General features: G+C 56.2%; 57 protein-coding genes, 1 tRNA gene and 1 pseudogene (1 of these 59 running past the window's edge). 36 read left to right on the forward strand and 23 right to left on the reverse strand.

Going from position 1 to position 56,504, the window contains the following annotated elements:
• Positions 1-198 precede the first annotated feature (198 nt).
• Positions 199-936: an SHD1 domain-containing protein gene (locus E9954_RS30605; protein ID WP_168442707.1), complete on the forward strand. Its 738-nt coding sequence runs from the start codon at positions 199-201 to the stop codon at positions 934-936.
• A 45-nt stretch (positions 937-981) separates the two neighbouring features.
• On the opposite strand, the gene E9954_RS30610 is transcribed toward E9954_RS30605, so the two are convergent.
• The 10 genes from E9954_RS30610 to E9954_RS30655 form a co-directional block, all read right to left on the reverse strand.
• On the reverse strand, positions 982-1,779 hold the full coding sequence (locus E9954_RS30610; protein ID WP_136083120.1) for a hypothetical protein: 798 nt from the start codon (positions 1,777-1,779) through the stop codon (positions 982-984).
• Between the two features lie 158 nt (positions 1,780-1,937).
• Positions 1,938-3,281 (reverse strand): alkyl/aryl-sulfatase, encoded by a 1,344-nt coding sequence (locus tag E9954_RS30615; RefSeq protein ID WP_136083121.1) that lies wholly within the window; start codon positions 3,279-3,281, stop codon positions 1,938-1,940.
• A 113-nt stretch (positions 3,282-3,394) separates the two neighbouring features.
• Positions 3,395-3,802 carry a DUF3795 domain-containing protein gene (locus tag E9954_RS30620; RefSeq protein ID WP_136083122.1) on the reverse strand — a complete coding sequence of 136 codons (408 nt, stop codon included), beginning with the start codon at positions 3,800-3,802 and terminating at the stop codon, positions 3,395-3,397.
• 84 nt (positions 3,803-3,886) lie between these two features.
• Positions 3,887-4,333 carry a MarR family winged helix-turn-helix transcriptional regulator gene (locus E9954_RS30625; RefSeq protein ID WP_136083123.1) on the reverse strand — a complete coding sequence of 149 codons (447 nt, stop codon included), beginning with the start codon at positions 4,331-4,333 and terminating at the stop codon, positions 3,887-3,889.
• A gap of 96 nt (positions 4,334-4,429) precedes the next feature.
• Positions 4,430-5,206, reverse strand: a complete 777-nt coding sequence (locus E9954_RS30630) for an SDR family NAD(P)-dependent oxidoreductase (RefSeq protein WP_136083124.1) — start codon at positions 5,204-5,206, stop codon at positions 4,430-4,432.
• A gap of 24 nt (positions 5,207-5,230) precedes the next feature.
• Positions 5,231-6,064 carry a DUF4437 domain-containing protein gene (locus E9954_RS30635; protein WP_136083125.1) on the reverse strand — a complete coding sequence of 278 codons (834 nt, stop codon included), beginning with the start codon at positions 6,062-6,064 and terminating at the stop codon, positions 5,231-5,233.
• Between the two features lie 114 nt (positions 6,065-6,178).
• Positions 6,179-6,469, reverse strand: a complete 291-nt coding sequence (locus tag E9954_RS30640) for a putative quinol monooxygenase (RefSeq protein WP_136083126.1) — start codon at positions 6,467-6,469, stop codon at positions 6,179-6,181.
• 27 nt (positions 6,470-6,496) lie between these two features.
• Positions 6,497-7,045 (reverse strand): nitroreductase family protein, encoded by a 549-nt coding sequence (locus tag E9954_RS30645; RefSeq protein ID WP_136083127.1) that lies wholly within the window; start codon positions 7,043-7,045, stop codon positions 6,497-6,499.
• 21 nt (positions 7,046-7,066) lie between these two features.
• On the reverse strand, positions 7,067-8,011 hold the full coding sequence (locus E9954_RS30650) for an NADP-dependent oxidoreductase (protein ID WP_136083128.1): 945 nt from the start codon (positions 8,009-8,011) through the stop codon (positions 7,067-7,069).
• Positions 8,012-8,094: 83 nt separating this feature from the next.
• Entirely contained in the window at positions 8,095-8,691 is a 597-nt protein-coding gene (locus E9954_RS30655) for a TetR/AcrR family transcriptional regulator (protein ID WP_168442708.1), read from the reverse strand.
• A gap of 124 nt (positions 8,692-8,815) precedes the next feature.
• Here E9954_RS30655 and E9954_RS30660 point away from each other — a divergent pair, with 124 nt between their 5' ends.
• Entirely contained in the window at positions 8,816-9,442 is a 627-nt protein-coding gene (locus E9954_RS30660) for an NUDIX hydrolase (protein ID WP_136083130.1), read from the forward strand.
• Between the two features lie 44 nt (positions 9,443-9,486).
• On the opposite strand, the gene E9954_RS30665 is transcribed toward E9954_RS30660, so the two are convergent.
• Positions 9,487-9,879: an NFACT RNA binding domain-containing protein gene (locus E9954_RS30665; RefSeq protein ID WP_136083131.1), complete on the reverse strand. Its 393-nt coding sequence runs from the start codon at positions 9,877-9,879 to the stop codon at positions 9,487-9,489.
• 38 nt (positions 9,880-9,917) lie between these two features.
• Between E9954_RS30665 and E9954_RS30670 the strand changes: the two genes are divergently transcribed.
• Positions 9,918-10,313: a gamma-glutamylcyclotransferase family protein gene (locus E9954_RS30670; RefSeq protein ID WP_136083132.1), complete on the forward strand. Its 396-nt coding sequence runs from the start codon at positions 9,918-9,920 to the stop codon at positions 10,311-10,313.
• A gap of 3 nt (positions 10,314-10,316) precedes the next feature.
• Here E9954_RS30670 and E9954_RS30675 read toward each other — a convergent pair whose 3' ends face one another.
• Positions 10,317-10,721 (reverse strand): hypothetical protein, encoded by a 405-nt coding sequence (locus tag E9954_RS30675; RefSeq protein ID WP_136083133.1) that lies wholly within the window; start codon positions 10,719-10,721, stop codon positions 10,317-10,319.
• A 189-nt stretch (positions 10,722-10,910) separates the two neighbouring features.
• Between E9954_RS30675 and E9954_RS30680 the strand changes: the two genes are divergently transcribed.
• From E9954_RS30680 to E9954_RS30690, 3 genes are all read left to right on the forward strand, one after another.
• Positions 10,911-12,197, forward strand: a complete 1,287-nt coding sequence (locus tag E9954_RS30680) for a hypothetical protein (RefSeq protein ID WP_168442709.1) — start codon at positions 10,911-10,913, stop codon at positions 12,195-12,197.
• On the forward strand, positions 12,194-14,116 hold the full coding sequence (locus E9954_RS30685) for a response regulator (protein WP_136083135.1): 1,923 nt from the start codon (positions 12,194-12,196) through the stop codon (positions 14,114-14,116). Before E9954_RS30680 ends, E9954_RS30685 begins: the two co-directional genes overlap by 4 nt.
• Before the next feature lie 140 nt (positions 14,117-14,256).
• The gene (locus tag E9954_RS30690; RefSeq protein ID WP_136083136.1) at positions 14,257-14,481 is read left to right on the forward strand and encodes a hypothetical protein; all 225 of its coding nucleotides are present in this window, start codon (positions 14,257-14,259) and stop codon (positions 14,479-14,481) included.
• An 89-nt stretch (positions 14,482-14,570) separates the two neighbouring features.
• On the opposite strand, the gene E9954_RS30695 is transcribed toward E9954_RS30690, so the two are convergent.
• Both E9954_RS30695 and E9954_RS30700 read right to left on the reverse strand, forming a co-directional pair.
• A complete protein-coding gene (locus E9954_RS30695; RefSeq protein WP_168442710.1) occupies positions 14,571-15,227 on the reverse strand; it encodes a 3-keto-disaccharide hydrolase in 657 nt (218 codons plus the stop codon).
• Positions 15,228-15,240: 13 nt separating this feature from the next.
• Entirely contained in the window at positions 15,241-16,521 is a 1,281-nt protein-coding gene (locus E9954_RS30700; RefSeq protein WP_136083138.1) for a Gfo/Idh/MocA family protein, read from the reverse strand.
• 48 nt (positions 16,522-16,569) lie between these two features.
• Between E9954_RS30700 and E9954_RS30705 the strand changes: the two genes are divergently transcribed.
• Entirely contained in the window at positions 16,570-17,451 is an 882-nt protein-coding gene (locus E9954_RS30705) for a cyclic nucleotide-binding domain-containing protein (protein ID WP_136083139.1), read from the forward strand.
• 52 nt (positions 17,452-17,503) lie between these two features.
• Positions 17,504-18,088: a hypothetical protein gene (locus E9954_RS30710; protein WP_136083140.1), complete on the forward strand. Its 585-nt coding sequence runs from the start codon at positions 17,504-17,506 to the stop codon at positions 18,086-18,088.
• Positions 18,089-18,114: 26 nt separating this feature from the next.
• Here the strand turns inward: E9954_RS30710 and mutL are convergent, their stop codons facing one another.
• Positions 18,115-19,995: a DNA mismatch repair endonuclease MutL gene (gene mutL, locus E9954_RS30715; protein ID WP_136083141.1), complete on the reverse strand. Its 1,881-nt coding sequence runs from the start codon at positions 19,993-19,995 to the stop codon at positions 18,115-18,117.
• Positions 19,996-20,457: 462 nt separating this feature from the next.
• Between mutL and E9954_RS30720 the strand changes: the two genes are divergently transcribed.
• Both E9954_RS30720 and E9954_RS30725 read left to right on the forward strand, forming a co-directional pair.
• A complete protein-coding gene (locus E9954_RS30720; RefSeq protein ID WP_136083142.1) occupies positions 20,458-20,670 on the forward strand; it encodes a hypothetical protein in 213 nt (70 codons plus the stop codon).
• A 153-nt stretch (positions 20,671-20,823) separates the two neighbouring features.
• Positions 20,824-21,153 carry a hypothetical protein gene (locus E9954_RS30725; protein ID WP_136083143.1) on the forward strand — a complete coding sequence of 110 codons (330 nt, stop codon included), beginning with the start codon at positions 20,824-20,826 and terminating at the stop codon, positions 21,151-21,153.
• 89 nt (positions 21,154-21,242) lie between these two features.
• On the opposite strand, the gene istB is transcribed toward E9954_RS30725, so the two are convergent.
• Both istB and istA read right to left on the reverse strand, forming a co-directional pair.
• On the reverse strand, positions 21,243-22,025 hold the full coding sequence (gene istB / locus E9954_RS30730) for an IS21-like element helper ATPase IstB (protein WP_136078866.1): 783 nt from the start codon (positions 22,023-22,025) through the stop codon (positions 21,243-21,245).
• Positions 22,022-23,512 carry an IS21 family transposase gene (istA, locus tag E9954_RS30735; RefSeq protein WP_136083144.1) on the reverse strand — a complete coding sequence of 497 codons (1,491 nt, stop codon included), beginning with the start codon at positions 23,510-23,512 and terminating at the stop codon, positions 22,022-22,024. The genes istB and istA overlap by 4 nt, the downstream gene beginning before the upstream one ends.
• Positions 23,513-23,724: 212 nt before the next feature.
• On the opposite strand from istA, the gene E9954_RS30740 reads away from it, so the two are divergent.
• A complete protein-coding gene (locus E9954_RS30740) occupies positions 23,725-24,030 on the forward strand; it encodes a hypothetical protein (RefSeq protein ID WP_168442712.1) in 306 nt (101 codons plus the stop codon).
• 21 nt (positions 24,031-24,051) lie between these two features.
• Here the strand turns inward: E9954_RS30740 and E9954_RS30745 are convergent, their stop codons facing one another.
• Positions 24,052-24,657, reverse strand: coding sequence for a nitroreductase family protein (locus E9954_RS30745; protein ID WP_136083146.1), 606 nt, complete (start codon positions 24,655-24,657; stop codon positions 24,052-24,054).
• A 190-nt stretch (positions 24,658-24,847) separates the two neighbouring features.
• Here E9954_RS30745 and serS point away from each other — a divergent pair, with 190 nt between their 5' ends.
• Positions 24,848-26,113, forward strand: coding sequence for a serine--tRNA ligase (gene serS / locus E9954_RS30750; protein WP_136083147.1), 1,266 nt, complete (start codon positions 24,848-24,850; stop codon positions 26,111-26,113).
• A gap of 37 nt (positions 26,114-26,150) precedes the next feature.
• On the opposite strand, the gene E9954_RS30755 is transcribed toward serS, so the two are convergent.
• The 4 genes from E9954_RS30755 to E9954_RS30770 are packed head-to-tail and all read right to left on the reverse strand — an operon-like array spanning position 26,151 to position 31,720.
• Positions 26,151-28,676 carry a hybrid sensor histidine kinase/response regulator gene (locus E9954_RS30755; RefSeq protein ID WP_136083148.1) on the reverse strand — a complete coding sequence of 842 codons (2,526 nt, stop codon included), beginning with the start codon at positions 28,674-28,676 and terminating at the stop codon, positions 26,151-26,153.
• A 4-nt stretch (positions 28,677-28,680) separates the two neighbouring features.
• A complete protein-coding gene (locus E9954_RS30760; protein ID WP_136083149.1) occupies positions 28,681-29,571 on the reverse strand; it encodes a hypothetical protein in 891 nt (296 codons plus the stop codon).
• Positions 29,568-31,097 carry a PAS domain-containing protein gene (locus E9954_RS30765; RefSeq protein ID WP_136083150.1) on the reverse strand — a complete coding sequence of 510 codons (1,530 nt, stop codon included), beginning with the start codon at positions 31,095-31,097 and terminating at the stop codon, positions 29,568-29,570. Before E9954_RS30765 ends, E9954_RS30760 begins: the two co-directional genes overlap by 4 nt.
• 53 nt (positions 31,098-31,150) lie before the next feature.
• Positions 31,151-31,720 carry a Maf family nucleotide pyrophosphatase gene (locus E9954_RS30770; protein ID WP_136083151.1) on the reverse strand — a complete coding sequence of 190 codons (570 nt, stop codon included), beginning with the start codon at positions 31,718-31,720 and terminating at the stop codon, positions 31,151-31,153.
• Positions 31,721-31,792: 72 nt separating this feature from the next.
• Here E9954_RS30770 and E9954_RS30775 point away from each other — a divergent pair, with 72 nt between their 5' ends.
• On the forward strand, positions 31,793-33,001 hold the full coding sequence (locus tag E9954_RS30775; protein ID WP_168442713.1) for a polysaccharide pyruvyl transferase family protein: 1,209 nt from the start codon (positions 31,793-31,795) through the stop codon (positions 32,999-33,001).
• Here the strand turns inward: E9954_RS30775 and E9954_RS30780 are convergent.
• Positions 32,987-34,351: an FAD-dependent oxidoreductase gene (locus E9954_RS30780; RefSeq protein WP_168442714.1), complete on the reverse strand. Its 1,365-nt coding sequence runs from the start codon at positions 34,349-34,351 to the stop codon at positions 32,987-32,989. The two genes, E9954_RS30775 and E9954_RS30780, sit on opposite strands and share 15 nt — an antisense overlap.
• Before the next feature lie 191 nt (positions 34,352-34,542).
• On the opposite strand from E9954_RS30780, the gene E9954_RS30785 reads away from it, so the two are divergent.
• From E9954_RS30785 to E9954_RS30895, 23 genes and pseudogenes are all read left to right on the forward strand, one after another.
• Positions 34,543-34,617 (forward strand) — tRNA-Thr (locus tag E9954_RS30785).
• Positions 34,618-34,867: 250 nt separating this feature from the next.
• Positions 34,868-35,923, forward strand: a complete 1,056-nt coding sequence (locus tag E9954_RS30790; RefSeq protein WP_136083154.1) for a hypothetical protein — start codon at positions 34,868-34,870, stop codon at positions 35,921-35,923.
• Positions 35,924-36,134: 211 nt separating this feature from the next.
• Complete coding sequence (locus E9954_RS34005) at positions 36,135-36,335, forward strand: helix-turn-helix domain-containing protein (protein ID WP_168442715.1); 201 nt, start codon at positions 36,135-36,137, stop codon at positions 36,333-36,335.
• A gap of 58 nt (positions 36,336-36,393) precedes the next feature.
• The gene (locus tag E9954_RS30800) at positions 36,394-37,110 is read left to right on the forward strand and encodes a hypothetical protein (RefSeq protein WP_136083156.1); all 717 of its coding nucleotides are present in this window, start codon (positions 36,394-36,396) and stop codon (positions 37,108-37,110) included.
• A 2-nt stretch (positions 37,111-37,112) separates the two neighbouring features.
• Positions 37,113-37,808, forward strand: a complete 696-nt coding sequence (locus E9954_RS30805; protein ID WP_136083157.1) for a hypothetical protein — start codon at positions 37,113-37,115, stop codon at positions 37,806-37,808.
• Positions 37,801-39,804: a hypothetical protein gene (locus E9954_RS30810; protein WP_136083158.1), complete on the forward strand. Its 2,004-nt coding sequence runs from the start codon at positions 37,801-37,803 to the stop codon at positions 39,802-39,804. The genes E9954_RS30805 and E9954_RS30810 overlap by 8 nt, the downstream gene beginning before the upstream one ends.
• A gap of 71 nt (positions 39,805-39,875) precedes the next feature.
• Complete coding sequence (locus tag E9954_RS30815; RefSeq protein WP_136083159.1) at positions 39,876-40,436, forward strand: hypothetical protein; 561 nt, start codon at positions 39,876-39,878, stop codon at positions 40,434-40,436.
• Positions 40,426-40,758: a hypothetical protein gene (locus E9954_RS30820; RefSeq protein ID WP_136083160.1), complete on the forward strand. Its 333-nt coding sequence runs from the start codon at positions 40,426-40,428 to the stop codon at positions 40,756-40,758. The genes E9954_RS30815 and E9954_RS30820 overlap by 11 nt, the downstream gene beginning before the upstream one ends.
• Positions 40,759-41,388: 630 nt before the next feature.
• Positions 41,389-41,835, forward strand: coding sequence for a hypothetical protein (locus E9954_RS30825; protein ID WP_136083161.1), 447 nt, complete (start codon positions 41,389-41,391; stop codon positions 41,833-41,835).
• Between the two features lie 78 nt (positions 41,836-41,913).
• The gene (locus E9954_RS30830; protein ID WP_136083162.1) at positions 41,914-42,738 is read left to right on the forward strand and encodes a RecB family exonuclease; all 825 of its coding nucleotides are present in this window, start codon (positions 41,914-41,916) and stop codon (positions 42,736-42,738) included.
• A 767-nt stretch (positions 42,739-43,505) separates the two neighbouring features.
• Positions 43,506-43,934, forward strand: coding sequence for a JAB domain-containing protein (locus E9954_RS30835; RefSeq protein ID WP_136083163.1), 429 nt, complete (start codon positions 43,506-43,508; stop codon positions 43,932-43,934).
• A gap of 195 nt (positions 43,935-44,129) precedes the next feature.
• Positions 44,130-44,750 (forward strand): ArdC family protein, encoded by a 621-nt coding sequence (locus E9954_RS30840; RefSeq protein ID WP_136083164.1) that lies wholly within the window; start codon positions 44,130-44,132, stop codon positions 44,748-44,750.
• 126 nt (positions 44,751-44,876) lie between these two features.
• The gene (locus tag E9954_RS30845) at positions 44,877-46,124 is read left to right on the forward strand and encodes a site-specific integrase (protein ID WP_222847228.1); all 1,248 of its coding nucleotides are present in this window, start codon (positions 44,877-44,879) and stop codon (positions 46,122-46,124) included.
• Complete coding sequence (locus E9954_RS30850; protein ID WP_136078976.1) at positions 46,121-47,068, forward strand: tyrosine-type recombinase/integrase; 948 nt, start codon at positions 46,121-46,123, stop codon at positions 47,066-47,068. Before E9954_RS30845 ends, E9954_RS30850 begins: the two co-directional genes overlap by 4 nt.
• Positions 47,065-48,060 (forward strand): tyrosine-type recombinase/integrase, encoded by a 996-nt coding sequence (locus E9954_RS30855; RefSeq protein ID WP_136078975.1) that lies wholly within the window; start codon positions 47,065-47,067, stop codon positions 48,058-48,060. The genes E9954_RS30850 and E9954_RS30855 overlap by 4 nt, the downstream gene beginning before the upstream one ends.
• 118 nt (positions 48,061-48,178) lie before the next feature.
• Positions 48,179-48,478, forward strand: a pseudogene (locus tag E9954_RS30860) (zincin-like metallopeptidase domain-containing protein); the annotation flags it as partial.
• The gene (locus E9954_RS30865) at positions 48,478-48,672 is read left to right on the forward strand and encodes a hypothetical protein (RefSeq protein WP_136083166.1); all 195 of its coding nucleotides are present in this window, start codon (positions 48,478-48,480) and stop codon (positions 48,670-48,672) included. The pseudogene E9954_RS30860 and the gene E9954_RS30865, both read left to right, overlap by 1 nt.
• Before the next feature lie 2 nt (positions 48,673-48,674).
• The gene (locus tag E9954_RS30870; protein WP_136083167.1) at positions 48,675-48,989 is read left to right on the forward strand and encodes a hypothetical protein; all 315 of its coding nucleotides are present in this window, start codon (positions 48,675-48,677) and stop codon (positions 48,987-48,989) included.
• Positions 48,990-49,001: 12 nt separating this feature from the next.
• Positions 49,002-50,057: a hypothetical protein gene (locus E9954_RS30875; RefSeq protein WP_136083168.1), complete on the forward strand. Its 1,056-nt coding sequence runs from the start codon at positions 49,002-49,004 to the stop codon at positions 50,055-50,057.
• 4 nt (positions 50,058-50,061) lie between these two features.
• A complete protein-coding gene (locus E9954_RS30880; RefSeq protein WP_136083169.1) occupies positions 50,062-50,718 on the forward strand; it encodes a bromodomain-containing protein in 657 nt (218 codons plus the stop codon).
• An 826-nt stretch (positions 50,719-51,544) separates the two neighbouring features.
• Positions 51,545-53,506, forward strand: coding sequence for a hypothetical protein (locus tag E9954_RS30885; RefSeq protein WP_136083170.1), 1,962 nt, complete (start codon positions 51,545-51,547; stop codon positions 53,504-53,506).
• Position 53,507: 1 nt separating this feature from the next.
• Positions 53,508-55,334, forward strand: coding sequence for a sodium:solute symporter family protein (locus E9954_RS30890; protein WP_136083171.1), 1,827 nt, complete (start codon positions 53,508-53,510; stop codon positions 55,332-55,334).
• Between the two features lie 72 nt (positions 55,335-55,406).
• Positions 55,407-56,504 carry the 5' portion of a TIM-barrel domain-containing protein gene (locus E9954_RS30895; RefSeq protein ID WP_136083172.1) on the forward strand. 861 nt of this gene lie beyond the right edge of the window, so the window shows 1,098 of its 1,959 coding nt (coding positions 1-1,098); it begins with the start codon at positions 55,407-55,409; its stop codon lies beyond the right edge, outside the window.

Raw genomic sequence — 56,504 nt, forward strand, 5'->3', positions numbered from 1 at the left:
ATTTAGTGCAAAATGATGGACTCCCCAAGTCCCCGGCCGGTTCCCCACTTTGCTTCCAATGATTTTGCCGCCAATCAGTTTTTGCGGAACCCCCGAATTATTTTCCGCGCTCATGTTCCGCTCATGTTCGGTTTGGTTCTATCGCGGCATCGAAAGGATAAACCCGAGCCGGAAACGGCCATAACCGAGGACATGAAAATGAAAACAACCAAGACCACCATCACCATCGCGGCACTGGCCGCCACGTTCGCTTGCTCCTCCGTCCTCGCGGAATCCCGCGTCTGGACGGACGCCACCGGGAAAACCATCACCGCCGAACAGACGGGCCTGCTGAACGACAAGGTTCTGCTGCGCCTCGAGAACGGCCGCGAGATTAACGTCTCGCTCGAGACCCTCAGCGCGGAAGACCGTCTGCTGGCGATGCTCAACCAGCCCCCGAAGCTGGAGGTGAAGGTGGCGGCGAAGGTGTCGCGCTCGAACTCCAGCCTGCGCGATGCGGGCCCTGCCAGCCGCTATCAGGTTCAGGAAGAAACCGTGAGCGTGGATGCCCGGATCCGCAAGAGCTCCTCCTCCGCCTATGAAGCCGAGCTGGCCGCGGAACTCTACGTGATCGGCGAACATGAAAATGGCTATGTGGTGCTCGACAAAACCGAAACGGCATTCACGTTCACCGCCGGGGGCGGCAAGGAGCACGTGGTTTCCTCGAAACCGATCACCGTCGAGAATATTTCCGGCGAGCGCTTCGGGGCGGAATACAAGGGCTATCTGCTGGTCGTCACGGATTCCCGCGGCGAGGTGGTTGAAATGAAGGCCAGCAATGGAACCATCGAACGCGAGGCCGAAGCGATCATTGCAACGCACCCGGTCCGTCGGCGCGACAAGGGGCTTGATCGCCTCGCCACGCTCGTGGACGAGCGCCACTTCCGCCGCCTCTAACTTATGAACAAGATGAAGCGGCGGGACGAGCCCGCCGCCTCCAAATCAAAACCAACAGGAGAGTACAAAATGAAAACGAAAACAAACATCATCATCGCCCTGGTCGTTGCTGGAACCACCCTGGGTGTGCAAGCACACGAAGACACCCCCCAGCGTGGCCCGCGTGCCCGCCGGCAGGGCGAAATGGCTGAACGCGGCGCGATGGCCCAACGCGGCGCGCAGCGCGGAATGACGGCAGGGCGTGGCCGGTGCGAACAGTGTGGCCAGCAGCTCGGGGCCATGGACTCCCGAGGTCAGCGGAATGGCCCGCGTGGCCAGCAGCGAGGCATGGTGGCCGAGCGTGGTTTCCGCGGACCGCAGAACAGCCCGATGGCCGGGCGCAGCCCGCGTGGCCAACAGCAGGATCTGATGGCCGGGCGAGGCCCGCAGCGCGGTGCCATGCATGCCCGTGGCCCGCAGCATGGAATGCGCGGCGCAATGGCCGCCAGAGGTTCGCAGGGGCAGTCGCGCGGCCCGATGGCCCAGCAGCGTGGCGGGCGTGGAGAACAGCTCGGAGCACGGGCGGCCCATGGCCAGCGGAGTGGAGAACCTGGCGAAATGGCCGAACGGAGTGCCCGTGGCCGTCAGCGTGGTGAAGCCGGCGAGCGTGGCCCGCGAGGTCGTCGGCATGAAGGCGCGGCAGATGCCGCCGAAGCGCCCCAGGGTGTGGAAGCTCCCGCCAGCCCGGAAGTGGTCGAAGGTGGTGCCGTGGTTGAAGGCGACGTTGCCGAGTAATAGGCAATTAACCTGAAGAGTCTCACCACAGAGCGCACGGAGGCACAGAGCAACCAATATATCTGCCACCCTCTGCGTCTCAGTGAACTCTGTGGTAAAAAATTCAAGTCAGTTTAATTTGGTATAAAGCCCTATCCACATCGGATTCAAAGGACGATTTTTTGACAGGACTATTTTAGCAACCTTCCCGCGCCAAATAGTCCTGTCATGAATCGTCCTGTTCAAAATCAGTTCGCCGCCTTGCGCAGCTCCTGAGCGCAGGTGAGGTAATAGTTGCGGCCGGTGGCGGTGAGTAGGTTGGGGGCGAGGCCCTCGAGCGCGGCGGCTTTCATCAGCTTGGGTTGGGCGGCGGCGGGATCGAGCGCGATGAGGTGATCACACAGCTGAGCCGTCCACTGGTAATCTTTGTTTTCCAAGGCCTGGGCGGCGGCCTGTTCCAGTTTGTCCTTTCCTCCGGCGAGCGCGGCCATGCGTTCGGCCTCTTCTTTGACGGGCAAGGAAAAGAGGGAGGTGGGGTTACCATCGAACCAGCCAAGCGTGCCCGCAAAGATGGAACGCACCGCCCACTCGACGTTGCCGTAGTATTCCTTCAGATAATCCTTTTCTGCATACTTTTGCGGAAGCTTCACAGTTTCCGCCAGCTCGTCGGGTGTGAGCCCTTTGTTCATGCCTTCGATGGTTTTATCGAACACGAAGCGGATGGCATCGCGATAGTTGGTGAGCATTTCGATCACGAGCGCTTTATCCGTAATCGGCCGCGTATGGCCGGGCACGAGCTTGTCGGGATTTTCCTGGAGCATCATGTCCACGCTGTTGGCCCAGGCCTGCACGTCGCGATAGGCGGAGCCGCGGATCGGGTAGAGGTTCGGCCAGGATTTGTAGAAGTTGTCGCCGGCAAACAGCACCCGCTGCCCGGCATACCAAACATAAAGCGCGTCCTGCGTTTCGCCGTTGAGCGAAACCAGATCGAGCTGGATTCCGGCAACTTCGATGGATTTGCGCGCCTCCGTCAGACGTTTGTTCGGTTGTACGGATTTGTCCGCTCCGAAGACCGCGCCGCCGCGCTTGGGATAGTAGGCCTGCGCCACGCCGTTGTTGATCCGCTTTTCCGGCGGAAGCAGGAAACCCCCCTGCCGCGCACCGCGTTTGCGGGTGATGGTTAGGCCCGCGGATTCGAAGGCATGGCCTTCGTCGCCAAAGTTTCCGCGCGCCCAGATGTCGGGCGAGCCTTCGGATGCAAAGACGGGCAAACCCCCGGTATGGTCGCCGTGGCCATGCGTCAGGATGATGGCCTTGACCGGTAGGGGGGTGATCTTCCGCATTTCCGCCAACACACCTTGGGCGGATTGAACGTCCATGCCCGTATCGACGATCACGAGTCCATCCTCCCCGATAATCATCGAGACCGGTTGCACCGAGTGGCCGGTGAAGGTGTAGACGTTTTCGGCGACCCGCACGACATCCTGGCGGAACTCGGCGGATCGTTTTTTAAGCAGAGTCGTTTCCGGTGTATCGGCCCCTGAAACGGAAGCGGCAATGCAGCATGCGAGTGTAATGATATTCTTTTTCATGGTTTTTTCCTCCAATGGATTATTCTAACCACGAAATACACTAAATACACGGAATGCCCAGGCAGGATTCTTGTTTCGTGTGGTTCGTGTATTTCGTGGTTCATAATGTGCCCTTATTTGGCGCTTTGTGCGGCGAGCCACTTTTCGTAGCCGGATTCCTGGATGACCTTGCAGTTGGCGGCGGCCGCTTTGCCCATGGGCTTGCCGGAGTTGTGGAAGGCTTCGGTCTTGGCGCAGGGGAAGCCCTTGCATTCGGCGAACGATTTCACGCCCTTGGCTTGGGCGCAGGGGCGCATTTCGCACTTCTTGCAATGGTCGGAGAGGGTTTCGGTCGGCCCCTTGCAGCCGGTGCACTTGCCGCCGGTGTACATCGGGCACGAGCCGCAGTGAAGGCCGCAGTAGGCACCGAGGTCTTCCTTGGCCCGGGCGGTTTCGTTCGTTGCACATCCGGCGATTGCGGCGGCGCATCCGCAGAGTGCGGCGCAGGTGAAGGTCTTGCGGGTCATCTTTTTCGTATTCATGGTATTCCTCCTGGTAGGGTTGAATGTTCGTGGCCGAACTATATGGATAGTTGGTGCCAATTTTCCTCGTGTGACATGAAAATTTTATTTCGCCGTCAGGTTATCCAGAATCCGCGCGAGCAGATCCGCCAGCTTGGTGCGGTCGGCTTGCGGCATATCGCCATAGGTTTGATCGATCAGCTTCGCCGAAATGGCCTCGATTTCGGGACGAATCGCCAGCCCCTTTTCGGTGAGCTGCACGAGAATAACCCGTCCGTCTTCCGCGCTCGGAAATTTTTCGATGTAGCCGTAGTGCTCGAGCGTGTTGACCATTCCGGTGACGGTGGACTTCACCCGCCCGACCTTTTCGACGATCTCCTTCATGGCGACCGGTTCGTTCTGCTGGAACAGGAAATAGAGGATCGAACCATGCGCGGGCAGGATGCCCGCTATGTTCACGTTGCGCAGCTCCTGCTCAATCAGCAGATTGGCCTGTTCCCGAATCCGGGCGACCTGGCCAATGATTCCGTTAATTGGGTTCCTTGTTGTCATGAAAACATAAATATTTCGTGGCCGAACAAATGTCAACGGGTTTTATATTCAGTAACTGGGCAGGAGATAAATGGGGTTTAAAAATAGCGCCTTTGGCTAATGAATAAGCGATTCGATGGAGCGGACGACTTCCTTGCGCATGGCGGGGTTGAGGGCATCCGCCTGCGGATTGGCGAAGCGTTTGGAATCGTTGTCGTAGTATTTACCCGAAGCATCGGCAAATTCGTCCGAAAGCGCGGCTCGGCAGAGGATGTCCACACCAATGCCCAGATCCGAACCGGTAACACCGAATCCTTCCCGGACCATCTTGCTGGCCAGCAGCGAACCGGGATTCACGGCGATAACCGCTGGGCCGTTCGTGCCTAACTCCTTCGCCATTTCCATCGACCACATCGTGATGGCCAGCTTGCTCTGGGCATAGGCACCCATGTCATCCAGCTGTGTTTTGCCCATCAATGCATTCAGGTCGACCGGGGCCTGGGCGGCCGATGAAAGATTCACCACCCGCCCGGACGTTCCAAGCATGGGGAGAAGCTTGCGGGTCAGCAGATACGGCGCCACCGTATTGACCACAAACCGCACGTCCAGGCCATTCCCCAAGACGGGCTCGGCAACCTTGAAGACCCCGGCATTGTTAATCAGCACATCGAGGGTCTCGTGTTTCTCCGCCACGGCCGTTGCCAGTGCTTCAACTTCAGTCAGATCTGACAAGTCGGCCACGTAGCTTTCGGCGCCGAGTTCTGCTGCCAACTTTTCCACTTTGGCGGGATTGCGTCCGTGAATTAAAACCTGATGCCCCATGTCTGCGAGCATACGGGCCGTTTCCAACCCGATGCCGTCCGTTGATCCTGTGATCAGTATCTTCTTCATGATTTCCTTTCGCGAATGAGTGAACCGTTACTTAGCCGGAATGATCTTGTATTTGGCATCCGTGCGCACATAGATAAGGCTTTCGGCATCGGCTTCAATTTCCAGCACGGCCGGCCCGGAGGCTTCGATCCCGCTGCCCGGAAGCAGATCCTTACCTTTATAGTCAAGCGCTCCTTTAACGAGCACGGCCCGGAAGGTTGAACCGCGGCTGGTTATTGCACCTTCAAATCCGGCGGACAGCTTGATGAAGGTTCCATTCAGTTCCCCTTCCTGTGTGTCTCCCCAGAGAAAGGCCATCTGTGCGCCGTCTTCATCCACCCAGTTAATGTCGGATGCGCTCAGCCATACAATGTTCTGTTCATCCACGTTGACCGGACGTTCGCCGCTGTCGAAATGTTGCTCTTCCGGCAGCACGAGGTAAGGCCCTTTCTCAATTTCAATGTAGGCCAGCGAGGTTTGACCTTCGGCTGCAGTAATGTGGACTTCACCCTTAGGCTGCGTCCAGAACGAGCCAGGCGGCATCCACATTTCGGCCGCATCGGGATCATCATTGTGAATCACGCCCTGAATCACGACGCCGCGGTAGGAAACGTTGTGGATATGCGGGGGCGACTCAAAATTGCTCGGCGGCTTCAGCAGAAAACCGGTCGGCTCGGTGCCGTTGCGATCACCCCACAGCGTTCCCGCCTTTGGCGCGAGATCACCGCGCTTGGGGTTGAGATGGGTATATTCAACATCGTCCGCCTGGATCACGTTTATATTCCCGTTCCCGGCCATATCCGACGATATGGTTGTGCAACCCGCCACCAGGGAGCTGGCCGCGAGAAGCAGTACTATTGATATCGTATTCTTGGGATTCATTTTTTTTCTCCTGTGGCTGTTTAAATATTTTTGGAGTGCGCCGGGAAATGAAATGCCACGGCGCTTTCCGAAAGCGGTGTCGCCCGTTGGTTGCCACCGCACTCCAGAATTTAACTATCCGATTTGGGTCAGTGTGTTCACAGTAAACTCTTCGGTTGCGTCTTCCGTTGCGGCCATGAAGGCCTGGAAGTGTGCCGAATCAACATGTTTCTGCAGCAGCTCCGGGGATTCCCAGTTTTCGTAAACCACAAAAAGCATCGGCGCTTCATTGTCCTGGTGCAGATGATAGTTGATGCAGCCCTCGTCTACGGCGTTGGTTATTTGAGCCAGCTTCAGCAGTTCGCTTTTCATGAGATCCACGCTGTCGGCATTCGCTTTGATTGTTGCAACGATGGTCAGTGCCATTTCATTTTCTCCTTAGAATAATTGGTTCTAAACAAAGCGCAGGATTTCGTCGGCTTCCATGCGCGGGGTGGGTTTCGGGCTTTCGTCAGGCCAGCCATAGACGATCAGGGCCGAAACCGTTTCGTCTTCGGGCAGGTTCAGGAGTTTCGGAATAGTGTCCTTGTCGATGACGCCAAAGATGGTGGTACCCACGCCTCTGGCATGTGCGGCCAGGCAGAAGGTCTGGCAAGCGATGCCGGCATCGAAGGATTCCCACGCTTCCGGGTTGGCAAACTCCATATCAAACTTTTCTGGATCCAGCCGTCCGCTTTTGCCGGTCACATGGCTGAGCACACAGACGCCCTTGGCGTTTTCCAGCGTCTTCATGTTGTAGGAAAATCCCTTTACCCCTTCGTGGGCAATTTTACTGATGACGTCGGGGCTATCGACCAGCGTGTAGCGCGCAATCTGGGTGTTCGCCCACGACGGCGCCCAGCGGGCAAGATCGATGATCTCCTTCATGGTGTTTCGATCGACCGCGCCTGCTTTGAATTTACGAACGCTGCGGCGTTCCTTGATCATTTCAATGGCATCCATTTTGAGTATTCCTCTGTTTGGTTATAGGGTGACGATGGCCTTGCCGACGGTGCGGCCGGATTCGATTTGCAGGTGGGCGTCTGCCAGCTGTTCAAACGGGAAGGTAACGGAAACATGCGGCTTGAGGATGCCTGCTTCGAGCATCCCTTTCAGCGTATTCATGTCGTCGCCATTCGAAGTAACCATGACAAACTCGAGGGCAACGTTGAGTTTATCGGCTTCGGCCTGCAGCTCTTCCGGGAAGGTATGCGTTGGCAGGGAAACAATCTTGCCGCCGGACTTAACGACCTTCAGGGAATCTTCCAGTACCTGTCCGCCCATGCCGTCGAGCACGAAGTCGATGTCGGCCAAGACCTCTTCAAACTTTTGTTCGCGGTAGTCGATGTGCTCATCGGCACCGAGTGCCATGCAGAACTCGCGGTTCTTCGCGGACGAGGTAGTGATCACGTGTGCGCCGATATTCTTGGCCATCTGGATCGCGAAATGGCCGACACCGCCGGAACCGGCATGGATCAGCACCCGGTCGCCCGCTTTCACCCGACCGGTTAATACCTGCAGGGCGGTCAAGGCGGCCAGCGTGGTTGCCGCGGCTTCTTCAAACGTTGTGCCTTCCGGAATCTGGGCGAGCTGGCTGGCGGGGGAGGCGACATATTCCGCATAGGCTTTTCCATGCCCTGGAAAATTCACCATCCCGAACACCTGGTCGCCGACCGCAAAGTCGGTGACATCCGCGCCGACTTCCGCCACGGTTCCGGAAATATCCCAGCCGAGGATAACCGGGCGCTCTTCGGTGCCGAGGATCATGTTGAGCACGGCTTCGTGCGGGCGGACTTTCACGTCGACCGGATTGATGCTGATGGCTTTGGTTTCAACCAGAACTTCATCGGCTTTGATGGCCGGTTTTTCGATTTCGCTCAGAACGAGGTTTTCAACACCCCCGGCTTCCTTCAACAGGTATGCTTTCATTTCATGTTCTCCATTTGGTTTTAATTGTCTCTCGCCCGGTCGAAATAGACCGGTCGTCTAGTGTGCGGTAAAAAAATAGATGGCTAGTTGGCCATGTTGCCGATCCTTGTTTTGATGTGCTCGACCGTCTGGCGAATTGGGGTGGCATTCCGGCTGATGACGGATCGCTGGGCGGCCCCGGACCAATGATCCTGAATCAGCTGGGCTTCGGCTGCGGTATCGATGGCGCCGGGAAGTTTCTTTTCGGTAACCGCCTCATCGAGAACCTCCTGGTAGATATCGATCCATTGCAGGATTCCCCGAACAATCTCCGTGCGCATCCCTTCGCTGAGGTCGGAAACCTCCGAAGCCAGCTTAAGCGCCAGACAGGGGTATTTGCCGGGGTTGTTGGCAATGAAATCGACGCTGCCGTCCAGATAGTTAAACAACCGCACCAGCGGATCCGCCTCCATCTCGCTCGCAATCAGCAACGACCGTTTCAGCGCGCAGGCTTCCGCCATGTAATGTTTCAGCATCTCGACGCCAAACTGCTCCTTGGATTCGAAATAGTGGTAGAACGATCCCTTCGGCACGTTGACGGCATCCAGGATCTGTTTCAGGCCGACCGAGTGGAAGCTCTTTTCCAGCATGATCTCTTCGGCGGCATCAAGAATGCGTTCTTTGGTCGTTTGTTCCTTCATTTCGCTGCACATATTAGACCGGTCGTCTACAAAGGCAAGCGAAAAATGAATCCTTCTGCTTTTTCCCTTGTGATAGCCTGGTTCATGGAATAAGCGGACGGGGCAAACCAAGAAGGAACACGCAATGGATTCGGAAGCAAAACACGTCGAATGGGCGCGCAAGGTCAAGGCCATCGCGCAGATCGGCCTCGAGTATGCCGCCGATCCCTACGATCGCGAACGCTACACCGAACTCCGTGCTTTGGTCGCCGAAATGATGGCCGAAGCCTCGGATGTCCCTTTCAACCAATGGCTGGATTTATTCGAGGGCGAAACCGGCTATGCCACCCCCCGCGTCGATGTTCGCGGCGCGGTTTTCCGGGATGGGCAGGTACTGCTCTGCCGGGAACTCGATGATGGATTATGGAGCCTCCCGGGCGGATGGGCCGACGTCAACGACCCGCCCTCGGCCGCCGTCGAGCGCGAGCTGCGCGAGGAAACCGGCTACGAAGTCCGCTGCACCAAGCTCGCCGCCGTGCTCGACCGCGACCTGCACTACAACGAAGACAAGCGCCCGATCCACACCTACAAACTGATGTTCCTCTGCGAAATCATCGGAGAGGCAGGGGGCTTGGATCACGACATTGCCGAAGCGCGCTTCTTCCCGGTTGGCGACCTGCCGCCGCTGTCCCGCGCCCGCACCCTGCCGGAACAAGTCGAGCTGATGGCCAAACACCACAAAAACCCGGAGCTCCCGACCGAATTCGACTAAGCCCCGCTCCCAAAGCGTCGAATTAGAATTGACGGCCGTGAATTCTAATTAGACGCTTTTCCCGGGATGGCGGGGCGGACCTTGGTGGTTTTTTCGCGTTTGATGGTGACGGTTCCGGGCTTGGCGCCGCGTGGTTTTCCAACGTGCTTGGCTTCGGTGTATTTGACGGGGACGTTGCCGGCGGTGCGGGCCTTGGAGTGCCAGGCGGCAATGGCGGCGGCTTGTTTGATGGTGGCGTTGTCGGGTTTTTCGCCGTCGGGATGGCGCAGGATGACGTGGCTGCCGGGCATGCCGTGGACGTGGAACCAGAGGTCGTTGGCGCTGGCGACCCTGAGGCTGAGCAGGTCGTTGTCGGCGTCGGTTTTTCCGGCGAGCGCCTCGAAACCGCCGGGCAGTTCGTATTTCCAGAAATCGGGCTGTATTTCTTTTCCTCTCATGGGGAATATTGTTAACCACGAAAGGCGGGGAAACGAAGATGAATCTATTCGCTTATGGAACTTTGATGTGGCCGGAGGTGCTGCAGGCGGTGATGGGGCGACGGCTCGAAGGGGAGCCGGCGACGCTCGAGGGCTACACGCGGTTGCGCGTGATTGGCCAGCACTATCCAGTGATTGTCGTTTCGTTGGATGATTCGGTTGCGGGGATTCTCTACCAAGGTTTGACGGCGGACGAGTTCGGGCGCCTGGACGCGTTCGAGGGGGAGGAATATGACCGGATCGGGGTCTGCCTTGGAGACGCCAAAGCCTTTGCCTATGTGCTTTCCGACGATTGTAGGCACATTGCCGCCCCGGAGCCTTGGCACCCGGAGCAATTAACCCCTGGGCAACTGGCTTCCTTTTGCAGCGAGTACAAAGGCTGGAGCGAGGTTTGACGCCTATTCGTTCAGCAGCACCAGCGCGCGCTCGTTGTTGCTGGTGGAGAGTACGGCCAGGCAGATTTCATCCGATACCGGTGCGCTGGCGTATAGGTATTTAATGTTGATTCCTCCGTTGCCGATCTTGGTGCAAATGCTGGCCAGCATTCCGGGGGAGTGCTGCATCGGCACTTCGATCGAGTCGATTTCTTCGGGGGCATAGCTGTGGGCGCGCAGGGCATCGATGGCCCTGAGGTTGTCGTCGGTCACAAGGCGGACGACGCCTTTGTTCTCGTCTTCGACCCAGGCGGCGGCGGCGCGGATATTGACGCCCTTGTCGGCCACGATTTTCGTGAGCTGGGCGAGAATGCCGATATCGTTCAGCACGCGGACGGAGACTTCTTTGCATTGCCTTGCGGTGATCATCGAATCCACCTCCCTTCGCTCGTAAACTAATGGTGGCCCGGGGGATTGTCGAGAGAGGAATCGACTCCCAAAATGGGTTGCAAGTGCTTCGATTGTCTGATTTTGTGTGAAGTCTGTATATTAAGGAGGAATGTGAGCAAGGGCTTTAACAGGGAACGGGCAGGGAGATGGCTTGCGTGGTCATGCGCAATGGCCTTCCTTTGCTATGGAGTCTGCTCTAGCCTTGCGGAGGATATTTCGGCCGACACGGGCAAGTTGCGCTGGATGGGGCATTGGAAGGGGGAGGGCGGCCGGGAGCAAATGGTTCGCGAAGTGCTCGATGAATTCCGCTTCCTCCATCCTAAACTGGATGTCGAGTTCCAGTTCGCAAGTGATGTTCTTCCGGAAAAGTCGCAGCTTTCCGCCGCGAACTGCATTGTGGAAATGATCCGTTCGGGAACGTTCGACTGGGACGTGGTGTGGCTGGACCCGCTGATCTACAGCATGGTGGCCGACCAGCTGGACGATTGGGACTGGGGGCGCAAGCATCTGGTCGATTTTTGCGCGGTGCCCGGTTTCGGTAAGACCCAGAAAAATTTCCTGGTGGAGGGCAAGGATGCCCACCGGTACACGGCCGGGGTGTTCCCGGGGCCCTACATCGAAGGGTTTCTCTACACGGCCTGGTATAACCAATCCGTGGCCGACCGGCTGGGCCTCGACATCCGCGAAGAGGGCATGACGGAAAAGGATCTGCTGGGCTACGTCGAAAAGGTGCACGCCTACAACCAAACCGCGGCCGAACCCATTGCGGCGTTTCTCGACGTGGCGCGTTCCGGTTCGTTCCGCCGCCTCTACTATGGGCTTCTCTATTCCTGCCTCCCCGAGTGCGATTCCGAGGGCGAAGCGGATGGACCAACCATCGCAGAGGCCTATGCCCGTACGGATGCGTTTTTCGGCGAGCTGGGGCGCTACCAGCCCACCGAGGGCAATGCCGCTTCGGTGACCTGGCCGGATGCCGCTCGCTTCATGCTGGTCGAAAACCGCGCCCTGTTTTTCTTTGATGCCACCTGGCGCTACAATGCATTCAAGACCGCATGTCCCGAAAGGATCGGGCAGCTGCGTTTGGCCCAAATGCCTGGATTCGGTGGCAACAGCCACGCGGTCGGCGGATACCTGACCACCTGGGCGGTCCTGAAGAATGCGCCGGGGCGCGATGCGGGCATCGAGCTGATGCGCCATTGGAGCCGCCCGCCGATCGCCCAGAAATGGGTGCGCTACACCAAGTGCCCAACCGGGCTGAAGGGCGATTTGTACGACCCAACCTTTGGGCAGGACATCCACGCCGAATTCCAGCGGAGGCTCCGCCTGAAATGCAACAACCTCATGGCGGACCCTCCGGTCTTTTCCAGCAGGTTTGTCGAGCAATATCCCTCGATCGACCCCGAGCGCGCCGCAGTCGCCGTCCTTAAGTTGCGCGGCGACGAGGGGGGCGAATGAAAAAGATTTTTCTCTCGCTGGCCTTCAAGCTCGGTCTGGCGATTTTCATGATCGCTTCCGTCCTGCTTTCCGGGCTGGAGCTGTTCTATGCCAGCCGTTTCAACCAGGAGATCGACGAACGCCTCGACTATGTGGCGCAGATTCCCGGGCGGCTGATGAGCCAGAGCGCCATTTCCTATTCTACCGCGCGCGATGCCGATGCGCTCTCGCGGCTCGTTGGCGAAACGGTCGTGCTGGCCCTGGTGGGGCAGCCGGACGGCACCATCTACTACAGCACGGATCCCGAGCTGGAGGGAACCCCGATAACGGATGTGGCCGAGTTCAGGGGGTTCCCCAACTGCACCCAAGAGCTCGCGGCCGCCGCCACGATGCGGATCCGGGAAAACTCCAAAACCTACCTGCTGGCCACCCTCTCGCTCGTTTCGGATGGCCAGTGGCTCGGGAACCTGTGCCTGAAGCTCGAAACCGGCAACGCCGCCCAGCGCAAGCAACGCAATGCCCTCGGCTTCCTCGGCGGCTTCCTTGCGAGCATTGTCCTGATCACCCTATTCAGCGCCCTGCTGGTGCGCCAGATGACCGTGCCCCGGCTCAACAACATCCTCGCCTGCATCCAGTCGGTCCAGGAAGGCGACCTTTCCCCCAGGGTGAAACGCACGGTCTCCCTCGATGAACTCGGCGAGCTCGGCCGCGGCGTGAACCATATGGTGGACCAGCTCGAAAACCAGCGCACCGAGCAGGAGCGCCTGAAGGCCGAGCTGGAGACCTCGAAGGAGGAGGCCGAAAAGGCCAGCCGCACCAAGAGCGAATTCCTGGCCAACATGAGCCACGAAATCCGCACCCCGATGAACGGGGTGCTCGGCATGGCGCAGTTGATTCGGGATACGGAGCTTTCGCCCGAGCAGCACGAGTATGTCGAAACCATCTCCGCCTCGGCCGACAACCTGCTGAAGATCATCAACAACATCCTCGATCTCTCGCGCATCGAAATGGGCAAGTTCGACCTCAACATCGATACGGTGGACGTGGGCAAGGTCATGAACGAGCTGCAGACCTTTTTCACGCCCTCCGTCAAGGAGAAGGGGCTGGAGCTGAAGGTCAACTGCCCCTCCAATCTTCCGCATGTCCGCACCGACGAAGGCAGCCTGCGCCAGATCTTGATCAACCTGATGGCCAACGCGATCAAGTTCACCCAGAAAGGCCATGTTGTAGCCGGTGTCGAGTGCCTGGAGCGGACGGGAAACGAATGCACGCTGCGGTTCTGGGTTGCGGATACGGGAATCGGCATATCCGAAGAGGCCCAGCAGTTCATCTTCCACGAATTCACCCAGGCCGACGGTTCGCACACGCGCGAGTTTGGTGGCACCGGGCTGGGATTGGCCATCTCCAAGAAGATGGTGGAACAGCTGGGTGGAAAGCTTTGCGTCAGCAGCGAACCGGGGAAAGGAGCGGTGTTCAGTTTCAACATTACCTTGAACATGGACAATCCGCCGGGGGACGAAAACGCGGTGGAGGAGCAACCGCAGGAAGATCAGCTCGGACTCGATGTGCTGGTGGTCGAAGACAACAAGCTCAACCAGCGCGTCATCGCCAAGTTCCTCGAAAAAATGGGATGCCGGGTCGATATTGCCGAAAACGGCCGGGATGCGCTCGTGCGGCTCAAGCTCACGCAACCGCTCGAACAGCGCCCCCGCTACGACCTTATCCTGATGGATATCCAGATGCCCGTGCTCGACGGGCTCAAGGCCACCGCCATGATCCGCGCACAGGAAGGCGACGAGCGGCGCACGCCGATCATTGCCATCACGGCCCATGCCATGAAGGGCGACCGCGAGAAATTCCTCGAGCAGGGCATGGATGGCTATCTCTCCAAGCCCGTCCGGCGCGAGGATATCCGCGGACTGCTTAAGCAATATGCCTGACCCGTCCGCTGCTAGTAAATTCTACTAAAAATTTGAACCTTTTCTTGTGGCGCCTGTCGGTCTTGGTTCTGCAAACTGTTGCATCAAGTATGAGCCCGGGACGAAAAGGATAATCAATGCACGGACACGGAAAAGTTCCCATGTTTAGAATGAAGCCGAACAAAGGCACCCTCGCGATTGCCATCGTGGTTCTGTTGCTCGGGGTGCTCTTTTTCTTCGAGGGCCACCGCGATCCCGGCGACATCCCGGCCCATGAGCGGGCCAACCTCTTGCTGGCCATTTCCGTTGTCGTCTCCGGCCTGCTGTTCATCGTCTCCACCGGGCGCATGTGGTTCAAGCACCTGTGGCACGACCGCTATCGTTGAGCTTGTGGCTCAGCGGAATGACGAACAGCAAAACACCCAATCCCGAATTGAATCGGCATTGGGTGTTTGGGTCTTTCGGGTCTTGATTATTATCCCGCCGGCATGGCCTTGATCCGGATGTTGCGGAACTCGATGTTCGCCCGTTCGGCCTGGAGGCAGATGGCGCCTTCCGAAACCGACATGTTCCAACCCTTGTTGACCAAGGTTCCGTTAACGAATACCTCGACGGTGTTGTCTTTGGCAACAATGCGCATCTGGTTCCATTCGCCCGAAGGCTTTTCGGCGCCGTCAACCAGGTTGAGCCTGCGGCGGCTGGGCTGGTTGTTCTTGCCCTTGGCAATCTGTTCCGGTTGCACCTCGATCGTCTCGCCAATCACCCAGAAATCGCCGGCGTTGTCCTTCATCAGCTGCACCTCCATCGATTTCGGCCAGACGCTCATGAGGCGGGGATCGGTGCAGTGGATCAGGCAACCGCTGTTGCCCCCGGTGTCCGGCCAGCGCCATTGGAATTCCAGTTCATAGTTCGAATAGCTTTTTTCGGTGCGCATCACGCCGTTGGGCTTGCCCTTGCCCATCACGACCACCGTGTCGTCCTTCACCGACCAGATGGTTTCCGGTGCGGCTTTGTCGAGGGTGTCGAACGTCCATCCGGTGAAATCCTTGCCATTGAAGAGGGGCGTCCACCCCTCCTCGGCGAAGGCCGCGGTCGCAACACCTAGCAGTAAAACAGTCAATAGCTTTTTCATGGTCATCTCCAGTTTAGCGTCTGCGGATCGGTTTTCCATCGCCCGGAACCGGTACGACGTTTTCCGGCGGAAGCTTGACCGCTCCCTTCTCGAAGTCCTCGGCGGCGATGCCGTGGGTGAAGGCGTACCACTCCGACTTCGGATTCAGGAACAGATCGCTCCACAGGATCTTCTGGCCGGTGTAGCAGGCGATGCGGCCCATGATGGCGGTTCCGGTGGCCTCGGCCACGATCTGCGCCTCGTTGAGCGGCTTGCCCGAGCGGACGCCGCGGATCATATCGATCATTTCCTGTTCGCCATCGTTGTCGGAATCAACCTGGGGTTCCGGAACGCTGATCGAGTCGTCGCCACTCAGCTTGCCGCCGCCCAGCACATAGCCCTTGGAGCCGCGCAGCTCCTCGCCGACGCGGTTGAAGCAACCCGAAACCTGGCGGCATTGGCTGTGGATATGCACGTTGTTGCCATAGTCGAGGTCGACGCTGAAGAAATCGAACGAGTTGCCGGACTCGCGGCGCGCGCGGCCGCCGAATCCGACGGCGGATTTCGGGGTATGGCCGATGAACCAGTTGGCGACATCGAGGTTGTGCACGTGCTGTTCGACGATATGGTCGCCGCCCGTCTCGATCCAGTTGAGCCAGTTGCGCGCCAGGTAGTCCGCGTCCGAGTCGCCGGGCCTGCGCTCCTTGATCCACGGAACCGTGCCGTTCCAGCTGACGATGCCGCCGAGGATTTCGCCCACGGCGCCCGCTTCGACCAGCGCCTGGTTCTTGAGGTATTTCGCCGAATGGCGCCGCTGCATGCCGGCGGAGATCCCGAGGCCCTTGCCCTTGGCATATTCGCCCAGCTCCAGCACCTTGCGGCAACCCGGCGCGTCGACCGCGATCGGCTTTTCAATGAAAACATGCTTGCCGGCCTTGAGCATCGCTTCCAGATGCAGCGGGCGGAACAGCGGGGGGGTGACGAGCAAAACGAATTCCGCATCCGATGCGGCAACCTGGTGGTAGGCGTCGTAGCCCGCGAAGCAGCGGTCGGCCGGCACCTTGAAGTGTTTTCCATGCCCCAGCACGGCTTCTTCGAACGCATCGGCCAAGGCAACCACTTCGCTTTCCAGGCCGAGGGTTTTGCAGGCTTTCAGGAAATTCCCGAGGTCGCCCTTGCCGCGGCCGCCGCAACCGACGAGCGCCACTTTCACCTTTTTGCCCGGTGCGGCGTTGGCCATGCCGGCCAGCCCGGCCACGGTTCCCGCAATTGCGGTGGTCTTCAGCGAATTCCTACGTGTGCAAACTTCCTTCATTTTTCCCACTCCTTGGTTAAATTCAGATTTCCCATTAGACGTTCAGCAATGACAATACTAGACAATAGGCTCGATCTTTGCCACTTGTTTGAGTCCAACAACCGGAGGCAGTCGATGGGTAAAATGAAAAAGGGCGAAATGGATGACTATCAACTGGCGCTGATCTCAAAATCGGTTTTCGATATCGGGCCGCGGACACGGACGATTATGCTGATGTTCGGCATTTTGGGGGTGACGCTTGCGCTGATCCGGAGTCTGGTGAGCCATCGGGATGTTCCGCTCGATAAAATCATCCATTTTTCCGGCTACTTCATTCTTTCGGCCACCTTCGTGCTGGCGTTGAGGCCGCGCTATTTCATCCCCGGCCTGCTGGCCGTGATTGGCCTGGGGGTTGTGATTGAGTTTCTCCAGCGCCTCACCGGGCGCTCGTTCGACCCGCGCGACATGATCGCCAACACCGTCGGCATTGCCTGCGGGAGCACGGCCGGCCTGGTGGCGCGCGGCATCTATGCCTTCATCAGCAGGGAAGTCGCCGCCCGCAAGGCGCACCAGCGCCTCCATAATTTCGCGAAAGGCGACACCCTCATCCGGGAAGGCGATCCCATCGAGGATATGTTCATCATCAAGCAAGGCCGCGTGCGCGCCCTGCGCAACATCAACGGGCGCGACACCGAGATTGCCACCCTGGGGGCCGGCGAGGTGCTCGGCATCCTTGGGGTGGTGGAGCACAAGCCGCAATATGCCACCTTGCGCGCGCTCGAACCCACCGTCGTCTACCGAATGTCCATGGGCGAGCTGATGGAAAGCGCCGGTGGCGACGAGCTACCTGTTTCGCTCGTCCTGTCGGGATTGAGCTCCAAGGTGCGCGCCCTGGCCGACCAGCTCTCCCAGTCCGGCCGCTCCTTCAACGCGGATAGCACCATCGCGTAAAGAAACGTAATATAAGCTCGGAATCCGTGGCCATGTTGTTAACGTTTCGACGGTGAAGGCGATTGATCATTTCAAGCAGAACCGACCCGTGCATCTGGCCCGGCGGGATGTGTTTTTCGAACGCGCGGCCGAGTTGATCTCGGCCCAGCACAACGCGTTTCCCCCGGAAACCAAGATCGGTGACTACGAGGAGATCCTATTCCTGTTGCGGGTGGCCCGCCAGCATGCCCGGTTTTCCATCCGCGACACCGGTTCCAACGAAACCGACGAACAGTTTGGGCGCTTCATCAACCTGCTCGCGGGCAATGTGAAAGCCGTGCTTTCCATGATGAACCTGAAGCACACGGTGGAGAGCGATACCTCGTTTTTTACGTTCCTCGGGGCCAACCAGGCATCCGTTGCATTGCAGGCCGAGGAATACCAGCGCCGCGCCAACGACATTGTCCGTTCGATCCACAACACCCTCAAGCTGGCCGAAGGCCCCTACGAGCAGTTGAAGGTGGACAATGCCGCCGCTTCATCGGAGGAAGAGCTGCTGCGCTATGAAAAGGCGCACAAGCACTTCCACGAGCAAGTCAAGGAAGGGAAGCACCGCTACAAGATTGCCCCCAGTTCCCGCAAGATTGCGCACTTTTAAAAAAGTGGAGTGCGGCGCTCCAAAAACTAATCGCGGCTAAACTTTCGGTTGAGTTCGGCGAAGCTGGTGTAGATGAGGGTGGGGCGGCCGCGCGGCGAGGTGTAGGGCATTTCCGTTTTGGCCAGGTCGGCCACGAGCTTTTCGATCTCCCGGTCGGAAAGCTGGTCTTTCGTGCGCACCGCGGTCTGGCAGGCGGCCTGGGCAATCTGTTCCCGCACCAGTTCGTGCGCTCCGCGCTTCTTTCCGGCTTTTTCGATTTCGCGGACGATTTCCACCAGCAGGGTCTCCGCCGGCTCGTTCTGCACATAGACCGGCAGGGCATCCACAATGAAGGTGTCGCCGCCGAATTCCGAAACCCCGAACCCGAGTTCCTGAAGCACATCGATATGCTTGCGCACCACCAGCGCATCGGACGGTAGCAAGTCCATGGTTTCCGGGGCAAGCAGCCCCTGTTTCGGCACCTCGTGGCGGTGCGCGGCCCGCATGAATTTTTCGAAGAGCACCCGTTCGTGCGCAGCGCGCGGCTCCATCAGCACATAGCCATCCTCGGTTTCGAGCACCACATAGTTCCCGCCCAGCTGCCCCACGATCCGGCACCAGCCCCACGGGCTCGCCGAAGGCGAGGCCGTGGCGTGATCCGTGATCCGTGATCCGTGATCTTCCTTTGCGGGCACCGTTGTTTCACTCCCGGAAGAGGACGCGACCGAGGGAGGACGCGTTTCTTCCTTCGGTGTTCCTTGTTCCATGTTCGATATTCTAGATTCTGCCAGTTCGGGACGAACGAGGATGTCGTCCATCTGCTTCTGGGTCTCGAACCGGGGCCGCACCGGCTTGGGCGGGGGTAGCGTGATGCGCTCCTCGTCCGACGGGGTGGTTGGAGGTTCGGCGTTCAACGGCCGCAGTTCCTCTCCCTGGAATGTCAGCGCCTTGTTGAGGGCGGCCACGATGGCGTCGCGCAACTGGTTTGGTTTGCGGAAGCGGACTTCCTTCTTGGTCGGGTGGACATTGACGTCCACGAGCGAAGGTTCCATTTCGATGAAGAGGAAGACGGCGGGATAGCGGCCTTTGGTAATGAGCGAATGGTAGGCCTCGTTGAGCGCGTGGTAGACGACCGGCGCGGCGGCGGGGCGGCCGTTCACGAAGATATATTGATCCTGCCGATCCTTCCGACCGGTTTGCGGCAGGCCGGCATAGCCGGTAATCGTGTATTCTTCGTCCGCATGATCGATCGGCAGCAGCTGTTCGAAAAAGCCGTGGTTGTAGAGTTCGCTGATGCGGTCTTCCATTTTGCCGGCCATCGGCAGGTTGTGCACCATGCGTTCGTCCACCTTCAGGCTCATGCCGATGTCGGGGTGGGCGAGGGCGTGCACCAGGAAGAGCTGGCGGATGTGCGCTAGCTCGGTCTGTTCCGCGCGCAGGAATTTTCGTCGGGCGGGCACGTTGAAAAAGAGGTTGCGGATCTCGATGCGCGTGCCGACCGGGGAGCCAATATCCTCGCAGCCCAGGAATTTCCCGCCCGCAATCTGGATCTCGGTTCCGGCCAGATCCTCTTCCGGACGCGTGATTAAGGTGAAGCGCGATACCGACGAAATGGCCGCCAAGGCCTCGCCGCGGAACCCGAGCGTGTGGATGTTCTCGATATCGGCCTCCGACCGGATCTTGCTAGTGGCGTGGCGCTCGATGCTCAGCAGCGCCTGGTCGCGGTTCATTCCGCAGCCGTTGTCGGTGATGGAGATTAGTTGCCGCCCGCCGCGGATGACTTCCACATCCACCTGGGTGGCGCCCGCGTCCAGCGAATTCTCGAACAGCTCCTTCATCACGGAGGCCGGGCGTTCGACCACCTCGCCAGCGGCAATCTTGTTGATCACCTGGTCGGGCAGCATCTGGATAACGGGTTTTTCGCGCATCGGGGGAACATAGCAAAACGCCTCCCGCCAATGAAAGTTCCGCAACCCGGTTTTTGGCTGACAGGGGGATGGGCGGTCGCCGCTACGGCATGTGCCGTATTTACGCTCTTCCGGCCATCCATTCTAATCGGCCAATGTAGGGATTAAGTATGGCGAATGGTTGGCCGGGAAGATTGAAAAGCTTTTTTCAAGGGGTTGTCGAACGTCTAAATGACAGCAACTTGCGTTATGCCAATAAGTAGTAAAAAATACTAAAAAACGGCGAAGATTAATATTTATAAGCCGGTTTCGGGAGGATATAAATCCAGTTGATCCATAAACCGAAGATATACAGGTAGAAAATGAAATCTCAACAGATAAGGACAATTTCATGGCCGCGATGATGTACCGGCACCGGCCATCGCCGACGGCTCTGGTTTTGGCGCTTTGCATAATTCTAGTTGGATCGCTCTGCTCCTTTCCATGCGGCCAAGGCTGGCGGCCGGGGAGCTCGCGGTTTCCTCGATGATCCTGGTTGCCAGCATCACCTGCTTTGCCAGTGGGCTCTTATTGATCGTTGCCTTTGCGCGCTATCGGTTCACCCATCTATGGAAAAGCACCGGTGCGGCGCATTCGGATAAATACAAGAACCAGCACAAGAAACGGGGCAACAAGGGGCGGAAACCGCGCCGCTAGCGGCGGTCTTCGAAGCCGGGATTCGGGGCCGAGGCCGTTTTTTCGAAAAAAAATGTAAGAAAAACGATTAGGCAACGTACATTAGTTAACAAAGGAAGGGATGGAATAAACAAGATGCGGTGCGGTCTTAGATACCTAATAGGATTGCTTGGCATGGCTGCCTTGTTGTTGGCCGGTTGTGGCGAAGGGGCGATTGATGCCGTTAAAAATGAAAGCGCGGCCGACTCCCTGCCGCTGGATTTACAGAAGCTTCAGGGGGTTTGGAGCCAAGCTTCGACCAACGAATACAGCGTGTGCGAGGTCAATATCGATGGCTATACCGTGCGCTTGCGCCTCCAGGCACTAGGAGAGGAAACGATGCTGAAACGCAATGTGATGATCAGCGGAATCGATGATGAGCGCGATTTGCTGCTGCTGCATAATGGGCAGGCAGCCTGGAAATATGAACTGGTTCGGCAGGAGACGGGAGATCTCCTGATGTAAACGCCGGTTGAAAAGTGCACCGGGCGGCGGCCCAAAAGTGTAACACTTTTTCGTTAATTACCCCGCTTCCTTGCGGGTGTCAATTGCTCCTACGGTTTCTTTGTTTTCTGCCGCTGTCCCCGGCGGCGCAATGAGTCCTGCAACCTGAAGCTTTCACCATTGGCCTCGAGGATATGGACCCGGTGGGTCAGGCGGTCGAGCAAGGCTCCGGTAAGCCGCTGGGAGCCCAGCACCTCCGTCCATGATTCGAAGGGCAGGTTCGTGGTCACCACGAGGCTGGTGCGTTCGTAGGCCCGGCTGACGACTTCGAAAAGCAGTTCAGCCCCCAGCTTGGAGAACGGAACGTAGCCGAGTTCATCGAGAACGAGCAGGTCGGAGCGCTCGAGTTGCTTGAAGAACCGGTCAAGCTGCCTTTCCTCCCGGCGTTCGAGCAACTGCGTGACCAGGGCGGTGACGCCGAAGAACCGCACCTTGAAGCCCATCTGGCAGGCGGCGAACGCCAAGGCGGTGGCGAGGTGGGTTTTTCCGGTTCCGCTGTTGCCGATCAGCAATACGTTCTCCCGCTCCTTGATAAACTCGCCGTGGGCAAGCTCCCGCACTAGCGGCTGGTTGATCGATGGCTGCTCCTCGAACCGGAAGCTATCGAGGGTTTTCACGACGGGGAAACGGGCGGACTTGAGCCGGCGTTCGGCGGCCCGTTGTTCCCGGTCATGAATCTCCTGTTCGATGAGCCGCAGCAGGTAGGTCGAGTAGTCGGCCCCTTCGGCCTGGCAGACCGAGGCCATCTTGCGGTGCTCCCGCAGGATACTCGGCAGCTTGAGCGTTTTGAGGTAGTGCTCCAGCAGTACGTGTGACGAGGTCTGTGCACTCATGCGCCCACCTCCTGTCCGAGCAGGCGATTGTAATCGGCCACATCTGCGCTGGCGACCTGCACGTGGCGTAGATGCTCGTGTCCATCCAGGTTGAACCGGGTGCATCGCCATTCCGGCCGGGGAATGAGGAACTGGGCAATGGCGTCTCGGGAGGAGGCCCCGCAACGCAGCCCCTGCTCAACGGCCCGGGCCAGTTCCTTGGGTGAATGCTTTTCGAGCAGACGCAGCACCTTGATGTACTCCCGGGTTCCTTCGCCATCGAGATCGGCCTCCAGCCTGCTGCGCAGATCCCGAAAGCAGGATGGCAGTTTCCAGTCTTCCAATGGCCGGGCGTGGTCGAGCCCGCCGGGCTTGCGTTCGAGCAGTGCGAGATAGTGCACGGGGTTGAAATGGACGCCGGCCTTGCCCCACAACCGGGGATGTTCGGCGATGCATTCATCGCCCCGGCAGACCACAATCCGGTCGATATAGCCCTTGACCACCGTTTCGTAGTGGGCGTAGCGCACGGGCACCGAATAATCGTTGCCGTCGAAACGCACGAGCGACAAGGAGCTGGCGGTGCAGGTTCGCACCCGGCAGGACTCGAACGGCACGACCGGCAGATCAATAAAACGGCCACGCTCATCGGCCAGCAACTGCCCCTTCGTTCCGTCCTTGCCCCGCAGTTTACGCCCAAGCTCCTCCCGGCAACGCTCTTCAAGCATGCGGTTGAGCTCATCAAAGCTACGAACCTCCGGCACCGGAACCATGAAGTTGGAACGAGTATAGCGCACCATCGATTCGACCACGCCCTTTTCGTTACCTCGGGCCACGTTGCAGAAGTGTTCCTTGAACAGATAGTGGCTCTGGAGCTGGAGGAACCCGTCGGTGAGCTTGCGTTGGTGGCGCTTCATCACCTTGGCCACCATCACCCGCTCGTTGTCGTAGCTGATACGGCAGGGTACGCCATCGAAAAAGGTGAAGGCCCTCACATGCCCATCCCAGAAAACCTCCGTGCAGATCTTTTCGTAGGCCTGCACATAAACCGCATCCGAATACGGCAGGCTCATCACAAAAAATGCGACCTTCCGAAGCTGGCCGTTTATTTTAGCGAGGGCATAGCCGAAATCCATCTGCGCCTCGCCGGGCCGATGAGCCAGCGGAATGTAGACATCCTTCAACCGCACCCGGGCGTTGCGCACGGCATCTTTTACCTGCGTATACCCGCCGGTGTATCCTTCCTCTTTCAAGCGATCAAAAATCCGCTTGGCTGTATGCCGTTGCTTCTTCGGTAACTCCCGGTCCTGCCGGAGAATCTCTTCGATCCGGCCGAGAAACGGCCCGATCATGGGCTTCGACCTCGGCTGGGTCATCCGGTATCCAGGAGGCTTAGGATGCGCCAGAATCTTCTCCAGCGTCCTGGTATGAATCCTGTACTCGGCCTTAACCTGTCGTTTGCTGACGCCTTCAACAAGCACCTTTCGTCTGATGTCGATCCACCATTGCATGTCTATGTACACTCCTTTACCTCCCGGTTCCGAAACGGTTAGGCAACCACGTTGCCCGATCCGTCCGGAAATCCGGAAGTTTTAGTTGGAGTGTTACACTTTTAGACCGCCCCGCCGCCCGGTGCACTTTTCAACCGGCGTTTACATATCGTTCATTGTTGCTTCAGTAGCTATCTGGAAAGATATGGTTTAATCGGTTCGGAGATGGCGCAATGGGTTCATATATGTATAGGCAAAAACCAAATTTGGTGGCCTTGGTGGCGGCGTTGGTCAGCTTGGTTGGCGGCATTCTTACGATCTGTATGCTGCAGGCGCGGGATGGCGCAGGGATTGCCAGTCCAACGCCGGTGGGATTCCTCGCCTGCATAACGCTGGTGCTGACGGGGACTTTCCTGATTATCGCCTTTGCGCGCTACCGGTTCACCCACCTATGGAAGAGGGGCGAAGCCGCCCATTCGGACAAATACAAGAGCCAGCACAAGAAACACCACCACCATCACCGACATTCGCACCGCTAGGGCAACCGGCGGAGTCCTCGCTTATTCAAAGCAGTCGGTGATGACAACCTCATCCAACGGAAGCCTGTCCTTGGGAGGGTCGGGCTCGCCGATGGCCTTGCCGATGGCAACGGCCATGCAGATGGCATGGTCGCTGGGTAGGTTGATCAGGTCTCCGACTAAATCGTAGTCGAATCCGTCCATGGGGCAGGAATCGTAGCCCATGGACTTTGCGGCAAGCATGAGCGTTTGTGCGGCGATGCCGCAGGAGCGCATGGCTTCGTCGCGTTGAACCTGGTCGAGGCCGCTGTAGTATTGCTCGATGGCGGGGACGATGAATTCCTGCACCGGTTCCGGGGCGGATCGCCAATAACGGATCGGTTCCTTTTCCCAGGCTTTCAGGTCGGCGCAGAGAATAATCAGCACCGCCGCTTCGGTGACCTGGCTCTGATCCCACGCGGCATTCTTGATCTGTTCACGCAGTTCCATGTCCTGCACGAGCACAAAGCGCCAGTTCTGCAAGTTGAAGGCGGTCGGCGAGTGCAAGGTTAGCGAAAGGAGTTTGTCGGTCTCCTTCTTCGTCATTTTGTGGTCGGGATCGAAGTGCCGTACGGAACGACGATTCTGGATGGCAGCCGGGACATTCATGACTCTTTACCTCGTATTTGCGCTAGAGCATACGTGATCGGGCCAGGGGTGTTAAGTTTTAAGTATTAGGTTTTCGAGATCGATCGGGGGGCGTGTGGTGCACGACGGGGAAATTCCCCGCCTTTTTCATTTCCAAACCTTGGACGATTAGGCGAATAATACCGACTTTTCCAATCCATAGGGGTGTAACATGCTGGATATTCGATTTGTACGTGAAAATGCCGATGCGGTGAAGACCGCCATGAAAAACCGCAACGCGGATGTGGACATCGATGCCGTCATTGCGCTCGACGACCGCCGCCGCGCCATTGTGGCCGAGGTCGATGAGCTCAAGGCCGAGCGCAACCGCATCTCCAAAAGCATTGGCCTGATGATCAAGGAAGGCAAGGACCCCGAGGAAATCAAGGCGGAGGTTCGCGCAATGGGCGACCGGATTTCCGCCTTGGACGAAGAACAGCGCGAAGTCGAATCCAAGCTCCGCGAAGGTCTGCTCTATATTCCCAACCTGCCTTCGGCCACCACGCCCGTCGGACTGACCGAGAACGACAACCCCGTCATCCGCTCCTGGGGCGAAAAGGTGGAACTCGGTTTCGAACCCAAGGCGCACTGGGATCTCGGTGCCGAACTCGGTTTGTTCGATCTCGAACGCGGGGCCAAGCTCTCCGGTTCCGGCTTTCCGCTGTTCACCGGCAAGGGGGCCAAGCTGGAACGTGCCCTCATCCAGTTCATGCTCGACCTGCACACCGAGGAGCATGGCTACATTGAAGTGGCGCCGCCGTTCATGTGCAATGCGCAGACCATGACCGGCACCGGCCAGCTGCCCAAGTTTGCCGAAGACATGTATGCCATTCCGCTCGACGGCCTCTACCCGATCCCGACCGCCGAGGTTCCCGTGACCAATATGTATGCCAACGAGATCGTGGACAAGGAACTGCCGATCTGCCACACGGCCTACACCCCCTGCTTCCGCCGCGAGGCCGGTTCCGCCGGCAAGGATACCCGCGGCCTGCTGCGCGTGCACCAGTTCGACAAGGTGGAGATGGTCAAGTTCACCACCCCCGAAACCTCGGAAGAAGAACACGAAAAGCTGACGCTCGACGCCGAGAAGGTGCTTCAGTTGCTCGGACTGCACTACCGCGTCATTGAACTCTGCACCGGCGACCTCGGCTTCAGCGCCGCCAAGTGCTACGACATCGAGCTGTGGGCGCCTGCGCAGGACAAGTGGCTGGAGGTTTCCTCCTGCTCCAATTTCCACGACTACCAGGCGCGCCGCGCCAACATCCGCTACCGCAACGAAGACGGCAAGCCGGCCTTCGTCCACACCATCAACGGTTCCGGTGTTGCCCTGCCGCGTTTGGTGATTGCCATCATGGAAAACTACCAGAACGAAGATGGCAGCATCGACCTTCCCGAAGTGCTCTGGCCCTACATGGGCGGGCTGCAAAAGCTCGCCTAGGGGTTGGTGAAGGATGGTCGTTTTTTGAGCGGTGCTGTCAGCCCAAATGCCGGCGCAGCATCTCGAAGAGCGCTTCCTTCTTGACGGGCTTGGCGATGTAGTCGTCCATGCCGGCATCCAGGCATTTTTCGCGGTCGCCCTGCATGGCGTTGGCGGTGAGGGCAATGATCGGCACGCGGGTGCCGGAGCCGGACTCCTTTTCGTAGGTGCGGATTTGGCGGGAGGCTTCATAACCATCCATGCGCGGCATCTGGCAGTCCATGAAGATGAGGTCGAACTCGGTGCCGCCGGTCACCTTGCGCAGCGCCTGTTCGCCGTTCTCGGCCACCTCGACCTCGAAGCCCCCCTTGACGAGCATGCGCTTGGCCACGGTTTGGTTGACGAGGTTGTCTTCGGTGATGAGGATGCGCCGCGACCCTGCGCTGGTGATGGTTGAGGTTTCGACCTGCGGTTTGGCATCGGCCGTGCGGGGAGGGTGCATGGTCGCGATGTCGATCGGATAGCCAAGGGCATGCGCCGTCTTGGCGAGCAGGTTGTTCAGGCGGATCGGTTTCACGAGGTTGGTGGCGAGCCCGGCGTGGTCGAGCGATCGGAAGTCGCGATTGGTGATCGAGCAGATGATGAAGAAGGTGATGTGTTCGAATTCCGGATTGTTGAAGAACGGGTTGTCGGCGTCGTAGGCGAGGTATTCCTCGACCAGGACAATCTTGAAACCATTGCTCCGGATGCGCTCCGCGGCGCTTTCCATGGAGTTGATGATCTCGGCCGAGAGCCCCCAGCGGTTGAGCCATTCCACCATGGCCTGCCCCATGATTTTCTTTTCGTCGATGACCAACACCTGTTCACCCTTGAACAGGGCCTGGTCGATCGCCGAGACTTGCGTGCGGCTTGCAATGGGTAGGTTGAGCCGGAACCAGAAGGTGGAACCCTTGCCCAGTTCGCTTTCCATTCCGATCTTTCCGCCCATCAGGTTGACGAGTTGCTTGCAGATGGCCAGGCCCAGGCCGGTGCCGCCGAACTCGCGCGTGGTGGAGGAATCGCCCTGCGAAAACTTCTGGAACAGTTGCGGCAATTCATCGCGCGAAACCCCGATGCCCGTGTCCCGGACGGTAAAGCTGATGGTGGTTTCCGCTTCCGTTCCGGCGACGGCCTCGATATCGATGTAGACATAGCCTTCGCGGGTGAACTTGAGCGCATTGCTGGCCAGGTTCATGAGTACCTGCCGGATGCGCCCCGAATCGCCGGTCACAAAAGGCGGCGTGTTGGGCGAGAAGCGCAGGATGAGGTCGACGCCTTTTTCCAGTGCGGTGGGTGTGAGCAGCTCGGTAATGTGTTCGCAGGTTTCGCGCAGGTCGAAGGGTTGCGGTTCGAGATTGAGCTTGCCGGCCTCGATCTTGGAAAAGTCGAGAATGTCGTTGAGCAGGGTGAGCAGGGCATCGCCCGAGGTTTGCACGATGCGCAGGTATTCGCGCTGCTCCTTGGAGAGCTGGGTGTCGCTCAACAGGCTGGCGGTGCCGATGATGCCGTTCATCGGCGTGCGGATTTCGTGGCTCATGCTGGCGAGGAAGTCGGATTTCGCGCGGGTGGCCTGTTCGGCCTTCTCGCGGGCCACGAGCAATTGCCGGTTGGCGCCTTCGAGGCTTTCCCGGGCGTCGTTCGCATCTTCCATCATGCCCATGATGATGTGCTGGTTTTCCTCAAGCTCCCGGCTGCGTTTATCGAGCAGGCGGTTGGCTTCCTTCATTTCCAGTTCGTATTCCTTGCGGTCGGTGATCTCCAGCAGGGTGCCGGCCATCCGCTGCGGCGAGCCCTCTTCGCCGCGCTCGATCACGCGGCCGCGGTCGAGCACCCAGATCCACTCCTTCGATCCCTTTTGCAGGCGGTATTCGCAGGTGTAGGTGTCGGTCTTCCCATCCAGGTGGGCGGCGAGGGTGCGGTCGACGAGCGCGTGGTCGTCGGGATGGATGTGTTGCTTGTGCCAGTCGAAGTCGGGGGCGAGGTCGTCGATGCGGCAGCCTAGGATGCTGGCAAAGCGGTGGTTGTAGGAATAGGCGTTGCCGGGGATATCCCAGTCCCAGTAGCCGAGGTCGCCGCCATGGAGGATCAGTTCCATATTGTCGCGTGCGCGCGCGGCGTCGCTTTCGGCCCGTTTGCGTTCGATGACCTCGCGCTTGAGTTCCTCGTTGTAGCGTTCGGCATCCTCCATGATGCTCAGCAGGGCCTTGCGGTGCTTCCTGAGGTCGAGGGTTTCGGTTTCGAGGAACTCGTTGGCTTTCATGAGCTCCTGCACCACTTCGAGGTTTTCGTGGATCTCGCTGTTGCGCTCGTATTCCTCGCGCTCGATCCGGCTGCCGAGCAGGCGCCCGACCATGTAGCCGAGCAGAATCGTTACGGCCACGGCCACGCCGACGAAGACGGGGAGGTTTGCGGGATTGGATTTGGAGGATACGTAGGTTGCGCCGGCGAGCAGCAGGCCGGCCGCTGCGCAAGCCAGGGCAAATCCGCGTCCGAGACGGTTGCGGATCCGGGGGTCTTTTTCAATGCGCTGTTGGGGCTGGATCATGGGGTCAGTCGGCCTTGTCGATGTTGTAGCGCTGAGGCCGGTTCACCTGCTGGAGCAACTCGTTGACTTCCGCCTTGAGTTCGATGATGCGGTTTTCCCTGCCGGCGGTCACGGCGTTGAATCGTTCGAGGTCGTGGATGGCATCCTGGAGTTCGCTTTCGCGTTCCTTGCGCCCCTCGACATCCTGTTTGAGCTGGGAGTTCAGGACTGCGAGTTCCTTGGATGCCCGCAGCTGGGCCTGGTTATACAACAGCACCAGGGGGACGGCCATGAGCAGCAGGAACAGGCCGGAGGCCGCCTTCCGAATGGCTTGCTCGCGCAACATGCTGTTCGCATGGTCCACCTTGCGTGCAACCATGTAGGCAATTCCGGTTCCGTTGGTGGTTCCCTTGTAGAACGCCGCGATCCGCAGCCGGCCGTAGCGGGAGTGGTCGGTCGTCAGCAAGGTGAGCCCGTGTTCGTCCGAGGCGGTTGCGAGGTCGAGCACCAGCTCGCGGATGTTGTGAGGCACGGCATCGACGGCCTTGGTGGCGTCGAGTCCCGGTTCCTTATCCGCAGTGCCGGCAATCAACGAATAGGAGCCCGGGCTTTTCCGGACCACCGCGCCGACCACGTTGAAGCCGCCGTTGTTTGCGAAACGGCCCAGTTGTTTCTGGAGGGCCCGGTAGGCGGCGGAGTCAGGGCTTCCGACCAGTTCCAGGCTCTGCGTATAATCGTTGCCGAGGATTTCCCGAATGGCAAAGGCCCCGTTGGCCAGGTTTTCATCGATGTCCCGGAGCAGCGTTTCCCGGTTTTCGACATACGACCATGTGGAGAATGCAACCACTCCGGCCACATAGGCCGTGGCGGAAAACGCAAACCGCTTCAGGCGGCGCTTGACCGGCTTTTCATTCATGAAAGGTCATCCGTGGTTGTCCTGTATTTCTGGGGTTCGCCCAGCTCCTTGAGCAGTTTGTTGATCTCGGCCTTCAGCTCAAGCGTGCGGCGTTCGCGTCCCCGCATCAGTTGGTTGAATCGTTCCATGTCCTCCAGGGTCCGTTTCAGGCGTTCCTCGGCCCGGTTTTGTTCGGTGACATCGCGCCAGACGCCCAGGATGCCGACGGCGCGTCCGTTTTCATTGCGCAACGGAATCTTGCTGATTTCGCGCCATCCGATGCTTCCATCGGCGCGCGTGTGCGATTGGGTATAGTTGAACAGCGGCTGGTTGTTGACAATCACGTCTTGGTCGCGGCTGACGATCTGCGGGGCGAGTGCGGGGTCGAACAGGTCGTACGGGGTTTTGCCCACCACGTCTTCGAGGGATTCAAGGCCGCATTCCCGGGTGAAGGTCTTGTTGCAGCCCAGGTAGACCGAATCCTTGTCTTTCCAGAAGACCGACATGGGAATGGTGTCCATGATCAATTGGAGCATTTGCTGCGATTCGCGCAAGGCGCTTTCCGTACGCTGGCGGTTGGCGATGTCGCGCGCGACCCCGAAGATGGCTTTCTTGTTTTTCCAGGAGCCTTGGAAAATATTCATTTCAACCGGGATGGTGCCGTTGCTTTTCATTTTCAACGGCAGGCCGCAGGTGGTGGCCTGTTCGGTCTGCATGCGGGCAATCACCTGGTAGATCTCGACCCGGGATTCTTCGGGGTAGAGTTCGAAGATGCTCATGTCGCCGAGCTCCCTGCTGGAATAACCCAGGCGCTTCACGACGGAGGGGTTGGTGTGGATGAGCGTGCCGTTCATGTCGCACACCACCAGGAAATCGTCGATCGTTTCGAACAGGTTCTGGAAGTTGCGGTTTTCCTCCACCAAGGCGTCTTCGGTGTTCTTGTTGGTGGAGACGTCCTGCATGAAGCCATCCCAAACGAGCATGCCTTGGTCCATGTGCGGGACTGCGCTGACATAGAGCCATTTCAATTTGCCCGTGATGTCCAGCACGCGGAGCTCGAAATCCACAGGCTCCATGTTTTCCTTGCCCAGGAGGAAGGCGCGCTTCAGCAGGGAGACATCTTCCTCGTAGACATGGTCGTAGGCAATCCGGGCATCCTGCAGCACGTGGTCGCGGTCGAACCCCAGCGCCCGTTCGTAGCCCTTGCTGAGGTAGGTGAACCTGAACGTCCCTTCCGGCGTTTGCACCAGTTGGAAGATGGTAACATTGGGCAGGTTGTCGCCCATCAGGCGGATGTGGCGTTCGCTTTTTTCCAGCGCCAGCGACTTTCGTTCCAATGAAACGCGCATCTGCCGCAACCGAATCAACACCCCCATGAGCAACAAGACGGTGGAGGCGAGCAGGGCAATAATCACCGTGTCGGATTTCAGATAGCTCAAGTCCCCGAGGTAGTCCGAAAGCGTTCCCGCCCGGGCAGTCGCAACCATGCCTGCGGCAAGGGCCATGGAACGCGCGGCTTTTAGGATGGTGGTTCGTTGTCTGGGCATCAAAAGTTCCAAGTTACAAAACAAAGCGAAAATAAGCTAATCCGATGCCTAAATCAAAAGGAAATGAGTGTCTCGTGGAGTTCGCACAGGGGAAGCCCGACCACATTGGTGTACGATCCGTTGATTGCGCGCACCATATGCGCCGCCCCGCCCTGGATCGCATAGGCCCCCGCCTTGTCCATTGGGCAGCCCGTGGCAATGTAGGCCTTGATCTCGCAAGGTTCCAGTTCCCGGAAAAAAACCTCGGTCGCAACGGAAAAGAGCTCCGTGCGTTCATCCCGTTTCACGCAGACGCCTGTAACCACTTCGTGCGCTTTTCCCGAAAGGCCGGAAAGCATTTCGAACGCATGGGCATCGTCCTCCGGTTTTCCCAGAATCCTTCCTTCGTGAACCACGATCGTGTCGGCGGCAACGAGTACCGTGCCGGCGGGCGCGGCGATGGCGCCGGCCTTCTCGGCAGCCAACCGTTCCGCGAACGCGCGCGGAGGCTCCCCGGCCCTGGCGGTTTCATCGATCCGTGGAACCTCGACGGAAAATTCGACCCCCAGGGAGGACAGAAGTTCGCGGCGGCGCGGCGACGCGCTGGCCAGCACCAGGGTTTCTAGGTTTGGATAATTCTGCATCCGGAAACAATATGTTGGAAAGCGGACTATTAAAAGTCCGATCTGCATGGCATAACTCCCACCATGAACGTGGTGGATATTCTGTTGGGCGGTGTGCCGTTCGGCCGTAACAATGTTGGCGACGAGGCCATCCTCGAGTGCGTCGTGGGCATTTTCCGCGAGATATGCCCGCAGGGCCGCATCACCGTCAGCACCGACAACCCTGCAGAAACCGAGGCCCGCCTCGGCGTGCAAACCGTTCCGCTGTTCGGTTTCAAGCCCCCCTTCAGCCAGCAACAGATGGAGGACTGCATCACCAAGGCCGATGTGTTTGTCTGGGCGGGCGCCACCGGCCTTTCCGACTATCCCGAAATCCCGCTCGGCATGCTGGAGATTGCCCATCGCGTTGGAACCAAGACCGTGGTTTGGGGCGTCGGCATGAACGACAAACTCAACCCCTACATCTACAGCATTCTGCCCGGAAAGCGCCGGGCCCTGCTCTCGATGCTCTCCTGGCTAACCCTTAAACGCATCGACTTTGTCGCGCGGCGCGAGAAGGAGGCCGAAGACCGGGCCCGGGCAAAAATCGCCGCGGAGCTCAACCGGTGCGACCTTGTGGTCTTGCGCGATCCCGAAACCCTCGCCGCCGTCCACGCCTGCGGCGATGTCCCCCGGGCCATCGTCGGGGCCGACTCCGCCGAACTGCTCACGCCCGCCGACTGGAACGGCATCACTCTCACGCGCGAAGCGCGGCAGGTGCTTGAATCCAATGCCCGAAAAATCGGCCTGTGCATCTCCGCCCAGCGCCAGCTCGTGCACGAAAAGGAACTCATCGACTTTCTCGATCGCCTGGCCGACCGCGACTACCGCATCATCTTCCTGCCCATGAACCACTCCACCGACGCTCCGCTCATGGAAAACCTGCGCGAACGGATGAGGAACCATCGCCACTCCGCAGTGGTCGGCGGGCGGCGCACCCCCCGCGAAATCCTGGCCATCGCCGGCAAGCTCGATCTCGTCATCAGCAGCCGCCTGCACCTGCTCATCCTCGCCTCGGTGCTCCATGTTCCGATCATTGGCATCAGCCGCGGAAGCAAGGTGGATAATTTCCTCATGCCATTCGGCCACACCTCCGCCGGCAGCGTCGACGAATGCAATTTCGACCATATGCAAAGCGAACTCGACCGTCTCATCGACAGCCGCGAAGAGTTCGAGGAAGTCAGCACCGCCGTGCACGAAATGCTCCTCCAGCGCCTCGATGAAGCCAAGCAGAAGCTGGCCGGCCTGCTAGCGAGTTGCTAGGTGCTGCGCAACCTCTTCGGCCGTGGTGTCCGGGGTCAGCATCTCTTTCATATCCAAACGAGCCTGCACGGCCTTGCGCACCGGCTTCATCAAGTTCAGCTTGCCGATCAGCAGGCAACCCACGAAACGACCATCGCGGAACATGAACATCCGGTAACCGCCGTCGGCATGGTCCTCGATCATGCGGTAGCTTCCGTCGGTGGCCTTCACAACACCAATGCTCAGCATCGGTTTGCCCAGCACCTTGAGCATGTGCGAGCGCGGGATCCCTCCGAACTCGGTCGGAACCCCGGCGGCATTCATGCCCGCAATCTTTCCCATATACATCGCCGGCGCCCAGGAACCGTAGCGGACGCCATCGTGTTCGGCCACATCGCCGGCGGCAAAGATATCCGGATTCGTTGTGCTTAGGAAATTGTCTACCAATACGCCCTTCTTAACCGTGAGTCCCGCCTCCTCCAGCAGCGTCGAGTTGGCACGGTCGCCGGCGGTCACCACCACCACCTCGGCGGGAACGAGCTGGCCGCGCTTCAGGTGCACACCCGTAACGTGGCCATCGCCAATGATGCAGTCCGCAATCGCATTCGTCACCACCTCGATGTTCAATGTCTTCAGGTGTTCACCCAAAACATCGCTGCCCTCCGGATTCAGCTGCATCGGCATCAGGTAGTCGAAGGCCTCCAGCACCGTCACCTTGGCCTCCTGCTTCGCCAGCGCACCCGCCGTTTCCAGCCCGAGGATGCCGCCGCCGATGCACACCACGTTGGTGCCCGGTTTCACCGCCGCAAGAATCCGGCGGACATCCTCCACCGTCCGGACCGTGAAAACATTCGAAAGATCAATGCCCGGCACCGGCGGGACAAAAGGCTGGGAACCGGTCGCGACGATCAGCTTGTCGAACTGCATCATCCGCCCATCGTCAAGCTGGACCGACTTTTCAGCAAGGATCAGCCGCTCCGCTGAAATTCCCCTATGCCAATCAATCCTGTTTTTCGAATACCACTCCTCCGAATGCAGCGGCAGGTTTTTCTCCATAAACTCCCCCGCCAGCAGACGCGTCAGGTTCAGGCGAAGATACGGGAGCTCCCGCTCCTTCGAAATCAAGGCAATCTCAGCCTGCGGGGCATGCTCGCGGATCGCCTCCGCCGCCGATACCCCCGCAATGCCTCCGCCTAGAATCACAAACCGATCCCGCCCCGCATCACGCCGCTCCGGCCGAACCGCAACCTCGATCTGCTTGAAATCCTCCGCCTTCGCATCGCAGATCGGGCAAGCACCCGGGGCCTCTTCGCCATAGTGGATGTAGCCGCAGATCGAGCAGCGCCATGTTTTTTCCGTATTCTTTTGCATGCCATTTCCTTGTGGGTGAAAGCAATCGAAGCAGTACCATTTCGGTCGGGAACGGAAAGCAAAAACATTCACCAATTCACTTCGCATGGCCGAAATAAATACTCGCTCACGGGGATTGACTCCCGCCGCAATATTCGCATAATTCGCCCTTCCTTTTTCCAGCAAGAGGTATTCTGTTGGCAGGGAACTCCGCCGGCGTAGCTCAGTGGCAGAGCAACGGATTTGTAATCCGTTGGTCGTCAGTTCGACTCTGACCGCCGGCTCCACTCTAAAGGCCTCGTAATTAATAAGTTACGAGGCCTTTCTTTTTGTCTGAATGAGGGGCCAGTTAGTGCAGTAGCGGCATTAAATGCAACCAAAAGTCGGTAGTGCGTTGCATCTCAGGTTGCATTGGGCATTTCCTCATGAAGAAGTATAAAAAACCTCAGACGGCTCTCATGATGCGCTTTTCGCAGTTAAAGCAATCTTCTATAGTATACGATTCTTTTTGATCAATTTAGTAGGTGAGGTTGTTAGATGAGTAAAGAATTTGAAAATACATTACTGATTGGGTCTGTATTCCAGGGTATCCAAACAAGTGCCCATCAAATAAACGAGGATTTAAACTCATTGCTGAATGAGAGGACCATTCATGGATACGATCTGGTAGTATGTGCTTTGGGCGAGAAGTTCTGTACATATTATGATCTGGAGTCATTAGCTAAAGAATACGGCGCTGATGATTATTGGGCTCATTACATTGATCATGTTGATGATCATGGAGCGGCAATTGAATATCTGAACAAAAGAGGACCTGATACCGTCGTTAAAGAACTTCTGGCCGAGAAAGAAAGCAGGGATAGTGTTGAATCGACTCTACCTGGTGATGTCGAGTATTGGGCTCTGCACGAGCTTCAACAGTTGATCGCAGAAATGTCAACTGGCATCAAACTGGTATTCTTTTTCCCCAATGCACCACTTCATAAAGCCATGTCTTGGCTGGCACTTGATGTTGCCAAAGCCGATTTTCCCACCAATCAACGCCAAAGCATTGATCCAGACTCTGGTATGTGTCTAATGAAATATCCATGGAGCGAATGGTGCAAAGACAGCAAGCTGTCGTTCCAAATACCTGATATACCTATACACTCCATTCGTGATGTATTATTGACTCCAGGCGAAAAGGATGGGCGACCAGAAATTGGTAATTGGTGGGGCGCGATAGAGTCATCTCTAAATATTGAGATCGACTTGCGGGTTGTGGCTACCTCTGTCTTAAACCACCCAAGGGTCATCCATCTTTCAACTCGCTCTGGAGGAGAATGCATACTAGCGCCTTTACCTGATCCAGATGATCTACCGCTTGTCTTAGAACATCTGCAATATGGTCGATATATGACTGGTTCATCCCAAAAGAAAGCAGAAATTAAAAAGACCCATCAAGAATGGTTTTACGAAGCTTTCGACGCGATCACAGTTGATCCGAATTATGAGGGGTGGTCAGATCGCAGGATCATCGAGGAAGTAATAATGAAGCAGAATGAAGCCAAATACGTCTATGAAACGTATAATAGGTATTTAAAGGAACGATAGCGTTAATTTTGTGACATACCCTGAATTATCATACCTGCCACACTGTGGCAGGTTTTTTTGTATCCATCGATATATAAGCTGGTTGAGCAATGTGTGGTTGATAAATTTTGTGGTATCACACGACGCCTATCATTCCTAACGCCCTAATCACCTCCATCGCCACCGATTCCGCATGACGCGGGTTCGGGAAAACAGATTGGAGGTGATTTTTATGAGTAAGGTTAGTGCTCCAGATCCGTGCTACTTCAAGACGAGTGCTGCTGCCGATTATATGGGAATTTCCCGTCGGTATTTATGCGAGCTAGTCTCGCAGGGTCGTATTCGCCATTCGCGTGTTGGCCGTCGGACATTGCTATTCAGCAAAGACGACCTGGACGACTTCTTTGAAAGGCATGTCGTTGCAAGTATTTAACAATCATATGTGTAAAATTTCAAACCCGTAAGGGAAAAATAATATAATAAGGAAGATAATGAAAAAAATTGTAAATAAAGTGCTGGATCAGGAATCCGCAATAGAATTCACCGCCAAATTAGCAGCTCCATTTTGGGCCTCCCATCAAGGGTACCTATTATGGGTTCAAAAGCTGTTCTGGTCAACCCTTGCCGACGGCATGAACATTGTTCAGATGAGCCAGGGTAATCTCCAGGAGGTCATTGAGCTCGCAACCGTTTTTTTTGAAAAGGAGAGCGGAGATGATTACATTGATGTCATTAGGGAGCTAAGAACAGTTTCGGATAAGAGGACTATTTGTTCCATTCTGAAGGAGCGGGATGAGAAGCTAAGGTTGGCTATAACGTATTTCGCACTGCTGTACTGCGACAAAGAAAAGCTGCCAAAGGAGCCGGAGGAAGATGCGGCTAATTACCACGGGGTTTTTGACCAAATCATCAAGATCTCTGAAAGCTTGTACCGTGATGCCATAAGAACTCCTCTCCTAGGGGGGAAGCACAAGCCCAAAGAGCTGTTTACTTTGAGTGCTTCCACATTTCGTTCTGGTTTGGTTCAGCTTGATGCCAAGGTCAAAAACTATCGAGGAACTGAAAAATCGCTATATCTGCCTATGGTCGGGGATCGTGATTCTATATTGACCCGGTTTGATGAAGCCGTGTCAGAGTTTCGATTCCAGCTGGCGAATTCTATCGGTGCTCCTGAAGAGTTCAAAGCACTAGAGCTACAGGAGGGCTGATCGTGATGGATAATACGAATGGTACCGATGCCGGAAAGACCACATTGCACGGGGGCGTAGCCCCCAATGCTTATGATGGCATTACAGATCCTGTTTATGGCAGCGCTTCACGCCAGTTAAAAGGTATGGCACTCCGGTGGAGTCAGTCACTTATCCCGCAGGTTCTTCGCGATAAACCGAACTGGACGGTGTTTGAGCTGACGTGGAATGCGCAGAAGGGCAAGTACGATAAAGTGCCTGCCAAATGGAAAGGGCGTGCTAAATGCGGTGATCCTTCAACCTGGAGGACTTGGGATGACATTTTGTACATGTGCAGTGTGAAGACCGAGAAGTGGAATCCCGAATATGATGAGCAGATGGTGGATGGCGTAAAGAAATCTTTTGCTCCTGCTTACGCTCTGTCTGAAGACGACGGGATCTTCTGCATCGACCTCGATCACATTTATGATGCCTACGGGCAGTGTGATCCAATCGCTGCGGTGCTTCTTGATAAATTCAAGGGTACGTACTGCGAACAGTCCAAATCGGGGGACGGAGCCCATATCTTCGGGTATGGAAAGCCCGAGCTCAACGGCAACGTCACTGTGGAGATCGAAGGTGAACGGCTGGACATCGAGGTCTATTCAAAAGACCGCTTCATCTGCATGACAGGTATTGGCATTGACTCCTCTAAAGTAAAGGAGGCCTCAAATGACTAATACACTTATTGGGTGTGATGCACCTCTCATGTGGCTTGAATCTTCAGAGGTTAAACCATCTCGCCAAAAGGCACCTTCTGTTGAGCTGCCGGATCCTGTACTGCCCCCTGCGGCGAACCAGAGTCTGACTGTTCCCGCTCTCGATCATGAAGACGTCCCGGTGATTGTGGATATGCTTCAGGCTATCCCCGCCACAGACGAAGATCCCTGGTGGAGGGTAACCAAGTATCTGGTTTATCTGGGTATTAAGCTGTTCGATGACCCCTACGCCTTCTCTGAACTGTGGGATGAATGGTCGAAGTCAGACATGAGCAACTACGATGTCGACAAGAACCTTGAGAAATGGGGCCGTTTTGAGGAAGAGGCTCTGGCTGAAGGCGAGTTCGAATTCGATCCGCTGGAAGGACTGATGGGTATTGCCCGGGATCATGGCTGGGTAGCGCAACTGGTCGATGACCGTCCTATGCTCATTGTCAGTTCCCAAGTCTCTTCCCGGCAGGTTCAGGATGCTGCTGAGATTGTCGGTGCGCAGTGTGCCGCATCCGGAAAAATCTACCGCCGAGGCCGTGTTGTGGATGAAGTGTGCTTCACCGGCAGTCGGTATGAGCTGTATCCGGTCACGCAGACACGTTCGGTGTCCCTGTTTGAAGAGCTCTGTGCTCCTCATACCGAGAAAGCCGGAAAGGATGGTGAAGCCGTATTGGTTCCATGCAAGGTCTCTACGTCACTGGCATCCAGTCTCCTGTCGTGTCCGGCCATGTTCAATCAGCTGGAAGAGCTGAAGGTTGTGCTCAACTGTTCGGTGCTTGCAACTGATGTAAACGGTAAACTCATCGAAGTTCATAGCGGGCAGTATACAGGAGGCATCCTGGCAGGCGGCCTGCCCGTTGACATGCCGTCGTCATTGACGGAGGCGCGGGAGCGGATCGATTTTCTGCTGGCGGATTACAAATTCGAGACCAAGGGCGACAAAGCACGCGCAGTTGCCTCGATCCTGGAAGGTGGGTTTGTGTTCGGTGGACTGCTTGGTGGCCGGACTGTCATGGCAATTACAGAGGCAGATCTTCCTGGTGCCGGAAAATCTTACCGCAACGATATCACTGCGGCCGTCTACAATGAGGACCTCGCTGTTATCGCTCAGAAGGGATCGGGTATTGGTGGTGCTGAAGAGGCGCTGGACACGGCGCTTGTTGACGGCTCGCGGATGATAAGCTTGGATAATACCCGCGGTAAAATCGATAGCCAGCGCCTGGAGTCGCTGTTGACAAGTGACCGGTATGCCGCGCGGCCAGCGTACAGCAGGACTACACAGGTAGATCCGAGTAGAGCCCTCATAATGATGACGTCCAACCGAGCGGAGCTCACACCCGACCTCCTGCGTCGTTCGTCCATCGTGAAGATCCTGAAGCGTGATGACTATGTCTTCCGGGAATTCCCTGAAGGCGACCTGGTTCAGCATGTGCGGGCCAACTACCAATACTACCTTGGTGCGGTGTACTACGTCATTAAGGAGTGGGATCGTCGGGGGCGTCCCTGTCCCAAGGACACCCGGCATTCATTTAGGCGTTGGGCCGGTGTTCTAGGCTACTGTGTAAAGGACATCCTCGGTTATGCCGACATGCTGGCCGACTACGATAAGGTAGAGCGCCGCATGGACTCCAAGGAGTTGACTTGGCTGCGCAATGTGCTGGGGAAGCTCGTTCCTGTTCTGGATCCACAGACAAAGTATACGACCAGTCAGCTGATCGATGAACTGCTGGAGGTCGAGCCGGAGCTGATCCCGGGGTACAGCGGCGACTGTGATCCTGAGGTGTGCCGGGATACCCGGGAAAAGCTCAATCGAGCCATGGGACGCAGACTGAAGAAGGCCATGGACAAAGAGCTTGAGGTTCGCGTAGACGGCCTGAGATTCGTTCAGAGCGAGGTTTTGGTGCCAAGGCGAGACGGAAAGGGTAACCGCGCGCAAAAGGCGTTCCAGCTAACCAAGCTGAGCTAAATCAACCGGCGGGTGCACACCGCGGTGGTGTGCACCCGCCATCCACTTATTAATATTGAAGGAGATTTAACATGTATGAACACAAGCAAGTTGTAATTGAACACGGAGAATGGAGTGCAAATATCGATGAACATATTGCCGAACTCATCCTCGAAATGTGGAAGGCCGACATCTACACCCTGTTGTCGTGTGAGAACAACAATAACGGTAAGGACAACGGCGATGTCGTGTGGATTATGATGCCGCAGTATGAGGTGTCTGATTTTCTGAATTGTCTGTTGGCAGGTCGGGAAAGGGACGAGTTCTATTTTCGTGTAATGGGCTATCCGGAATTCGGTGATCAATGGAGGTTCAGTGTGCTGGCCGATGACCTAAGTGAGTTCTACGACGAGAAGGAGGATGTCGTCGATTTCAATGGACCGCCGGACATTCACCTGTCAATGAGCGTTCGCTTCCCCATCTGGGACTATGCCGAGGTTCTATCGCGTATGAAGGCATATAATGCGAATGCCGGTAGGCTCGCTCCGCTGCTGCCGATGCCTGAACCACAAAGGCTTCAGGGTGCCACTGACGCAGAGGTAGCCCCTGTGTCCGCGATGTTGGATGTGCAGGAGGTATGTCATGTCGGATAACAACACGATGATTACAGAGGTGTTTGAAGAGCTTACGGCCGAGAAAGAAATTTATCAGGCCATTTTGGATAAATGGAAGAGCATGATGCGTGATCTCATCTGTCTTTCCAAATCTTCCAAGAGTAAGGAGGAGCGTGACTTTTACCACCAGTCGGTTATCGAATCCTTGCAGTGCCTCTTAGATCCCGGTGAAGGGGATGACTTGTACGACCTCGTAGTCGGAGATTACTTCGGACAAGGCTTCAGGCAGCGCCCGTACCCCGTCACGGTATTTGAGTTGCTAAATAAGATGATTCAGGAGCTGGATATAATGCAGCTGTAAATGCCCATCGCTGGAAGCTAAACAGAGGGGTGATGGTGTTGGCACCGCCATCATCCCCCTCGTGCCCCCCGGAATCTGGAGCCTTATCCCCGCCATCTCCCTCCATGCCCTCCATGACTTAACCTCATAAATATTGTTTTGGTTAACCCCCACAACCCCGTCGTGTATAGCATCTCAGTCTCTTGGGTAAGTGGATTCTAACCAAACTTTTGATGGAGGGATTGGAGGGAGATGGGGGGAACCTTCTATTTTTTGGAGGGATAATGGCGGGGGTATAGCGGGAGATAATAAAGGTTTAAAAGTTATAGCAATACTCACGTACAAGAGGCTGATTACTCGTTTTGGGGCCGCCACTCAGACCTCACGAGTCAGGTGCCCATGCTCCCCCTCCGTAATTCCCCTCTGTTACTGGCGTTTCCCCTCACAATCCCGCCGTTTCCCTCCATCCCCGCCATATCCATTGCCACATAAGCCTAAAAGGGTATGAGTTGGCCATGCCAAAGGTTAAAACAGCTCGAAAAGTGGGAATAAATAATAGATGGGAGGCGGTTGGTTATACAACTGCCCCGACAGGCCCTCTGGTTGATGCCAGGGGGCTTTTTAATGTGAAATTAACCTATGGAGGTAAGTGTGATTAAGTTGAATGCTAGCTACTCAAAGAAGGTGCCTGCCGAGCAGGAGTACAGTTCGAAATCGTTCATGGCCTGTGTGGAAGTAGAGCTGCCAACCGGAGCTTCGGCCCGTGAACTGCAGGATAAAATTCATGACACGTTTGAATTGGTGAAGCAGTCCGTTGAGTCTGAAATCAGTGGGCAGACGGGCCAGCGGTCATCTGGGCGTGAAGAGCGGCCTCAGGGCCGCCAGCAGCGTCCACGTCAACATCAGCCGGACGGAAAGGCTTCTAACAAACAGATTTCCTATCTGTTGGACCTCGCCAAGTCCAGGGGCGTCATGCCCCGGGATCTCGACGCTGATATCCGTCAACGCTATGCGTATGCCGAGACGGTGTACGATCTTAGCCGGGCTGATTGCAGCTTCATGATCGACCATGTGCAACGTCAGAAGGCCGCGGCGTAGTTGTCCACCCCAAAACCTAAACCAACCCCGTCGTATCACTGTGATGCGGCGGGGTTTCTTTATGAAAGGAATAATGCAATGAAATTATCGGAATTACGTAAGCGGCCGCACTGGAGCTACAGCTCGCTGAACCAGTTGATCAACATCTGTTCACTGGCCTGGAAGTTCCAGAAGGTCGATAAACTGAAACCATCACATACATCAGTGAACCTGGTGGCCGGCAGTGTTTATCACCGCACCCTTGAGCAGGTTTATCTCGCACGTAAGAACGGACTGCCCCTCACGATAGATGAGGTGCTGGAGTTGTATACGGAGGACTGGCGTCGATCATCGAAGGAAGAACTCATTAAATATAAGAAGCTGGATGCCGCAGGCGTCGAAGAACAGGGCCGTGGTCTGGTTAAAGTCGCCTGGGATAATATCGACAATTCAGAGCGTATTGTAGCCGTTGAGTCGCCGTTCATCGTGCCCATTGAGCATGAGGGAAAGTTCATGTCCAAGCCGTTCATTGGGGCGTGGGACCTGGTCGTTGAAAAGGACGGGGACATAACCGTGGTGGACCAGAAAACATCGGCCACCCGTTGGAATCCAGCGAAGGCCCATGCATCGATGCAGGGCATAGCGTATTCAATGTCGTACAACTTGACTCACGGCATAAACCCTGGTCTGAGGTTCGATATCGCGGTTAAGAACAAAACCCCGGTATTCGAGTCCCATGAAACGGCTCGCACTCCGGATGACTGGCGGCGGCTGTGCAAGTTGGTGGCTGTGGCGGAAGACATCGTGAAAAATGAAATCTTCTACCCGAATCATGATTCCTTCGCATGCGCTGACTGTGGATTCAAAACGGCTTGCAGAGAGTGGAGCTGTGAGAGGCCACTTTCGGACGATCTAGCTGCTTAATAACTTATGCATTCGCAATAAGTTTTTAGTGGCTTCTTTCGCTGAAGTCGGTGTGTAGGTACCGGTATATGGGGGAGATTTCGTGTTCAGAAATACCGCGAACCGGGGTGTAGGCGGCGGCTACACCCCGGTTAAATTTGCAAAAACCCCTGTAAAAGCGCGAAAACTACGTTTTTGACGTCCCTTTTCAGTGTCCTTTAACCGCAATTTCCGAATTTGCCGTTAGCCGCCGACTTCTGCCCGCAAGTCGATCTGCAAGTGCTCAGCAGCCCTTTTCATTCCTCTCTACTGCTTTCAATAAATACAGAGAAAGGAATGAAATGTTTACCCCAATCATCAGTCCTTCGCCTGCGCCGATTTCGGGGTAAAGCGGCCTGTAGAGAGTGGAGCTGTGAGAGGCCACTTTCGAATGGTCTAACTGCTTAAAAACTTATTTTTTAAAAATAAGATTATAAGCAGTTACCGTTCAAGTGGTGCTGAACTATGGTCGTAGGTACCGGTATATGGGGGAGATTTCATGTTCAGAAATACCGTGAACCGGGTTGCAGATTGCATTTGCAACCCGGTTCTTGTGCGTAAACCTTAGTAAAAACGCATAAATCACAATTCCAGCCCTCCGATTGGAAGTGTATTCACCGCACTTCATAATTTCCAGCGCGCGGCCCGTTTTCGACAGCAATGCGATCTGCGAGCCGTCTGACTTACTTCTATACCGCCTTCATTTCTTTACCAACCGCTTTCAATAAACACAGAGAAAGGAATGAACGATGGTACTTACATTACAAACAGAATTAGCCGTTCGGGAAACAACCGAGTACGGACCGAAGTTAATAAAGCCTGACGACGTCGCCGAATACCTCCGGGACATGAAACTCATGACGCAGGAGGCTTTCGTTGTTATCGGATTGAATGCCAAGAACTGCGTTATCAATAAGCACCTGGTCAGCATCGGTACGGTCAGCTCGACCTTGGTTCATCCTCGCGAGTGCTTCAAGCCCGTGCTGCTGGACTGTGCGTCATCCGTGATATTGGCACATAACCATCCGTCTGGAGATCCAACACCATCGGCGGAGGATATCAAGATAACCCGGCAACTGGTGTCAGCAGGTGAGGTTCTCGGGATCCGAGTTTTGGATCACGTCATCCTGGGGTCTGACCACCTGAGCCTCAAGGAAGCAGGCTTGGTCAAGTTCTGAGCCGGTTTTGGAACACTGTGCCAAACAATAAAGGCATCGGAGCCGCATCCTTCACCGGGTGCGGCTCCGGTGCGTTGCCCTTTTCACAATTGCACCGCCAAGCGTCACCACCGGGTGACACGAAGACGCCGGAGGCCGTCCCCGTTGGAGGGGCGGCCTCCTTCATTTTAACTAAACCCAGAAAGGAGACATGCCATGAGTGCATATCAAAAGATTAATGAAATGATCACCGCCCGACTCATAGAGCGGGTGGAAGCAAGCAGCGGTGAGTTACCGTGGAAGAAACCGTGGACATCATTCTCGTTGATGCCCCGGAACCTCATCTCAAAGAAGCCGTATCGCGGTGTAAATGTGTTTTTGTTGCACATGTTGGGGTACGCCAGCCCGTACTTCCTGAGTTTTAAGCAGGTTACGGCATTGGGGGGAGCTGTCCGCAAGGGTGAAAAATCCTGCCCAGTCGTGTTCTGGCGCTTTGTGGATTCGAAGGAGGATGATTCCGAGGCGAAAGGCTATGCGATGTTGAGGTACTACCGCGTGTTCAACGTTGAGCAATGTGATGGGCTACCGGAGAGTAAGGTGCCCGTGGTTGAAATACCAAAACGGGAACATACGCCGTTGGAGATCGCGGAGCAGTTGGTGGCTTCGATGCCCGACTGTCCGGTAATCAAACACGGCTGCAGGCAGGCATCGTATTCCCCGGCATTGGACCGAGTCGCTATGCCTGATCCGGAAGTATTCCATTCGGGGGAGTCGTACTATGCTGCGCTATTCCATGAGCTGGCGCATTATGCCGACACTGGGATTATGCCGAATTGAGTTTCAATGGAATTGATTGCCGGGTGAATTCGAGAAACTGATTCGGCATAACATTGCAAGAATCGATCTTGCAAGATGTTGTGTTTTGTTTCCGATTTGCTCCTTAACAACGATAAGGAGCAACAAATGAATACGCATCAACAAACAACGAATGAAGCCCATGTAACCGCCCGCGAACTGTTCGGGGAGCACGTGTCCTCCTTCCGGCAATATCTTGTCGGCCACAACTATGTGACCAATACTGTCCAGCAATACATGCGGTGCGTGGGGGCTCTTGCGGCGACCATGAAAGCAGACGGAATCGCCGTCGGGGAGTTGAACGAGGCATTGGTTCTGGATCTTGTGGACAGGCAGGGATGGCCCGAAGGACGTCACTACTACGCCGTCACGATCGCAAAGCGCTTTGTTCGCTTCCTGCATGACCGGGGAGTGGGACAGCTTCCACCTCCCCCGACGGAGAAGGAAATCGCAAGAAAGGAACTGCGTAAGGAATACGAATCCTACCTGCGCCGACAACGCGGATTGAGTGAAAGTACGATCTTTGGTTGCTGGCACCAGGCAAACCGTTTTCTTGAATACCGCTTCGGTGAAGAGGCTGGAGACCTTTCAAAAATCACGGCGACCGACATCATTGACTTCCTCCAGCATGTAACCGGCAGAAAACCGCCGGTACGGAATAAGACGGTTTCCACTCACCTGAGGAGCTTCTTTCGCTTCCTGTTCCAGACCAAGCGAAACGGGGCCAACCTCGCCAAGGGCATTCCAAGCGTGGCCCAGTGCTACGGGAAACGGTTGCCCGTGCATCTGACTTCCGAACAAACCGAAGTCCTGGTCGATGCGGTTCGTGGCAATAAACCTACGAGTCGACGGAACCATGCGATGGTGCTGCTGCTCGCCCGGCTCGGGTTGCGTCCACAGGAGGTGATCCGTATTCAAGTCGATGATATCGACTGGAGGGCCGGTGAGATCGTCATCAGGGGCAAGGGCGGTCGGCATGACCGGCTTCCCCTTCCGACCGACGTGGGCGAAGCCATTGTGGAGTACATCCGGAACGACCGGGTCACGGAGTCGAGAACGCTCTTCGTGTCGAACCACGCGCCGCACAAGCCATTCAAAAACGCCGAGGTACTGAATACGGTTCTTGTGAAAGCGTTCGCGAAAAGCGGACTGACGCCGCCAATACCGTATACCTGTACGCACATACTGCGGCATAGCCTGGCGACCAACCTCGTGCGGCAGGGCGCATCACTCGACGAGGTCAGCAACCTGCTTCGCCACCGGAGCCAGACAACAACCATGCTCTATGCGCGGATGGATGTGGACGGCCTGCGATCAATCGCCTTGCCTTGGCCCGGAGAAGGAGGTGCCCAATGAAAACCTTGAATAGAGAGCTTGAGCGCTACCTGTCCATCCGGCGAGGCCTTGGGTATAAACTGAATACGGATGAACGAATCCTTCGCAGGTTCATCGAGTTCATGGAGCAGGAAGAAGCGGCGCACATCAGCACCGGCTGTTTCCTTCGCTGGAAGGAGGCATTCGGGCATGCAAACACGCAAACCTGGTCGAGACGACTGACAGTGGTCAGAATCTTCGCCCAGTGGATGCACGGCATCGACCCCCGCCACGAAGTGCCGCCGCAATCACTGATACCCGGCCATGTCCGCCGCTCCCGGCCTTACATCTACAGCGAAGAGGAAATCAAGATGATCGTTGAAGCCGCAGCGGAGCTTCCTTCCCGCAACGGCATCCGTCCGCTGACCTACTCGACGTTCTTCGGACTCATCGCCGTTACCGGCATGAGAATCAGCGAAGCCGTTTCGCTCAATGTTGCCGATGTCGATCTCGAGAATGGAGTCGTTGCCGTACGAAAAGGAAAGCTGGGCAAGGAACGCTTGCTGCCGGTCTCTACGGATACAGCGGAACGGCTGGTTGCCTATGCCGTCGAAAGGGATCGGCTAAACGAATCGACACCCTCGGCATTCTTTATCTCGGATCATGGGGAACGGCTGGACGCCTGCGCCGCCCGCTACAACTTCGCCATCGTATGTCAGCGTGTCGGGCTGCGACCGGTTCAGAAGTTTTTCCGGCACGGGCGCGGGCCGCGCATCCATGACCTGCGGCATACTTTCGCCGTCCGCACGATGCTCAACTGGTACCGGGATGGAAAGGATCCGGCCCAGGAAATGATCAAGCTCGTCACCTACCTCGGGCATGAAAAGCCCGCACACACCTACTGGTACATCGAGGCGGCTCCTGAACTGCTAGAACTGGCGTCCCGCCGTGCGGAAGAATCCGCAGCAAGGGAGGTGGAATCATGAACGCGCTGACACTACCCGCTCTGGTTCAACTGTTCTTCACCGACCGGCTCACCATCCAGATAAACGCAAGTCCCAATACGATCGCCAGCTACCGGGATACCTTCCGCCTGCTGTTGCGCTTTGCCGGGGAACAACACGGCAAGGTGCCGACGAAACTCCGGGTCGAAGATCTGGATACCGAACTGGTGGGCGACTTCCTCGCCTATGTTGAGAACAAGCGCCGCAACTGCGCCCGCAGCCGCAATGCCCGGTTGGCCGCCATCCGGTCCTTCTTCAAATTCGTGGCCATGACCGAACCGGCATACCTGCTCCAATGCCAGCGAATACTGTCCATGCCCAGCAAGCGCCATGAGCAACGTACAGTGGAGTTTTTGGACCGCCGGGAAATGGATGCGCTGCTGTCTGCGCCGGACCGGTCCACATGGATCGGGCAACGCGATCATGCCATCCTGACACTGGCACTGCAAACCGGACTTCGAGCATCGGAGCTAATCAACCTATGCCAATGCGATCTCATTGCCGGAACTGGTGCGCATGTCCAGTGTATGGGTAAAGGTCGAAAACAGCGCCTCACGCCTCTCAGGAAAGAAACCCTTTTGGTCATGAAGAACTGGCTTCGGCGGTATGGCGGAACTGAAGACGGGCCGCTCTTTCCAACCATCAGGGGAGGGAAACTCAGTCGAGACGCCCTGGAACATCTTGTGCGAAAGCATACGCTCACGGCTTCGAAAACCTGCCCCTCGCTGGCGACCAAGCGGGTGAGTCCGCATGTGCTTCGGCACAGCACCGCCATGGAGTTGCTGCACCACGGGGTGGATCAAACCGTTATCTCGCTATGGCTTGGCCATGAATCCGTTGAAACAACGAGAATCTACCTGCACGCCGATCTGCACCTTAAGGAAAAGGCGTTGGAAAAAGTGATGGCAACGGCCTCGAAACCAGGGCGGTATCTCCCCGCTGACAAGCTACTCGCCTTCCTCGAAGGCCTATAATTATGCCTAATGGCCGTACCGAACACCCTTTGACTGCAAGGGTGAAATCATTCGGTACGGCATAATCCCAGTGTCGGCATAATGCGCCTTATGCCGATATCGGCATAAGGCGCATTCTACCGGTCATGAATCCCGGGTTGGGCGTAAAGAGATTATGACGCCGACGACGTTTGGAAGTCATGCGTATTCCCGCGAAGAATTAGCCGCGGAGATGACCGCTGCCTTCCTATGCGGGTATGCAGGGACCCTGATGTCTACCGAAGCCAATCAGGCTAGTTATTTGCGTGGGTGGTTGGAAAAGCTGAAGAGTGATCCGGCCATGCTCATCAGGGCGGGTAGTGATGCACAGAAGGCGTTCGATTTCATTATGGATGCCAAGGCTGCAGAACAGTCAACCGAGATGAAGGAGGCCGCGTAGTGAGTTACCGAGAGCAGTTATTAGCAGATGCCCATGCGGCCATTGCTGAGTTCCCCAGCCGTAAGAGTGAGATTGTTGATCTATTCACTTTGGCGGTTTCAGAAATTGAAAGTGGTGAAAGCGAAGCCAACGAGTACGAGTTATTCGTTGGCTCCGTTGAGGCCATACGTAAGGAATCAATACCAGGAGAATAACAATGAGTGAAAGTAATGTGTTAGACGGCCGAGCCTTGAAAAAGGTTCGGCTTTTTGCGTTGGGGCGGTTGGTGGCGACACCGGGCGCGTTGGCGGCGTTGGAAGAAAATGGCAAAGGCTGCACCGAATACCTTGAGCGACATGTTCGCGGTGAATGGGGTGACCTCTGCGATGAAGACAAGCTGGCAAATGATGAAGCAGTAGCGGCCGGGTTGAGAATTCTCTCAGCCTATCGGCTGCCGGACGGTGAACGGCTGTGGGCCATAACTGAAGCGGATCGGTCGGTAACGACGATATTGCTTCCAGCTGAGTATTAAAGGAGATCGAAAATGTACGATGAATATGATGAGTACGAAGAAGATTATCCGTCTCAACGCCGAGGCACCATGCGACGACGCTTTTCCCTCCAATGGAAATGGCCCATGTTGGCTTTGTTGGTGTTGGTGCTGCTCTCACTGCGTTTTTGCAGTGGAGGTCGTCAGGAGCCAAATACGGAGCTTCCGCGCAAGCAAACGGTTCGTGTGGTATCCATGAGTGAGATCGATCTTCGTGTCAGGGCCGCCGCAGTTTCCGCAAGGGATAAAGCTGCTCGTCATGCAGAAGAATCGGTCCGGCATTGGGTTGACGGCCTGCGTCGTCGCAATGTCGAATTCTGTGACTGGTATTTCAGTTACCTTACAGCCAACTCGCTTGAGTTACGTGCGCTGGGATACCACCTGGCAGATACGGTACTTGTTGAAGCCATTGCCGGACAACAACCGACAGCGGCTGAGCGTCTGGAGGATGTGGTGAGTGAGGCGTATGCCGCACGGGTTCTTCATCCTTCAAGTGCACAGCTTAAAGTTGAGAGCATTTGCCGCGTGAGCGTGGAGGTTTACCTCCAGTCCCTGAGTCAGCAGTTATCAGGGCTGGAAGCGGAATTCGAGATTGCGCAGGCCGATTGGCCGCAGTACCTCGAAGGGCTGTCGAGATTAACACTGTCCATTGAAAATGGAAGACAGGTGCCTGTCGTGACAAAGGCGGTGATGGCCGGCAGCGGTATTGCCGTGGCCAAGGCTGTAAAGGTCGGAAGCGGGCAACTCCGGAGTCTGGTGGTTAAGGCCGGTGGTGATAGGCTGTTGACCGGAGGCGCACGTGTTGGCGGTAAGTTTGTAAAAGGTGCTGGTTGGTGGCTGGCCATCGGCCTGACTGCGGCTGATCTCATTGACCACAGGCACACCGTCAGCGTTAACCGCCCGGTGCTTGAGCGCAGCCTGAACGAATATCTCGATGAGTTGGTCCAGTTAACTCTGTATGACTCGCAAACAGGTATCGTGCCTGTTATCGACGGTGTTCAGCGCGATGTTCTCAGCCGGATCGAAACTGAAGACAAAAGCGAGAGGTAATAAAGTGAAAGCAATAGAACTGAAAAATGGAGATCGGGGTGATCCCGATTTCCACCGCATGCGCTCTTTGCTTGCGTGTGTCGGAAAAGACAAAATGCGTCCAGAACTCCATTATATCCTCGTTGAAAAGACGAAGGGCGGTGTTTATGCCGTTGGATGTGATGGCCTGCGACTGCGCCGTGATCTGTTCAGGATCAAGGCGGAGCCAGGTCTGTATGAGATCGAGGTAAACAACGCCCGGGAGATCCGGCTCGTGTTTAGTCCGATAAAAGTCCGCTATCCCGACTACCGCAAGGTCATCCCCAACCTGGAGCCTGAATCCACATACAGTGTCGTAGGCAAAAGCCCTCGGTTCGCCATGTGGATCGGGGCGGCTTTGGGGTGCTATGTGGATCCAAAGCTCATGCCGCTTGATGCCGATGAATTCGGAGAGGTATTCGTTCAGAAAAAGGATGGGTATATTATGCCTCTGACATTTCGGAATGATCTTTCGCTGGTTGTGGTTATGCCAATGAAGCTGGACGGAAAAATCAGTGAGCAACTGCAAAGTATGCAGCTTGGCCGTCTGCGCCATTTGCGGAAAATGAAAGTAGTAAAACAACAATCCAAGAAAGAGTCCGCCCCTTGGTGGACAGCGCTGGTCAAGCGCAAGGCGGCCTAGGCCGCCTGAGAGAGAGCGGTGCCATTATCCGCTCTCTTCTTTTTTGCTTCATGGATCGTTACTGGGAGTGTTGACGGTGCAAGTTTAATCCACTCAGGCCGACCACTTAACTCCTTTGCAAATGAAAAGTTTGCATTTCGATCTGCTTATTTAATTCAACTGCTATTTTGGCAGTCAGGGATCGCCATCGCCCCCGTATTTGATGAAGAGCCGAGCCTAATAACATTATGAATACGGGCCCCCATGCCCGGAATGGGTTTCATATTTAGGGTGTACTGGATAAGGATCGTTTCTCTAGGGGACTCCCTCACGCACGATCACAGTCCAGAGCCACTAACTCCCTTATCCCACTGATCCCTGACAAGAAAGCGACCTCCACGGCGCTAGGGTCGAACTGGAGGATGTCAGCCAGCAGCTGAAGTATGCATCACGGCTAGCCCCTCATGTAGAAGAAGGCGGTCGCTATCGTAAATCCGGAATCTCCATTTGGGGGCGGTTGCTTCGGGCTATCATTAAATGGAACAGGAAGTGTGGTCAGGTCGTCAAAAGGTAGGGATGTAAATTTCTATTGAGGATCGGGCTGAGGATTATATGTGCCTTCGGCTTCATTCCAGGATCGGGACTGCGCTCTGATGGCGATTAATTTTCCAAATGATACCTATCGCGATGACCGGGTATTAACCCTCTCAAGTCGGGCTTATCCCCAATACGGTAGATAGCGGCATTGAAAGGAAAGGCTATATTTTAATCCTTATACACGGCGTAGGTGTTGGGCTATGTCGGTATATCATTATACATAAAAGACTTAGGGTTAAAGTAGCTGTAGATGAATAGAGCGGTAATAGAAAGCAGATATTTGAAGCGGGAACTGGTGTTCGATGCCGGGTCGATGCGCTCAATGGCATTTTATGCCGGAACGGGCAATGAACCGCTCGCGGATATCTCGGTTGCGGATGAAGCGACGGTCACGATTGACGGGATCGAATATGTGCTGGGCAGCACGGGCTGTTCTGCAGAAACCGTAAAGACTCCGAGGGGTCAGCAACTGATCATTACCTGCGGTGAACAACCTGAACTTTCCGGTGTGGTCGTGAAACTGGTGTACGAGGCCTTTGACGATGTTCCGGCGCTGACTAAGCATATCAATGTGGAAAACGAAGGTCCGCGGGAGATATGCATCAACGGCATACAAGTCGAACGCATCAAACCGTTGATCGGAAAAAGTCATAAACTGTTGCTGGAGGACGATTATGTCCGTGACGCGCTTACGGTGGATGGAAAACGAGTTTACAGCCCCTGGATCGAAAAACATCGCCGGTATATCGATGCCTTTCTGAATCCCGGTGAAGAGGCATACTGCTTTGCCTATCCGGTGGATATGGATTGGGAGCTGAGGGCCGGCGAACGTTTTGAGTCATTTAAGGTGTATGAGTTTGTTGTGCCGAATACGGAAGAGGCGGGCCTGGCGGTCCGCAAGGCGACCCGCGCGCTTTTCCCGTGGACTTGTGACCGTGCGCTGGGCTGCAGCCTGGCGCCGGCGTCGAAGGTTGAGGAATATTATGTGGGCATTGACCGGGTTGCTGAAGCCGGCTTTGAATATGTCCATCTGAATCACGGCTGGATCAAGGGCGTGATGACGTCGCCCCTGTTTACCAATTACAGCGATTATGCGCTGCGCCCGGAGCTGTTTCAAAATGGGTGGGATGATATCCGCAAGCTGTCGGACTACGCGCACGCGAAAGGATTGCAGATTTCATTTTATTCTATCTATGTCAACACCTGGATGGAAGAGGGGGCGAATACCCCTAAAGCCTATACGGACCATGACTGGGAACTGATCTGGGCGGATGACGACGACAGCAGTCGTTGGGGTACTACGTTGGATCCCGCAGCGGGCTGGGGCGAGGTGGTGAACCGGAAGCTGTCGGAGGCGATTGATAAGGGCGGTTTTGATGCCTACCATCTGGATGGCCCTTACTATGGCGATATTTCTGTGGCTGAAAACCGTTCCGTGAAACCCGGCGGACCGAATCAGATGCTGGCGTGGGAATATCAGAAGACTTTCTACGAAAGGATGAAAGCGTCGGGTATTCATGGCGAGGCGGCCCAGGGATTCCAGGCATTTGCCCATGGCATGAGCCGAATTACGACGACCGGTTATGAAGAGGGCGATTTCGGTGATAAACCGATCCAGCAGCAGATTCTGGCGAACCGCAAAGCCGCTTATGATTTTACGAAGCTATACCGGCCTGAGCAGGCCACAACAGTCCTTCCGATCGTTGCCTGGAGTCCGGATGAGGATGCGCCGGATCTGCTGGTACCGATGGAAGAACATGCAGATGAATACAACGCCTACCTAGCCAATGTATATGGCTACGGATTTGAGGGAAAACCTTTTTGCAAAGTGCCCTTTGAAGGGCCGAAGAGCAAGGCGGTCGTGCAGCGCTGGCTGACCTTCTGGAAAGATCATTCCGAGTATTTTAAACAAGGGTATCTGCTCCATCTCAAGAAACCTGACGGGGAGCATCTTGATGCGGTCATGCATCTGCTCGATACCGGGCGGGAAGAAAAGGCCCTAGTCGTAGTGTATAACCCGGCAGAGCTGGAGTTGTCCGGCGGGATCAATCTTTCGGTCCCCGGATTTGAGGGGCGCGAAAAGACCTGGGGCTATAAGGCGGAATCCGGCGCGACCGGGACTGTGGAGGGGGACTGTCTTCCGGTCTCTGTACCCCCGTCTGACGCAACCTGGTACGAACTGTGGGAATTAAAAGAACAAGGGGACATCTGAAATGTCGTTTGGTAACCTCCACCTGATCGATTGGATCGTGGTAATCATCTATTTTGTGGTCTGTATTATTGTTGGCCTGTTGTTTGTCAAAAAAGCCAGCGGCAGTACCGATGACTACTTTCTTGCCGGCCGGAAGCTTCCTTGGTGGATAGCCGGGACATCTATTGTCGCCACCATGTTTGCCGCGGATACTCCGCTTTTTCATACTGGAAACGTGAGACAATTCGGTCTGGATGCAGGCTGGCTGTTCTTTATACCCGGATTTGGTGTGGTGATGGCTGCGGTGCTGTTTGCGCGGTTGTGGCGCCGGGCGAGGGTAGTGACCGAAGTTGAACTCTTAGAGATGCGGTATTCAGGCAAGGCCGCCACGGTTTTCCGGGGATTTAACGCGGTATACGGCGGGGTCTTCAAGGCGGCCGTAACGCTGGGCTGGGTTACGCTTGCCATGGGCGTTATTCTCGAATCACTGTTCGGTATAGATCGATATATCGGCACCATGATCTTCATGGGCATTGTTTTGGTTTATTCCATCAGCTCCGGTCTTTGGGGGGTGGTTGCCACGGACTTCATTCAGTACATCGTTGCTACATTCGGCACCATCTATCTTGCTTTTGCCGCGGTCAAGGAGTGCGGAGGCCTGGTCGCCATGCGGGAACAGCTGATGGCTGTTCCTGATTGGAGTGGAAGTGCCATGCGCGTCATTCCCGATCCCTCTGCCTGGAATCCGAATTTCAGCTGGATGCTGATTATTGGCTGGCTGTTGATCTACAGTATTGAGCTGTCCACCTCCGGCGGCTTTATGGGGCAGCGCATCTATGCATCGAAGGATGAGAAGAATGCATCGCATTCGCTCCTGTGGTTCGGCTTCTGCTACTACGTACTGAACGGTTGGCCGTGGATCGTGACGGGGCTGGCTTCCATCATTATTCTCGGTGCCACCAACGAAGCCGCCGGACTAGAAAACTATGATGGCACCTATCCGGCGATGATTGTTAAACTGATGCCGGTCGGTATGCTGGGCATTATGGGCGCGGCAATGATTGCCGCCTTCATGTCCACTATTTCCACGATTTTGAACTGGGGTTCATCGCTGATGGTGAACGATTTCTATCGCCGATTTGTCGTGAAAGGCAAGAGCAAGCATCATTATGTCTGGGCATCGCGGGCTTTCTCATTGGGACTCGCCGTATTCGGGGTCTGGTTTGCCTTCCAGTTCGACAGCATCACGCAGATTCTTCTGCGCATGCCGCTGTACCTGATCGGCGGTGTGTTGGTCTTTGTTTTCCGCTGGCTCTGGTCCCGTACCAACATATGGTCCGAGATTGCCGCCATGGTCGGTTCCATTGTTGTCGCGCTCTTTATTGATTTTATTCTGGTGCCGAAACTGCACATCTGGGAGCCGAACGAGGCGATTCCCGACCATAACTGGTTTGTTTACTTCGGCCATAAAATGGTGCTGGTTCTGGTGGCCACGACCGTCATCTGGGTCATTACCACCTTGCTGACCAAGCCGGTGGATGATGAGACGCTGAAGAAATTTTATAAACACACTGTCCCGCCGGGGCCGGGCTGGAAGCGCATCCGGAAGCTCTGTGGAGAGGAAACACCGCAGCCTTCGCCGTTGAGTAAAATCCTGCTGGCCTGGCTGTCGGGGGTTGTCGGTCTCTTTGTCCTGTTGTTTGCAATCGGATACCTGGTCGCATGCCAATGGGTGATGAGCGGGGTGCTGCTGGCTGTGTCCGCAGCCGGGTTTATAGCCTACTTCAAGCTGTACAGCACCTTAACGCACTACGATGACCTTGATCAGCAGGACTACGACGTAAGCTGAGATCATAATTTAGGAGTCCGGCGCGGGTCGGACGAATGGAAAATATAGTTAACCAAAAATCGAGAGATAGATATGAATATAAAAAAAACAGACGGTAAACTGGAGGTCAATGGCGACTGCTACACCTTGACGTATGATGCGGAGCGTCCGCTGCATGTAAACATTATGTACTCTAACGGCATCGGTGCTGAATTCTTCGTGGCGTCCGGTTGTGACCGCGATGACGGAATCGATGAGCTGATCGAATTGAGCGCGCCGACGATCGATGAGTCCGGCGAAACTGCGGTGTTGCAGTTTGTCGGGAAAACCACCCTGTGGGATAAAGTGGAATACAGCTTTGAGCTGGGTACAGAACAGATTGTTTACGGCTACAAAGTCTACGGGCAGGGCAAACTCGAAAACGTTCGCTACTTTGAAGGCTTCCTCAAAGACGATCCCGCGCGCGAAAAATATTTTTATCCTTACTTCTGCGGCCCGGGCCGTCATCTGGCCTACCATCGCCCGGTCAAGGATTTCATGACATCATCAACCCCCAACTTCGATGTGCTTTATACGTTTTGTGTGACCTCCGCTGACAAGCGCGTGTTCGGCTTCTACGAAGATGCAAGCATTCGTGTAGATGGGGATCGCCATTACTTCGGCGGAGACTGGCTCGCAACCCCGGCTCCATTCCTCTTCATGATGGGAAATAAGGAACAGAAGAACTGGGTCACACTCGGCCTTGCTGTGAAAACCGGCGAAGCCGGCTTCATGGGCTATCACTATCGTGGTGGCGAAGGGTTTGGTCTTGAGCTCGATTATTATGGCTACACCGAAGTGAACGGGGAGTGGGAAAGTCCCAAAATCCTGATGATGGAAGCCGGTAAGAACGTTTATGATGCCCTTGATGACCACACGGCATTTTTGGCTGAAAACGGATGCATGGCGAAGAAAGATCGCAGCGAAACTCCGACCTGGTGGAAAAAGCCGATCTTCGGCGGGTGGGGCGAGCAGGTCTATCACTCAAACCGCTGGGATAACTATTTGAGTGGTGATCATGATGACTGGGCAAAAGACAACTGTGATAGGTTCTGCACGCAGGCGGCCTACGAAGAAATGCTCACGACCTTGGAGTCGAAAGGCATTGATCCGACCATCCTCATCATTGATAACCGTTGGTTCCTGAACGAG

Origin of the sequence: Pontiella desulfatans, from assembly GCF_900890425.1 — a bacterium.
GTDB lineage: Bacteria > Verrucomicrobiota > Kiritimatiellia > Kiritimatiellales > Pontiellaceae > Pontiella > Pontiella desulfatans.

What these genes read in the sequence shown, in the direction of transcription:
- E9954_RS30605 (WP_168442707.1), top strand. Translation starts at nt 199, where the DNA reads ATGAAAACAACCAAGACCACCATCACCATCGCGGCACTGGCCGCCACG.
- E9954_RS30615 (WP_136083121.1), bottom strand. Translation starts at nt 3,281, where the DNA reads ATGAAAAAGAATATCATTACACTCGCATGCTGCATTGCCGCTTCCGTT.
- E9954_RS30620 (WP_136083122.1), bottom strand. Translation starts at nt 3,802, where the DNA reads ATGAATACGAAAAAGATGACCCGCAAGACCTTCACCTGCGCCGCACTC.
- E9954_RS30625 (WP_136083123.1), bottom strand. Translation starts at nt 4,333, where the DNA reads ATGACAACAAGGAACCCAATTAACGGAATCATTGGCCAGGTCGCCCGG.
- E9954_RS30635 (WP_136083125.1), bottom strand. Translation starts at nt 6,064, where the DNA reads ATGAATCCCAAGAATACGATATCAATAGTACTGCTTCTCGCGGCCAGC.
- E9954_RS30640 (WP_136083126.1), bottom strand. Translation starts at nt 6,469, where the DNA reads ATGGCACTGACCATCGTTGCAACAATCAAAGCGAATGCCGACAGCGTG.
- E9954_RS30645 (WP_136083127.1), bottom strand. Translation starts at nt 7,045, where the DNA reads ATGGATGCCATTGAAATGATCAAGGAACGCCGCAGCGTTCGTAAATTC.
- E9954_RS30650 (WP_136083128.1), bottom strand. Translation starts at nt 8,011, where the DNA reads ATGAAAGCATACCTGTTGAAGGAAGCCGGGGGTGTTGAAAACCTCGTT.
- E9954_RS30655 (WP_168442708.1), bottom strand. Translation starts at nt 8,691, where the DNA reads ATGAAGGAACAAACGACCAAAGAACGCATTCTTGATGCCGCCGAAGAG.
- E9954_RS30660 (WP_136083130.1), top strand. Translation starts at nt 8,816, where the DNA reads ATGGATTCGGAAGCAAAACACGTCGAATGGGCGCGCAAGGTCAAGGCC.
- E9954_RS30665 (WP_136083131.1), bottom strand. Translation starts at nt 9,879, where the DNA reads ATGAGAGGAAAAGAAATACAGCCCGATTTCTGGAAATACGAACTGCCC.
- E9954_RS30670 (WP_136083132.1), top strand. Translation starts at nt 9,918, where the DNA reads ATGAATCTATTCGCTTATGGAACTTTGATGTGGCCGGAGGTGCTGCAG.
- E9954_RS30675 (WP_136083133.1), bottom strand. Translation starts at nt 10,721, where the DNA reads ATGATCACCGCAAGGCAATGCAAAGAAGTCTCCGTCCGCGTGCTGAAC.
- E9954_RS30680 (WP_168442709.1), top strand. Translation starts at nt 10,911, where the DNA reads ATGGCCTTCCTTTGCTATGGAGTCTGCTCTAGCCTTGCGGAGGATATT.
- E9954_RS30685 (WP_136083135.1), top strand. Translation starts at nt 12,194, where the DNA reads ATGAAAAAGATTTTTCTCTCGCTGGCCTTCAAGCTCGGTCTGGCGATT.
- E9954_RS30690 (WP_136083136.1), top strand. Translation starts at nt 14,257, where the DNA reads ATGTTTAGAATGAAGCCGAACAAAGGCACCCTCGCGATTGCCATCGTG.
- E9954_RS30695 (WP_168442710.1), bottom strand. Translation starts at nt 15,227, where the DNA reads ATGAAAAAGCTATTGACTGTTTTACTGCTAGGTGTTGCGACCGCGGCC.
- E9954_RS30700 (WP_136083138.1), bottom strand. Translation starts at nt 16,521, where the DNA reads ATGAAGGAAGTTTGCACACGTAGGAATTCGCTGAAGACCACCGCAATT.
- E9954_RS30705 (WP_136083139.1), top strand. Translation starts at nt 16,570, where the DNA reads ATGACAATACTAGACAATAGGCTCGATCTTTGCCACTTGTTTGAGTCC.
- mutL (WP_136083141.1), bottom strand. Translation starts at nt 19,995, where the DNA reads ATGCGCGAAAAACCCGTTATCCAGATGCTGCCCGACCAGGTGATCAAC.
- E9954_RS30720 (WP_136083142.1), top strand. Translation starts at nt 20,458, where the DNA reads ATGCGGCCAAGGCTGGCGGCCGGGGAGCTCGCGGTTTCCTCGATGATC.
- E9954_RS30725 (WP_136083143.1), top strand. Translation starts at nt 20,824, where the DNA reads ATGGCTGCCTTGTTGTTGGCCGGTTGTGGCGAAGGGGCGATTGATGCC.
- istB (WP_136078866.1), bottom strand. Translation starts at nt 22,025, where the DNA reads ATGAGTGCACAGACCTCGTCACACGTACTGCTGGAGCACTACCTCAAA.
- istA (WP_136083144.1), bottom strand. Translation starts at nt 23,512, where the DNA reads ATGCAATGGTGGATCGACATCAGACGAAAGGTGCTTGTTGAAGGCGTC.
- E9954_RS30740 (WP_168442712.1), top strand. Translation starts at nt 23,725, where the DNA reads ATGGGTTCATATATGTATAGGCAAAAACCAAATTTGGTGGCCTTGGTG.
- E9954_RS30745 (WP_136083146.1), bottom strand. Translation starts at nt 24,657, where the DNA reads ATGAATGTCCCGGCTGCCATCCAGAATCGTCGTTCCGTACGGCACTTC.
- serS (WP_136083147.1), top strand. Translation starts at nt 24,848, where the DNA reads ATGCTGGATATTCGATTTGTACGTGAAAATGCCGATGCGGTGAAGACC.
- E9954_RS30755 (WP_136083148.1), bottom strand. Translation starts at nt 28,676, where the DNA reads ATGATCCAGCCCCAACAGCGCATTGAAAAAGACCCCCGGATCCGCAAC.
- E9954_RS30760 (WP_136083149.1), bottom strand. Translation starts at nt 29,571, where the DNA reads ATGAATGAAAAGCCGGTCAAGCGCCGCCTGAAGCGGTTTGCGTTTTCC.
- E9954_RS30765 (WP_136083150.1), bottom strand. Translation starts at nt 31,097, where the DNA reads ATGCCCAGACAACGAACCACCATCCTAAAAGCCGCGCGTTCCATGGCC.
- E9954_RS30770 (WP_136083151.1), bottom strand. Translation starts at nt 31,720, where the DNA reads ATGCAGAATTATCCAAACCTAGAAACCCTGGTGCTGGCCAGCGCGTCG.
- E9954_RS30780 (WP_168442714.1), bottom strand. Translation starts at nt 34,351, where the DNA reads ATGCAAAAGAATACGGAAAAAACATGGCGCTGCTCGATCTGCGGCTAC.
- E9954_RS30790 (WP_136083154.1), top strand. Translation starts at nt 34,868, where the DNA reads ATGAGTAAAGAATTTGAAAATACATTACTGATTGGGTCTGTATTCCAG.
- E9954_RS34005 (WP_168442715.1), top strand. Translation starts at nt 36,135, where the DNA reads ATGAGTAAGGTTAGTGCTCCAGATCCGTGCTACTTCAAGACGAGTGCT.
- E9954_RS30800 (WP_136083156.1), top strand. Translation starts at nt 36,394, where the DNA reads ATGAAAAAAATTGTAAATAAAGTGCTGGATCAGGAATCCGCAATAGAA.
- E9954_RS30810 (WP_136083158.1), top strand. Translation starts at nt 37,801, where the DNA reads ATGACTAATACACTTATTGGGTGTGATGCACCTCTCATGTGGCTTGAA.
- E9954_RS30815 (WP_136083159.1), top strand. Translation starts at nt 39,876, where the DNA reads ATGTATGAACACAAGCAAGTTGTAATTGAACACGGAGAATGGAGTGCA.
- E9954_RS30820 (WP_136083160.1), top strand. Translation starts at nt 40,426, where the DNA reads ATGTCGGATAACAACACGATGATTACAGAGGTGTTTGAAGAGCTTACG.
- E9954_RS30830 (WP_136083162.1), top strand. Translation starts at nt 41,914, where the DNA reads ATGAAATTATCGGAATTACGTAAGCGGCCGCACTGGAGCTACAGCTCG.
- E9954_RS30835 (WP_136083163.1), top strand. Translation starts at nt 43,506, where the DNA reads ATGGTACTTACATTACAAACAGAATTAGCCGTTCGGGAAACAACCGAG.
- E9954_RS30840 (WP_136083164.1), top strand. Translation starts at nt 44,130, where the DNA reads ATGAGTGCATATCAAAAGATTAATGAAATGATCACCGCCCGACTCATA.
- E9954_RS30845 (WP_222847228.1), top strand. Translation starts at nt 44,877, where the DNA reads ATGAATACGCATCAACAAACAACGAATGAAGCCCATGTAACCGCCCGC.
- E9954_RS30850 (WP_136078976.1), top strand. Translation starts at nt 46,121, where the DNA reads ATGAAAACCTTGAATAGAGAGCTTGAGCGCTACCTGTCCATCCGGCGA.
- E9954_RS30855 (WP_136078975.1), top strand. Translation starts at nt 47,065, where the DNA reads ATGAACGCGCTGACACTACCCGCTCTGGTTCAACTGTTCTTCACCGAC.
- E9954_RS30870 (WP_136083167.1), top strand. Translation starts at nt 48,675, where the DNA reads ATGAGTGAAAGTAATGTGTTAGACGGCCGAGCCTTGAAAAAGGTTCGG.
- E9954_RS30875 (WP_136083168.1), top strand. Translation starts at nt 49,002, where the DNA reads ATGTACGATGAATATGATGAGTACGAAGAAGATTATCCGTCTCAACGC.
- E9954_RS30885 (WP_136083170.1), top strand. Translation starts at nt 51,545, where the DNA reads ATGAATAGAGCGGTAATAGAAAGCAGATATTTGAAGCGGGAACTGGTG.
- E9954_RS30890 (WP_136083171.1), top strand. Translation starts at nt 53,508, where the DNA reads ATGTCGTTTGGTAACCTCCACCTGATCGATTGGATCGTGGTAATCATC.